35 protein-coding genes are annotated in these 40,637 nt (G+C 28.5%); all 35 read left to right on the top strand.

The genetic code is table 11. The annotated features are described in order from the left end of the window. Window positions 1-372: 372 nt before the first annotated feature. The 35 genes from codY (at window position 373) to CSGHG_RS03330 (ending at window position 40,624) form a co-directional block, all read left to right on the top strand. Window positions 373-1,146, top strand: a complete 774-nt coding sequence (gene codY / locus CSGHG_RS03500) for a GTP-sensing pleiotropic transcriptional regulator CodY (protein ID WP_010292762.1) — start codon at window positions 373-375, stop codon at window positions 1,144-1,146. Window positions 1,147-1,807: 661 nt separating this feature from the next. Next, window positions 1,808-2,509: a 30S ribosomal protein S2 gene (rpsB, locus tag CSGHG_RS03495; protein WP_010292760.1), complete on the top strand. Its 702-nt coding sequence runs from the start codon at window positions 1,808-1,810 to the stop codon at window positions 2,507-2,509. 127 nt (window positions 2,510-2,636) lie between these two features. Continuing rightward, window positions 2,637-3,554, top strand: coding sequence for a translation elongation factor Ts (gene tsf / locus CSGHG_RS03490; protein WP_010292758.1), 918 nt, complete (start codon window positions 2,637-2,639; stop codon window positions 3,552-3,554). Window positions 3,555-3,654: 100 nt separating this feature from the next. Beyond that, window positions 3,655-4,380, top strand: a complete 726-nt coding sequence (pyrH, locus tag CSGHG_RS03485) for a UMP kinase (RefSeq protein ID WP_010292756.1) — start codon at window positions 3,655-3,657, stop codon at window positions 4,378-4,380. A 21-nt stretch (window positions 4,381-4,401) separates the two neighbouring features. Continuing rightward, complete coding sequence (gene frr, locus CSGHG_RS03480) at window positions 4,402-4,959, top strand: ribosome recycling factor (protein ID WP_010292755.1); 558 nt, start codon at window positions 4,402-4,404, stop codon at window positions 4,957-4,959. 421 nt (window positions 4,960-5,380) lie between these two features. Further along, the gene (locus CSGHG_RS03475; protein ID WP_010292753.1) at window positions 5,381-6,139 is read left to right on the top strand and encodes an isoprenyl transferase; all 759 of its coding nucleotides are present in this window, start codon (window positions 5,381-5,383) and stop codon (window positions 6,137-6,139) included. Window positions 6,140-6,154: 15 nt separating this feature from the next. Beyond that, window positions 6,155-6,952 carry a phosphatidate cytidylyltransferase gene (locus tag CSGHG_RS03470; RefSeq protein WP_010292751.1) on the top strand — a complete coding sequence of 266 codons (798 nt, stop codon included), beginning with the start codon at window positions 6,155-6,157 and terminating at the stop codon, window positions 6,950-6,952. A gap of 3 nt (window positions 6,953-6,955) precedes the next feature. Next, complete coding sequence (locus CSGHG_RS03465) at window positions 6,956-7,960, top strand: AI-2E family transporter (RefSeq protein WP_010292750.1); 1,005 nt, start codon at window positions 6,956-6,958, stop codon at window positions 7,958-7,960. 112 nt (window positions 7,961-8,072) lie between these two features. Beyond that, complete coding sequence (locus tag CSGHG_RS03460) at window positions 8,073-9,230, top strand: 1-deoxy-D-xylulose-5-phosphate reductoisomerase (protein ID WP_010292749.1); 1,158 nt, start codon at window positions 8,073-8,075, stop codon at window positions 9,228-9,230. Window positions 9,231-9,244: 14 nt separating this feature from the next. Next, window positions 9,245-10,282 carry an RIP metalloprotease RseP gene (gene rseP, locus CSGHG_RS03455; RefSeq protein WP_010292748.1) on the top strand — a complete coding sequence of 346 codons (1,038 nt, stop codon included), beginning with the start codon at window positions 9,245-9,247 and terminating at the stop codon, window positions 10,280-10,282. 11 nt (window positions 10,283-10,293) lie between these two features. Next, window positions 10,294-11,343: a flavodoxin-dependent (E)-4-hydroxy-3-methylbut-2-enyl-diphosphate synthase gene (gene ispG, locus CSGHG_RS03450; RefSeq protein WP_010292747.1), complete on the top strand. Its 1,050-nt coding sequence runs from the start codon at window positions 10,294-10,296 to the stop codon at window positions 11,341-11,343. A gap of 190 nt (window positions 11,344-11,533) precedes the next feature. Beyond that, window positions 11,534-15,712: a PolC-type DNA polymerase III gene (locus tag CSGHG_RS19770; RefSeq protein WP_412766359.1), complete on the top strand. Its 4,179-nt coding sequence runs from the start codon at window positions 11,534-11,536 to the stop codon at window positions 15,710-15,712. Window positions 15,713-16,046: 334 nt separating this feature from the next. Beyond that, window positions 16,047-16,508 carry a ribosome maturation factor RimP gene (gene rimP / locus CSGHG_RS03440; RefSeq protein WP_010292743.1) on the top strand — a complete coding sequence of 154 codons (462 nt, stop codon included), beginning with the start codon at window positions 16,047-16,049 and terminating at the stop codon, window positions 16,506-16,508. A gap of 15 nt (window positions 16,509-16,523) precedes the next feature. Continuing rightward, window positions 16,524-17,624: a transcription termination factor NusA gene (gene nusA / locus CSGHG_RS03435; RefSeq protein ID WP_010292741.1), complete on the top strand. Its 1,101-nt coding sequence runs from the start codon at window positions 16,524-16,526 to the stop codon at window positions 17,622-17,624. 9 nt (window positions 17,625-17,633) lie between these two features. Next, window positions 17,634-17,903, top strand: coding sequence for an RNase P modulator RnpM (rnpM, locus tag CSGHG_RS03430; RefSeq protein WP_010292740.1), 270 nt, complete (start codon window positions 17,634-17,636; stop codon window positions 17,901-17,903). After that, on the top strand, window positions 17,890-18,207 hold the full coding sequence (locus CSGHG_RS03425) for a 50S ribosomal protein L7ae-like protein (protein WP_026022209.1): 318 nt from the start codon (window positions 17,890-17,892) through the stop codon (window positions 18,205-18,207). The genes rnpM and CSGHG_RS03425 overlap by 14 nt, the downstream gene beginning before the upstream one ends. 17 nt (window positions 18,208-18,224) lie before the next feature. Next, window positions 18,225-20,294: a translation initiation factor IF-2 gene (gene infB / locus CSGHG_RS03420; protein WP_010292737.1), complete on the top strand. Its 2,070-nt coding sequence runs from the start codon at window positions 18,225-18,227 to the stop codon at window positions 20,292-20,294. 17 nt (window positions 20,295-20,311) lie between these two features. Beyond that, window positions 20,312-20,656: a 30S ribosome-binding factor RbfA gene (gene rbfA, locus CSGHG_RS03415; protein ID WP_010292736.1), complete on the top strand. Its 345-nt coding sequence runs from the start codon at window positions 20,312-20,314 to the stop codon at window positions 20,654-20,656. A gap of 5 nt (window positions 20,657-20,661) precedes the next feature. After that, window positions 20,662-21,621 (top strand): DHH family phosphoesterase, encoded by a 960-nt coding sequence (locus CSGHG_RS03410; RefSeq protein ID WP_010292734.1) that lies wholly within the window; start codon window positions 20,662-20,664, stop codon window positions 21,619-21,621. Then, window positions 21,622-22,509, top strand: a complete 888-nt coding sequence (truB, locus tag CSGHG_RS03405; protein WP_010292733.1) for a tRNA pseudouridine(55) synthase TruB — start codon at window positions 21,622-21,624, stop codon at window positions 22,507-22,509. Between the two features lie 11 nt (window positions 22,510-22,520). Then, window positions 22,521-23,483 carry a bifunctional riboflavin kinase/FAD synthetase gene (locus CSGHG_RS03400; RefSeq protein WP_010292731.1) on the top strand — a complete coding sequence of 321 codons (963 nt, stop codon included), beginning with the start codon at window positions 22,521-22,523 and terminating at the stop codon, window positions 23,481-23,483. 123 nt (window positions 23,484-23,606) lie between these two features. Beyond that, entirely contained in the window at window positions 23,607-23,870 is a 264-nt protein-coding gene (rpsO, locus tag CSGHG_RS03395) for a 30S ribosomal protein S15 (protein WP_010292729.1), read from the top strand. 105 nt (window positions 23,871-23,975) lie between these two features. Continuing rightward, on the top strand, window positions 23,976-26,084 hold the full coding sequence (locus CSGHG_RS03390) for a polyribonucleotide nucleotidyltransferase (RefSeq protein WP_010292726.1): 2,109 nt from the start codon (window positions 23,976-23,978) through the stop codon (window positions 26,082-26,084). Between the two features lie 309 nt (window positions 26,085-26,393). Then, the gene (locus CSGHG_RS03385; protein WP_010292725.1) at window positions 26,394-27,668 is read left to right on the top strand and encodes a M16 family metallopeptidase; all 1,275 of its coding nucleotides are present in this window, start codon (window positions 26,394-26,396) and stop codon (window positions 27,666-27,668) included. Window positions 27,669-27,743: 75 nt separating this feature from the next. Beyond that, window positions 27,744-28,019: a YlmC/YmxH family sporulation protein gene (locus tag CSGHG_RS03380; RefSeq protein WP_010292723.1), complete on the top strand. Its 276-nt coding sequence runs from the start codon at window positions 27,744-27,746 to the stop codon at window positions 28,017-28,019. 13 nt (window positions 28,020-28,032) lie between these two features. Next, complete coding sequence (gene dapG / locus CSGHG_RS03375) at window positions 28,033-29,226, top strand: aspartate kinase (RefSeq protein WP_010292720.1); 1,194 nt, start codon at window positions 28,033-28,035, stop codon at window positions 29,224-29,226. A 58-nt stretch (window positions 29,227-29,284) separates the two neighbouring features. Continuing rightward, window positions 29,285-30,019 (top strand): ClpP family protease, encoded by a 735-nt coding sequence (locus tag CSGHG_RS03370; RefSeq protein ID WP_010292718.1) that lies wholly within the window; start codon window positions 29,285-29,287, stop codon window positions 30,017-30,019. Window positions 30,020-30,503: 484 nt separating this feature from the next. Then, window positions 30,504-32,780, top strand: a complete 2,277-nt coding sequence (locus CSGHG_RS03365; RefSeq protein ID WP_042316028.1) for an FtsK/SpoIIIE family DNA translocase — start codon at window positions 30,504-30,506, stop codon at window positions 32,778-32,780. A 198-nt stretch (window positions 32,781-32,978) separates the two neighbouring features. Further along, a complete protein-coding gene (gene rimO / locus CSGHG_RS03360) occupies window positions 32,979-34,301 on the top strand; it encodes a 30S ribosomal protein S12 methylthiotransferase RimO (protein ID WP_010292713.1) in 1,323 nt (440 codons plus the stop codon). Window positions 34,302-34,345: 44 nt separating this feature from the next. Further along, complete coding sequence (gene pgsA / locus CSGHG_RS03355; protein WP_010292711.1) at window positions 34,346-34,888, top strand: CDP-diacylglycerol--glycerol-3-phosphate 3-phosphatidyltransferase; 543 nt, start codon at window positions 34,346-34,348, stop codon at window positions 34,886-34,888. A 273-nt stretch (window positions 34,889-35,161) separates the two neighbouring features. Next, a complete protein-coding gene (gene recA / locus CSGHG_RS03350) occupies window positions 35,162-36,214 on the top strand; it encodes a recombinase RecA (RefSeq protein WP_010292709.1) in 1,053 nt (350 codons plus the stop codon). A 607-nt stretch (window positions 36,215-36,821) separates the two neighbouring features. Further along, the gene (gene rny / locus CSGHG_RS03345) at window positions 36,822-38,369 is read left to right on the top strand and encodes a ribonuclease Y (protein WP_010292706.1); all 1,548 of its coding nucleotides are present in this window, start codon (window positions 36,822-36,824) and stop codon (window positions 38,367-38,369) included. A gap of 138 nt (window positions 38,370-38,507) precedes the next feature. Further along, entirely contained in the window at window positions 38,508-38,768 is a 261-nt protein-coding gene (locus tag CSGHG_RS03340; RefSeq protein WP_010292705.1) for a stage V sporulation protein S, read from the top strand. 388 nt (window positions 38,769-39,156) lie between these two features. Next, entirely contained in the window at window positions 39,157-40,350 is a 1,194-nt protein-coding gene (locus tag CSGHG_RS03335) for a pyridoxal phosphate-dependent aminotransferase (RefSeq protein WP_010292704.1), read from the top strand. 16 nt (window positions 40,351-40,366) lie between these two features. Further along, on the top strand, window positions 40,367-40,624 hold the full coding sequence (locus tag CSGHG_RS03330; RefSeq protein WP_010292703.1) for an HPr family phosphocarrier protein: 258 nt from the start codon (window positions 40,367-40,369) through the stop codon (window positions 40,622-40,624). The last annotated feature ends 13 nt before the right edge of the window (window positions 40,625-40,637 follow it).

Here is a 40,637-nt window from a genome sequence, read left to right as displayed (position 1 = left end):
AAAACGCAATTCTAAAAATATGAAAAAATTTCAAGTATATTTTATTAAAAATATAGTAAAATAATAATAAATACATAAAAAAAATAAATTAATTGCTTTAAAATTTATTATATACTTAATTTTAATTTAATATTTCTATAAATATGTTGTTTTACAAAAAAATAATATATTTGTCGAAATAGGTAAAAAAACATTGAAATTTTAAAATTGATATGATATGATAATTAGTATCATAAACAATTCAAAAAATTTTTAATTAGCTAAAAATTGCAAGAAATGTTTTGAGTGACAGCTTATTTGTAGTAGATTGATTTGTGGGAGTAGAAACAAGAAAGAATATAAACTAGTGTTTATAAAGGAGGAGAAGTAGAAGTGTCGCTATTAGATAAAACAAGAAGACTAAATAAAATTTTACAAAAATCAGGAACAGAACCAGTAGTTTTTGATGAAATATGTAATTTATTAAGCGAAGTATTAGATTGTAACGTATATGTTATAAGCAGAAAAGGAAAAGTTTTAGGATATAATTTTGCTGGAGGATTTGAATGTGAGACTGTTAAAGATCACGTTGTTAATAACATGAGATTCCCAGAAGATTATAATGAAAGACTTTTAGGGGTAGATGAAACAAGAGCTAATCTTTCAAGCAAAGGAATTTGCGTATTTGAAGGAGAAAAAGATTGTGAAATTGAAGGAAAACTTTCTACTATAGTACCTATAAATGGAAATAGAGAAAGATTAGGAACTTTATTATTAGCTAGATTTAATAAAGAATTCTTTGAAGAAGATTTAGTTATTGCTGAATATAGTGCAACTATAGTAGGAATGGAAATATTAAGAGCTAAAAATGAAGAAATAGAAGAAGAAGCAAGAAAGAAAGCTATAGTTCAATTAGCAATAGGAACACTTTCTTATTCAGAGTTAGAAGCTGTAGAACATATATTTAATGAGTTAGACGGCTATGAAGGTCTTTTAGTAGCTTCTAAAATAGCTGATAAAGTTGGAATAACTAGATCAGTTATAGTAAATGCATTAAGAAAATTTGAGAGTGCTGGAGTTATTGAATCAAGATCTTTAGGTATGAAAGGTACTCATATAAAAATACTTAATGAGAAATTAATAGAAGAGTTAGATAAATTAAAATAGAGCATTATGCTCTATTTTTTTTGTTTAAATGTTGTATTTTATTAAAATCAATGCTATAAAGTTTAAAATTAAGTTTTAAAATTATTTATTTTAAAACTTGGATATCTAAAACAATGAAGTATGTCTTTAATCATAAAAAGTGAATATTAAATTCTTTATAAAAAATTCAAAGTTATTAAATAAACTTTTGTTAGCAAGTGATAAGATTAAGTACAATTATAGTTAATTGAAAATAATGGATGAAACTGAAAGTCAGTTTCTTAAAATAAAAATACTGTTAGTATTATTAGGGAGATAGTGAGTAATAATTACTAAAACTTTTAACAAAAGGAAACCATTAATTATAGATAAAATGTTAATTAAAGTTTTCTCGATTGACAAATAAATAACTTTATAATTTGCTTTATAACCTTATATTTAATAGAAGTTAAAAATAAAAATACGTTTATTAAAGTATTTTATGGATATAATACTAATGTTAATTTATAATTAAAAATACTTCAAATGAAGTGAAATTTTATATTGAATAGTGCTTAGTATTATGATATACTAACACAGGTAAGAATACGCACATTGCTGTATTTTCTAGAAAGGTGCCTTATTTTGAAGGTTTTTTAGAAAAAATGAGGGCAATGGAGGAAAAACCAGGAGGGAATTTAAAATGGCAGTAATATCAATGAAACAATTATTAGAAGCTGGTGTACATTTTGGACACCAAACAAGAAGATGGAACCCTAAAATGGCTCCATATATATTCACAGAAAGAAACGGAATATATATAATCGATTTACAAAAAACAGTTAAGAAAATCGATGAAGCTTATGATTTCTTAAAATCAGTATCAGAAGAAGGAAAAGATGTACTTTTCGTTGGAACTAAAAAACAAGCTCAAGAAGCTATTAAAGACGAAGCAATAAGATCAGGAATGCACTTCGTAAACAATAGATGGTTAGGTGGAATGTTAACAAACTTCACAACTATCAAAACTAGAATCGGAAGATTAGAAGAATTAGATAACATGGAAGAAGATGGAACATTTGATGTTTTACCTAAGAAAGAAGTTACTCTATTAAAAAATGAAAGAGAAAAACTAGAGAAAAACTTAGGCGGAATTAGAAACATGGATGCTAATAATATAGGAGCATTATTTGTTGTAGATCCAAGAAAAGAAAAAAATGCTATATCAGAAGCAAAAATATTAGGAATACCTGTTGTTGCTATAGTTGACACAAACTGTGATCCAGATGAAGTTGATTACGTAATACCAGGAAATGATGATGCTATAAGAGCGGTAAAACTAATAACTGAGAGATTAAGCGATGCTATAATCGAAGCAAGACAAGGTGAACAATTAGCTGAATAATTTTATTTTACCTTGAATAATTGACATTTTAGAATAAAAAATGTTAGTAGAGTAAATAAATTTAAAAGGTAAGTGAAAATAAATTTCATTTACCTTTTAAATTAGTTAAGAGTAGGAGGAATTATAAATGATAACTGCAAGCATGGTTAAAGAGCTTAGAGAAAGAACTGGTGCAGGAATGATGGACTGCAAAAGAGCTTTAAGTGAAACTAATGGAGATATGGATAAAGCGATAGAAATATTAAGAGAAAAAGGGTTAGCTGCAGCTGCTAAAAAAGCAGGAAGAATAGCAGCTGAAGGACTAGTTGTTACTTATATTTCAGAAGATAATAAAAAAGGTGCTGTAGTAGAAGTAAACTGTGAAACAGACTTCGTTGCAGCTAATGAAGAATTTGTTAAATTAGCTAAAAATATAGCTAAGCAAGTAACTTATTCAAATGTTACTACTGTAGAAGAATTAATAGAAGAAAATTACATAGAAGATGAAACTTCTACTATAAAAGATACATTAACAGCATTAATAGCTAAAATCGGAGAAAATATGTCTGTAAGAAGATTTAAAAGATTTAGCATAGAAAATGGAATGCTTCAAAGCTATATACACGGTGGTGGAAGAATAGCTGTTATGGTTGAACTTGCTTGTGATAAGCAAGATGAAACTTTAGCTCAAGTTGGAAAAGATGTTGCTATGCAAATTGCTGCTGCAAATCCATTATTCTTAGATGAAACAGCTGTTGATCATGAAACTATAGAAAAAGAAAAAGAAATCTATAGAGTTCAAGCTTTAAATGAAGGTAAACCAGAAAAAATAGTAGAAAAAATGGTTGAAGGAAGAGTTAAAAAATACTTAAAAGAAGTTTGTTTAGTTGATCAAGTTTGGGTTAAAAATCCTGACTATACAATAACTAAATATCTTCAAGAAGAGTCTAAGAAAATAGGTGCTGACATAAAAATTAATAGATTCGCTAGATTCGAAAGAGGAGAGGGAATCGAGAAAAAAGAAGATAACTTTGCAGAAGAAGTTGCAAAAATGCAAGGTAAATAATAAAAAATAAAAGAGAACCTATGTGTTCTCTTTTTTTAAAATAAACATATAAATTTACAAATTTTTGATGGAATTATAATAATTTGGAGGTACAATATATATGGAAGCTGCAAAATATAAAAGAGTAATGCTTAAACTTTCAGGTGAGGCTTTAGCTGCTGATAAGGGGTATGGTATAGATTTTGATATAGCTAGTAAAATAGCTTTACAAATTAAAGAATTAGTAGAGATGGGTGTTGAAGTTGGAGCTGTTGTTGGTGGAGGAAATATCTGGCGCGGACGACAAGGCGAAGATATGGATAGAACAACTGCGGATTATATGGGTATGTTAGCAACATGTATAAATGCATTAGCACTTCAAGACTCATTAGAGAGTGCTGGAGTACACACAAGAGTACAAACAGCTATTGAGATGAGAGAAATTGCTGAACCTTATATAAGAAGAAGAGCCATGAGACACTTAGAAAAAGGAAGAGTAGTGATATTTGCAGCAGGTACTGGAAATCCATATTTTTCAACAGATACTACAGCAGCTTTAAGAGCTGCAGAAATAGAAGCAGATGTAATATTATTAGCAAAAAAAGTAGATGGGGTTTATGATAAAGATCCATATAAACATAATGATGCTGTTAAATTTGATAACTTAAGTTACTTTGATGTTATAGAAAAGGGCCTTCAGGTTATGGATACTACAGCAACATCACTATGTATGGATAATGATATTCCAATATTAGTATTTGGATTAGATAAACCAGAAAATATAATTAAAGCTGTAAAAGGTGAAAAAATTGGTACTCTAGTATCTAAAGTATCTTGTAATAAATAATTTTTGGAGGTAGTTTATTGTATGATTAAAGAAATTATAAAAAATGCTGATGAAAAAATGACAAAGACTCTTACAGTTTTAAAAGGTGAATTATCAACAATGAAAGCTGGAAGAGCAAATCCAAAAATGTTAGACAGAATAGAAGTGGAATGCTATGGTAGCATGGTTCCATTAAACCAAGTAGCTAATATATCTGCTCCAGAAGCAAGAGTACTTTTAATACAACCATGGGATAAAAGTTCTTTAAAAGATATTGAAAAAGCTATTTTAAAATCTGATTTAGGATTAAATCCTACTAGTGATGGTGCAGTTATAAGATTAATGATTCCTGAACTAACAGAAGAGACAAGAAAAAATCTTGTTAAGAATATAAAAAAAGTTGGAGAAGATGCGAAAGTTGCAGTGAGATCTATAAGAAGAGATGCTAATGATAAGATAAAAGCTCTTAAAAAAGATGGAGAAATTACTGAAGATGAAGCTAAAAAGTCAGAAGATAGCATTCAGAAGGAAACTGACAAATACGTAAAAGAAATAGATACAATTGTTGCAGCAAAAGAAAAAGAAGTTATGTCAATTTAATTTTATATTAATAGATAAAAACCTGCATTTATGCAGGTTTTTATTGGTTTAAAATTAAATTTGTATTTATATTAATGAAAATGCATAATATAAAATTAATTTTTAAATCTATTTTATAAACTTAAATATAAATAAAACTTTATTTTTTATTTAAATTTGATAAAATTATTATTAAGTGTAGTTCAACTTTAACTTATATATGATATATAAGGTTGAGTTAAAATTTATTTAATGACTAAAACATATTTTTATATCAAATGACTTTTGAAATTATATATATATAATCTTGACTATTGTATCAATTTTGGTATATCTAGATTTAAAAATGAATAATTTAAATAGTCAGCTTAGAACTATATAAAAATAACAACAGATAAAAATAAAGAAAAATCACTTTTAGATTTAGAATGGAGAGATAAACATGTTGAATTTTTTTAAGGGTAGTGAAAAAAAAGAAGAAAAAATAATTTTAGATAGTAATAATATACCAAAACATATAGCAATTATCATGGATGGAAATGGAAGATGGGCTAAGGATAGAGGATTGGCTAGAATGCTTGGACATAGAGAAGGTATGAAAACTATAAAAAGAATTTTGAATAGAGCATCTGATTTAGGTGTAAAATATTTAACCTTATATGCCTTTTCCACAGAAAACTGGAAAAGACCTAAAGAAGAGGTTGGTGCACTGATGAAATTAATAATTGAATTTGCGCATAAAGAATGTGAAGATTTAAAGAAAAATAATGTAATAGTAAAAACAATAGGAGATTTAGACAAGTTACCTAATACTAGTTTAGAAGCAATAAATATGTTAAAAGAGGAAACAAAAAACAATACAGGTATTGTATTAAATATTGCATTAAATTATGGTGGAAGAGATGAAATTATAGTAGCAACAAAAGAAATATGTAAGCAGTTACTAAATGGAAAAATATCAATAGACGATATAAATGAAGAATTAGTAAATAATAATTTATACACAGCAGGTATGCCAGATCCAGATTTGATAATAAGACCTAGCGGAGAGCAAAGATTGAGTAATTATCTATTATGGCAAAGTGCATATTCAGAGTTTTGGTATTCTAACATAAAGTGGCCAGATTTTAGTGAAAAAGATTTAGAAAGAGCTATTTATGATTATCAAAATAGGGATAGAAGATTTGGTGCTGTAAAGTAATGGAAGGAGATTTTTATGAATAAAAGGTACATTGGTGCAGCTATGATAGCTCCAGCACTAGTATTTTTCTTAATAGGAGGAGTTATACTTAAATATTTTGTTTTAGTTTTAGCACTATGTGGGCTTTATGAGTTTTATAATGCTTGTAAAGAATCCCAGTTAAAACCTATTTCCATTATAGGATATATAATAACTGTAGTATATTTTGTTACATTAGGTGAAAAATTTAATTTTGAAATGGTTTCATATATGTTAGTAATAGGTACTTTTATAACTATGTTTGTACCTGTGTTTAATACAGAATATAATTTTATAGATGTAGCAACTACAATGTTTGGAATTTTATATGTAACGATATTTTTTAGTTTATTGCCACTTATAAACATGTTAGAATATGGACAATATTTAATATGGTTAGTATTTATATCTTCTTGGGGATGTGATACTTTAGCATATTACACAGGAAGATTTTTAGGTAAACATAAATTGATACCTAAGGTTAGTCCTAAAAAAACGGTTGAAGGTGCAATTGGTGGACTATTTGGTAGTGTTTTAGGTTGTGTTATATATGGTTATGTAATAAAAAAATTTGGAGTGAATATATCACTTTATAATTATGCGATAATAGGAATTTTAGGAGGAATAGTAGGTCAGTTAGGCGATTTTGTAGCGTCATCTATAAAAAGACATGCGAAAATTAAAGATTATAGTAATCTTATACCTGGACATGGTGGAATATTAGATAGATTTGATAGCATACTTTTTGTATCAGTTGTAGTATATTATTATATAACAATTTTTATGGGGATGTAGAGTTTGAAATATAAAAAATTATTTTATTCTATTGTTTTACTTATACTATTCATAATTGGAACTATAATAATAACAAATTATATAAGACCTATTATGGTGACAACTGCTTTAATCTTAGTATCGCTACCGTTATACAAAATGTTAAGGAAAAGGGATACTTTTGGAGAAAAGGCAAGTGCTATTATTAGCATAGTTTTTATAAACTGCCTTTTCTTTCTTATTTTATTGTTTATAGGTACATTTTTATTTGATAAAGGTGTTTCTTTTGTAAATGATGAGTTAAATGGATTGTTATTATATATTAGTGAAATTTATAAAAGAATAACACCTTTTCAAAGTTTAAATGATATGGATGCTAAAAATAGAATTTTAAATGCTATGGAGAAATTTTTGAAAAGTGGAGTATTAAAAAAAGGTGCTATTCACACAACGGATGGATTATTAACTTATTTTGTTGGAAATATAATAGCATATTTTGTTTTAGCTGATATAAAATCAGTAGCACTATTTATAATTGAATTAATTGGTAAAGAAAATTATATGAGAGTTAGGAAGAAGTTTTATGAAATGAGTAAATTGATAAAGATAATAATTTATTCAGCTTTTATAAATATGATTATTGTAATAATAGGGTTTAAAATACTATCTATAAAAAATTGTATATCTTTAGGTATTATTTGTGCAATATTAGATATAATTCCTTATATAGGAACTTTTATAGTGTTTGTTCCATTAACATTATATTATTTTTATATGAAAAATCATTTTATAGTTATAGGGTTATTAACATTATATGTTATATTATTTTTAACTACACAAATAATTCAAGGAAAATTTATGAGTTGTAAACTAAATATTCCTCCAATACCACTAATTCTTGCAATATATATTGGTACTAAAAATTTTGGTATAATTGGAATGATTACAGGAGTGTTATATGTAATAACTTGTAATGAGTTTGTCTTTGAAAAGTCATATGATTTTGATAAAATTTATAATGCAAAATAGATTTATATTTGAAGAAATTATGGCATAATAGTATAATTTTAAAAAGGTAAGTTATAACAAAGGGCTATAAATTTAAATTATATAGTATAGTTAGAAGAAGGAGCGATTTTTTTTGAAAAACATAAGTATATTAGGGGTTACGGGCTCTATAGGAACTCAGACGTTAGACGTTGTTAGGCAAGAAAATGAAGAGTTTAATGTAATAGGTATATCTGCAAATACCAGTTATAAAAAGGTTATAAATATAATAGATGAATTTAAACCTAAATATGTAGCCATGATGGATAAAGATAGTTATATTAAAGTAAAAGAATATTGTGAAGAACATGAATTAGACATATTAGTTTATGAAGGATTAGAGGGGTTAATAAAAATATCAACATTAGAAGAGATAGAAATGGTAGTCACATCAGTTGTTGGTATGATAGGGCTTATACCTACTATAAAAGCTATAAGAGCTAAAAAAGATATTGCTCTTGCAAATAAAGAAACTCTTGTAGTAGCAGGTGAAATTGTAATAAGAGAAGCTAAAGAAAATAATGTTAAAATATTACCAGTAGACTCAGAACATGGAGCTATATTTCAATGTTTACAAGGGAATGAAAATCAAAAAATAAACAAGATATTATTAACAGCATCAGGAGGGCCTTTTAGAGGGAAAAGTAGAGAAGAACTTACTACGATAAAAGCAGAACAGGCATTAAAACATCCTAAATGGAATATGGGAAAAAAGATATCTATAGATTCATCTACGTTGGTGAATAAAGGATTAGAGGTTATAGAAGCCCATTATTTATTTGGTGTTGATTATGAAGATATAGAGGTGGTAGTTCATCCACAAAGTATAGTTCATTCAATGGTAGAATATATAGATGGAAGTATTATAGCTCAGCTTGGAAGTACAGACATGAAATTACCAATACAATATGCAATGAACTATCCAGTAAGGAAGCCATCTGTTACTGAAAAATTAAATTTTTATACATTAGGACAATTAACTTTTGAAAAACCAGATATGGATACTTTTGGGTGTTTAAAACTTGCTTATCAAGCAGGGAAAAAAGGCGGTAACATGCCTGCAATAATGAATGGAGCTAATGAAGTTGCAGTAGAATTATTTCTAAATGGAAAAATTGGTTATTTACAAATAGAAGAAATTTTAAAAGAATGTATGGGAACATTAAAATTTATAAAAAATCCTACTTTAGAAGAAGTCATACTTACAGATAAAGAGGTTAGAAAATATGTTGAAAATAAATTTGGTATATAGGGAGATAAATTAGTATGGGAGTGTTATTTGAAAATATAGGACATATACTTATGGCTATAATAGCCTTTGGAATTTTGGTTGTAGTGCATGAATTTGGACATTTTATACTTGCAAAAATAAATGATGTACGTGTAGATGAATTTTCAATAGGTATGGGACCTAAACTTTTTGGCATAAAAGGAAAAGAAACAGAATATAAAATATGTCTTCTACCTATAGGTGGTTATGTAAAAATGTATGGAGAAGATGATGAAGTAACTAGTGTAGACCCAAGAGCATATGCAAATAAAAATTCATGGCAAAAACTTTCAATAGTTTTAGCAGGACCAATAATGAATATATTTTTAGCTATATTCTTATTTGGACTTGTTGGAAATATAGAAGGAATTCATGTTCCAACTGTAAGTGATACAATAAAAGATAGTCCAGCATATACTGCAGGTGTAGAAAAAGGAGATACTATAAAATTTGTAGATGACAAAAAAATAACTACTTGGAATGATTTTGCAACAGAAGTTATTTTAAGTGATGGTAAGGAACTAAAAGTCACTATTGAAAGAAATGGTGATTATAAAGATATAAACTTAACGCCAGCATTTTCAAAAGAAGAAAATCAGTTTTTAATAGGTATTTATCCAGAATTGAAAACTCCAACAATTGGTGAAGCTTTTAAATATGGCGTTGATCAAACAATAAGTCTTACAAAACAAACTTTTCAATTCTTTGGAAGATTATTTAAAGGAAAAGTATCAAGTGATGATTTTGGTGGTCCTATTTCGATAATTAGAATTTCAACTGCAGTAGCAAGGCAAGGGGTTGCAAACCTTATGTTGTTAGGAGCATACTTAAGTATTCAATTAGCTATATTTAACATAATACCATTTCCAGCATTAGATGGTGGTTGGACTTTAATATTAATATTACAAATAATAACTCGAAGAGAGTTTAATAAAGAAGTTATTGCAAGAATAAATTATTATGGATATATGGCACTTATGGGGCTTATGATATTTATGCTTGTAAAGGATATTGTTAATCCTATTCAATTTTAGGAGTGATTAAGATGATAAGAAGAGAAACTAGAAAGATACAAATAGGAAATATAGAGATTGGTGGAGATGCTAAAATAGCAGTCCAATCTATGACTAATACAGATACAAGAGATGTTAAAGCAACTGTAGAACAAATATTAAGACTTGAAAAAGCAGGATGCGATATAGTTAGATGTGCAGTTCCAGATATAAAAGCAGCAGAAGCTATTAAAGAGATTGTAAAAAATATTAATATACCTCTTGTAGCAGACATTCATTTTGATTATAAATTAGCAATTAAAGCTATGGAAAATGGTGTGTCCAAACTTAGAATTAACCCAGGAAATATAGGAAGCGAAGAAAGGGTTAGAGAAGTTGTAAAAGTTGCTAAAGAAAAGAAAATACCAATAAGAATTGGTGTTAATTCAGGATCTTTAGAAAAAGGTATTCTTGAAAAATATAAAAGACCTTGTGCAGAAGCTTTGGTGGAAAGTGCATTAGGACATGTAAAGATATTAGAAGATATGGATTTTCATGATATAATTATATCGATTAAATCATCAGATGTAGGTGAAATGATACAAAGTTATAAATTGATGTCAGAAAAGGTTAACTATCCACTACATTTAGGTGTAACAGAGGCAGGGACTCCTTTTAAAGCTACTGTTAAATCAAGTGTTGGCATAGGGGCATTGTTATCTCAAGGTATAGGTGATACTTTAAGGGTATCTATTACTGGAGATGTTGAAGAAGAAGTTAAAGTTGGAAAAGAAATTTTGAAATCTTTAGGATATATTAAAGAAGGAATAAAATTTGTATCCTGTCCTACCTGTGGAAGAACAGAAATTGATCTTATAAAAATTGCTAACGAAGTAGAAGGATTACTTGCAGGAATTAATAAGAACATAAAGGTAGCAGTTATGGGATGCGTAGTAAATGGACCAGGAGAAGCAAGAGAAGCAGATATTGGTATAGCTGGTGGAAAAGGTTGTGGAATAATATTTAAAAAAGGTGAAATTATAAAAAAAGTAGATGAAAAAGATCTTGTTCCAGAACTAATGAAGGAGATAGAAAAACTATAGGACTAGGAGGATAAAATATGAATAAAAGCCTAGTTGAACTTTTAAAAGATCATTTAGATGAACATAAGGATATTTCTGATTATGATATTAAGGTACTGAGGATTCAGTACCTTAAAAAACGGAAAAACTAATAATATACTTAAGCGGTGACAGTGGTCTAAATGAAGATATAAAAGATAAGGTAGAATTAATACTATATAAGGCGTTAAAAGTATTTAAAAATATAGAGTATATATGGTATGTGGATATAAAGGCTGCAAATTTACAAGAAGTATGTACCATGTATTGGACAGATCTTATAAATGATGTTACAGTAAAAAATCCAACAGTGAGAACTGCTTTATTAAATTGTGAAAAGGAAATTGATGATAGTACTGTAAAAATAAAAATTTCTAATAAATTCATATGTGATATATTAAAAAATAAACATATGGAACAAACTATTAAGTCCACATTAAAAAGAGTATATGGTATAGATGGAAGTATAAAAATAATTAATGACAATATTGTGAAGGTGGATTACTTTAAAGAAAAAGAGAAAGAAAATGTAAATATAATACAAGAAGTAATGAAAAACACCAATGTAGAAAATAAAAATAATTCTATAGAAAATAGTAAATTAAAATCTTCAATGCAAAATAATAAAAATAATAATGGAAGTGCAAATTCTTACAGAAAACCACGATTTGATAACTCTAAAGATGCTAATGATGAAAATTTAATTATTGGGCGTCATGTTACAACAGAGCCAACACAAATTTGTGAATTAGATCAAACTTCTGGATTTGTCTCCATAATTGGTGATATATTCAAAGTTGAAATAATAGAAACAAAAACGGGAAGAATTATACCTACATTTTGTATTACAGATTATACTAGTTCTATAATGGTAAAATGTTTTCTCAAAAATCAAGAACTAGAAAAACTTCAGGAAAATTTGAAGGTAGGATTGCACTGTAAAGTTAGTGGAGAAGTTATATATGATACTTATGCAAGAGAAATAGTACTTATGGGTAAACATATGTATAAAATGGCTAAAACTGAGAGAAATGATATAAATGAAGAGAAAAGAGTAGAGCTTCACGCACATACTAATATGAGTTCTATGGATGGATTAGTATCAGCATCAAAACTTATAAATACTGCTGTAAAATGGGGACATAAAGCTATTGCAATAACTGATCATGGTGTGGCACAAGCATTTCCAGAAGCTATGAATGCATCTAAAGGTAAAGATATAAAAGTTATATATGGTATGGAAGGTTACCTAGTTGATGATGGAATACCAATAGTGATAGCAGATGAAAATAGAAATCTTAATGACGATATTGTAGTATTTGATTTAGAAACTACAGGATTTTCCAGTGAAAATGATTCTATTATTGAAATTGGGGCAGTTAAAGTTAGAGATAATCAAATTGTAGATAGATTTAATGAATTTGTAAATCCTAATAAGTCTATTCCGTATAAAATAACAGAGCTTACAGGAATAACAAATGATATGGTTAAAGATGCAGATCCTATAGAAAGTGTATTACCTAAGTTTTTAGAGTTTGTTGGAGATTCTATGGTTGCAGCTCATAATGCTCCTTTTGATACATCTTTTATAAAATCTAATTGTAAAAAAATTAATGTAGAATTTAAAAATTCAATAATGGATACTATTCCTTTAGCAAAATTTTTATTTCCAGATTTAAAAAGATACAAGTTGAACACAATATGTAAGCATATAGGTATATCTTTAGAAAATCATCACAGAGCTGTTGATGATGCAAAAGCAACAGCGGAAATAGTACTACATTGTTTAGAGATGTTAAAAGAGAAGGAAATATTTGATGTATATAAATTAAATAAAGAGTTTTTAGGAAATTTTGATATAAAAAAGGCTGTTACTTATCACATAATAATACTTGCAAAAAATCAAGTAGGCATAAAAAATTTATATAAAGTTATATCAAAGTCTAATTTGGAATATTTTCATAGAAGACCAAGGGTACCTAAAAGCCTTTTGGAAGAATTTAGGGAAGGACTTATAATTGGCTCTGCTTGTGAGGCAGGTCAAATATACAAAGAGGTATTACAAGGCAAATCTTTTGAAGAGATGGAACAATTAGTGAATTTCTATGATTATTTAGAGATACAACCAATTGGTAATAATAAATTTTTAATTGCAAATGGAACAGTTAAAGACGATAATCAGCTAAGAGAAATAAATAGTAAAATTTATAAACTTGCAGAAAAATATAATAAATTAATTGTAGCTACAGGTGATGTTCATTTTTTACATCCTGATGATGAGGTTTTTAGAAGAATACTTATGGCAGGACAAGGATTCTCAGATGCAGATAACCAACCACCGCTATATTTTAAAACTACTACAGAAATGTTAAAGGAATTCTCATATTTAGGTGAAGATAAGGCTAGAGAAGTAGTAATAGAAAATCCAAATAAAATAGCAGATATGGTTGAGGTGGTAAAACCAATTCCAGATGAAACATTTCCACCTAAAATTGAAGGTGCAGATGAAGATATTAGAAATATGACGATGGAAAATGTAAAGAGAATCTATGGAGAGGACTTACCAGAAGTAATACAACAAAGATTAGACAAAGAGTTAAATTCTATAATTAATAATGGGTATGCAGTACTTTATCTTATAGCTCATAAATTAGTTGCAAAGTCAATAGCAGATGGATATTTGGTAGGTTCTAGAGGATCAGTAGGGTCTTCTTTTGTTGCAACTATGACAGATATAACAGAAGTTAATGGATTGCCACCACATTATGTTTGTCCAAAGTGTAAAAATAGTGAATTTTTTATGGATGGTTCAGTAGCTTCTGGGGTTGACTTGCCAGAAAAAAATTGTGAGAAATGCGGAACTCCATATATTAGAGATGGACATGACATTCCTTTTGAAACTTTCTTAGGGTTTGAAGGAGATAAGGAGCCAGATATAGATCTTAACTTTTCCGGTGACAATCAAGGAGACATACATAAATATACTGAAGTACTTTTCGGAGAAGGGCATACTTTTAAAGCAGGAACTATAGGAACAATTGCAGAAAAAACTGCATATGGCTTTGTAAAAAAATATTTAGATGAAAAAGAGATTAATGTTCCATCAGCAGAGATAGATAGGTTGACAATTGGATGTACTGGAGTTAAAAGGACAAGTGGACAACATCCAGGGGGGATAATGGTAGTTCCAAGTGATAATGAAATATATAATTTTTGTCCTATACAACATCCAGCAGATGATCCTAACTCTGACATAATAACAACTCATTTTGATTATCATTCTATAAGTGGTAGATTGTTGAAATTAGATATACTAGGTCACGATGATCCTACTGTATTAAGAATGCTTCAGGATATAACAGGGCTTGATCCAAAAACAATACCACTTTCAGATCCTAAGGTTTTGAGTATATTTACATCACCAGAAGCTTTAGGGGTAACAGTAGAAGAATTGGGATGTGAAGTTGGAAGTTATGGAATTCCAGAGTTTGGTACTAAATTTGTAAGACAAATGCTATTAGATACTAAACCTAAAACTTTTTCAGATCTTGTAAGAATATCTGGATTATCACACGGAACAGATGTTTGGCTTAACAACGCTCAATATTATATTAAAGAAGGCTTCACTACATTAAAAGACTGTATATCAACAAGGGATGATATTATGGTTTATTTAATATATAAAGGGTTGCCACCTAAAATAGCTTTTAATATTATGGAAAAAGTAAGAAAAGGAAAAGGCCTTTCAGAAGAACATGAACAAATAATGAGAGATAATAACGTCCCAGATTGGTATATCGGATCTTGTAAAAAAATAAAATATATGTTTCCTAAAGGTCATGCTGCAGCATATGTTATGATGGCAGTTAGAATTGCGTATTATAAAGTTTATTATCCTAAAGCATATTATGCAACGTATTTTACTGTAAGGGCAGATGATTTTGATGGAGACGTTGTTATAAAAGGAGAGGAAGCTATAAAGGCAAAAATGGATGAAATAGCTGAACTTGGTAATAAGGTAGGACCAAAAGAAAAAGGTTTGATGACAATATTAGAATTGTCTTATGAGATGTACAAGAGAGGTATAAAATTTTTGCCAGTAGATATATATGTATCTCATGCAACGAAATTTTTAATAGAAGGTGAGTATATAAGAATACCACTTAGTGGATTGCAAGGTGTTGGTGTCAATGCTGCTAAAAGTATTATGGAAGCTAGAGAAAAAGGAGAATTTCTTTCTAAACAAGATTTAAAAGAAAGAAGTGCTGTTTCTAAAACTGTTATAGAATCTTTAGATAACCATGGGTCATTAGAAAATTTACCAGAAACCAATCAATTAAGTTTATTTTAAAAGAAATTTTGATTATTTGTTATTAATTTTAGAAAAATAGAGCAAAATATGTGTAAGAGTATACCTATTTAAATTCCCTTGAAATAGATTGTTTTTTATGATATACTAACACTAAGGTTTAGTGATTTGAGATAATTGTACTTTTGGGAGAGTAGGTTATGCCTACTCTCTATTTATTGAAACGCAACACTTTAAGGTTGCGTTTTGTCATATAATAAAAAGTAAATTTAAAGGAATTCATTAGACAATAGAACATATCATATATTTATGCATTCTATAATAAAAAGTGGAGTTAGACAGTATAATTCCATAAGAGTTAAAAGGAGGTTAATGTATGGAAAACAGTATTTTAGTTGAAAAGCTTAACGGATTAGCACAGCCAATAGTTGAGAAAAATGGATGTGAAATGTATCATCTAGAATATGTAAAAGAAGCAGGCGAATATATATTTAGAGTTTATATAGATAGCGAAAAAGGAATATCGCTTTCAGAATGTGAAAAGGTTAGTAGAGAGTTAAGTGATGTTTTAGATATAGAGGACCCTATAGCAGATGAGTATACTTTAGAAGTTCAATCACCAGGAATATTTAGAACATTATTTACAGATAAACATATTGAAAAATACATAGGGCACGATGTTAAAGTTAACTTGAAAAAATTATTAAATGGTAAGAAAAAATATGAAGGTGTATTAAAGAAATTTGATACTTTAAATTTAGTAATAGAAATTTCAGGTGAAGAAATAGTTATTCCAAGAGAAAAAGTATCACAAGTTACTTTAAACCCATCGCTATAAGGAGGATAACTAAAAATGAATGAAGAATTTATAGATGCACTTAGAGAAATTGTAAATGAAAAGGGAATAAGTGAGGATTTATTATTTACGACAATAGAGGATGCGTTAGTTGCAGCATATAAGAAAAATTATGCAAACTCTTCTGTAAACGGACAAAATGTAAAAGTTACAATGGATAGAGAGTCAGGAGAAACTCACGTATATGCTCAAAAAGAAGTTGTAGAAGAAGTATATGATGAGACTTGTGAAATATCTTTAGAAGAAGCAAGAGAGCTAAGTCCAAGATATGCTATTGGAGATATAGCTGAGATGGAGGTTACTCCTAGAAGCTTTGGTAGAATCGCAGCTCAATCAGCTAAACAAGTTGTTATTCAAAGAATTAAAGAAGCAGAAAGAACTATTATATATAACGAATTCAAAGAAAAAGAATTTGATATAATTACAGGAACAATAATAAGAAAAGACAGAGGAAATGTATTTATAAACTTAGGAAAAATAGAAGCTATACTTGGACCTAACGAACAAATGCCAGGTGAAGAATATAACTTTAATGAAAAATTAAGTTTATATATAGTAGAAGTTAAAAATGGTACAAAGGGACCTCAAATAATAGTTTCTAGAACTCATCCAGGTTTAGTTAAAAGATTATTTGAAAGAGAAGTTCCAGAGATATACAATGGTATTGTAGAAATAAAAAGCATAGCAAGAGAAGCAGGCTCAAGAACTAAAATAGCAGTTTATTCAAATGACGACAATGTAGAAGCAATGGGTGCTTGTGTTGGACCAAAAGGAATAAGAGTACAAAATATTGTAAATGAGCTTAGAAATGAAAAAATTGATATAATAAAATATAGCAAATTACCTGAAGAAAATATAGCTAATGCTTTAAGTCCAGCTAAGATATTAGAAGTTAAGGTTGATGAAGAAACTAAGAGTGCAAAAGTTGTAGTTGATGATAATCAATTATCATTGGCGATAGGTAAAGAAGGTCAAAACGTAAGATTAGCAGCGAGACTTACTGGTTGGAAAATAGACATAAAAAGCAAATCACAAGCTTTAGAAATTATTGAAGAAAATGATGAAGAACTTTTAATAGTTGAAGAAATTCAAGAGTAGGTGATAATTATGAAGGTAAAAAAAGTACCTCAAAGAATGTGCACTGGTTGTATGGAAATGAAAGATAAAAAACAACTTATAAGAGTTGTAAGAAATAAAGAGGGAGAAATCTCTATAGATATGACAGGTAAAAAACCAGGCAGAGGAGCTTATATTTGCAAAAATATTGATTGCCTTGAAAAAGCTATAAAAGCCAAGAGATTAGAGAGAAATTTAGAAGTAAATATAGACGAAGAGGTTTTTATAAAGCTAAAGGAAGAGATAAATGATGAACAATAAGTTTTATCAATTTTTAGGTTTAACTAAAAAATCAAGAAACTTAATAGAAGGCTACAATAAGTGTGAAGAAGCAATAAAAAAAGAAAAGATTTATCTTATAATATTGTCAAAAGAATGCTCAGAGAATACTAAAAAGAAATTTAGAAAAATTTCAGAAGAAAAATCAGTACAACTAATAGAGGATATTCCTAAAAATGAATTAGGCAAGCCACTAGGTAGAGAAGAGATAAATGTACTGTGTGTAAAAGATAATAATATGAGCAAAAAGCTTATAGAGTTATGGAATAATCACGAAAGCATATAAATTTGGAGGTGAAAGCTTTGGCGAAAACAAGAATATACGAATTAGCTAAAGAATTAGGTGTTTCAAGTAAAGAATTAATAACGGTTCTTTTTGAAGAATTTGGTGTTGAAGCAAAAAATCATATGAGTGTCATAGATGAGGAAGATGCTGAATTAATTAAGGAACTTTTTGCTGAAAATAAGTCAAAAGAAAACGACATAGTTGAAATTTATGAACATATAGAAAATGAAAGTGTTAATAAATTAAATAAGAAGAAAAACAAGAACAAAGGTAAAAATAGAGATGGTAGAGATGATGATTCAACAGAGAATGATTCAGTAGATGAAGTTATTGAAATTGAAGGCACTATAGTTGTTAAGGATTTAGCTGAAAAATTAAATAAATCTTCTGTTGAAGTAATTAAAGAACTAATGTTTTTAGGCGTAATGGCAAATATGAACCAAGAAATAGATTTTAACATAGCTGAAAAGGTAATAGAAAAGTTTGGTGCATTTGCTGTATTAAAAGAAGAAGAAGCTGGTAAATTAGGTGAAGAAATAGAAGTTGAAGATATTCAATCAGAAGATGAAGATATGAAAAAAAGACCACCAGTTGTTACAATAATGGGTCACGTTGACCATGGTAAAACATCACTTCTAGACGCTATAAAACATTCTAAAGTTACAGCTACAGAAGCTGGAGGAATTACTCAACACATAGGAGCTTATACTGTAGATGTAAATGGACAAAAGATAACATTCTTAGATACTCCAGGACATGAAGCCTTTACTGCTATGAGAGCAAGAGGAGCGCAAATAACAGATGTTGTTGTATTAGTAGTAGCAGCAGATGATGGAATAATGCCTCAAACAATTGAAGCTATAAATCACTGTAAAGCAGCAGAAGTACCTCTAATTATTGCTATAAATAAAATGGATAGACCAGCAGCAAACCCAGATAGAGTTAAACAAGAATTAACAGAACATGGATTAGTAGCAGAAGACTGGGGTGGAGATACTATTTGTGTACCTGTATCTGCACACACTAGAGAAGGTTTGGACACATTATTAGAAATGATAGTTTTAACTTCTGAAATGTTAGAGTTAGAAGCAAATCCAGACAGAAGAGCAAAAGGTACAGTAATTGAAGCTAAGCTTGACAAAGGTAGAGGTCCAGTAGCATCATTACTTGTTCAAAATGGAACATTAAATGTTGGTGATTCTATAATAGTTGGAACTACTTATGGTAGAATAAGAGCTATGATAGATGACAAAGGAAAGAAAATAAAATCAGCAGGACCATCTATACCAGTAGAAATTTTAGGATTATCTGAAGTTCCAGCAGCTGGAGATAGATTTAATGTAGTTAAAGATGAAAAAACTGCAAGAAATATGGCTGATAATAGAAAAGAAAAAATTAGACAAGAAAGCTTCACAGCTTCTAATAAGGTTTCAATGGAAAACTTATATAGTCAAATACAAGAAGGTAAAGTTAAAGAATTAAGCGTTATAGTTAAAGCTGATGTTCAAGGTTCAGTAGAAGCTATAAGACAATCTTTAGAAAAACTTTCAACAGACAATGTAAAAGTAAGAGTAATACATGGTGGAGTTGGAGCTATAACAGAAACAGATGTTACATTAGCAACAGCTTCAAATGCCATAATAATAGGATTTAATGTAAGACCAGATAACAATGCTATAGCTGCTGGGGAAAAAGAAAGTGTTGAAATAAAAACATATAGAATAATATATGATGCTATTGAAGACATAAAATCAGCTATGCTTGGAATGCTTGATCCAGAATATAAAGAAGTTATCCAAGGTAGAGCAGAAGTAAGACAGGTATACAAAATATCTAATATTGGTACTATAGCAGGATGTTATGTATTAAATGGTAAAATCACAAGAAACTCTAGTGTTAGAGTTATAAGAAATGGTGTAGTTATATTTGAATCTACTTTAGCTTCATTAAAAAGATTTAAAGATGATGTTAAAGAAGCAGCGTCAGGATTTGAATGCGGTTTAAGTGTAGAAAAATTCAATGACATTAAAGAAGAAGATATAGTAGAAGCATACATCATGGAAGAAATTAAACCAAAACAAATATAGTTTAAGGAGTGAGTTACGTGGCAAATTATAGAGGCGGTAGAATAAACGAAGAAATAAAAAAAGACGTAAGTAATACCATACAAAATAAGATAAAAGATCCTAGATTAACTGCAATGGTAAGCGTAACTGATGTAGACGTAAGTAAAGATTTAAGCTATGCTAAAATATATGTTAGTATTTTCGGAAATGAAAAAGAAAAACAAGATTCACTTGCAGCATTAAAAAGTTCAGTTGGATTTATAAGAAAAGAAATAGGGAAAAATGTTAAATTAAGGCAAGTACCACAGGTGATTATAGAATTAGATACAACACTAGATAAAGCAATGCATCTAGAATCTTTATTTGATAAAATAAAGAAATAGTTAGTATGAATTTAGAAAAAGTTGTAGAAAAAATTATGGAAAGTAATAGCATAGCTATTACTTTCCATGTATCACCAGATGGAGATTCCCTAGGAAGCGCAACAGCATTGATGTTAGCGCTTAAAAGTTTAAATAAAAATGTGCAAGTGCTTTGTAAAGAAGAAATACCAAATGCTTTCTCTTATTTAAAAATAGCTGAAGAAATTAATATAGAGGAATATAAACCACAAGAAAATATTGATTTAGTTATAGTTTTAGATTGTGGTGATAAAAAAAGAATTAATGCAGAATTAGATTTTGAAAATAGAAAATATTCAATAATTAATATAGATCATCATATGTCTAATGAAATGTATGGAGATATTAATTATGTAAGTGTTGAGTCAGCTGCAGTAGGAGAAATAGTATTTAACATTATAAGAATGCTTAAAATACATATAACAGAAAATATGGGAGCAGGGATATACACATCATTACTTACTGATACAGGGTCTTTTAGACATAGTAACACAACAAAAGTTACTCATGAAATTGCAGGTTATCTTATAGAAAATGGTTTGAACTTTAGTGAAATTCATAGAAAAATTTTTGATAACAAAGAATTTAATAGAGTAAAATTATATGGAAAAGTTATAGAAAAAATGGAAATGCAATGTGAAAATAATGCAGTATTTATGTACTTAAACAAAACAGATTTAGAATCTCTTGGAATAGAACAAAGTGATACATCAGATTTGTTGGTTTTTGGAACTAAAATAAAGGGTGCAGATGTTACTGCTCTTATAAAAGAGGCAGATAATGGGGTAAAAGTAAGTTTGCGTTCAAAAGAAAAAGTGGATGTAAGAAAAATTGCAGAAGGATTTAATGGTGGTGGACATGTTAGAGCAGCAGGTTTTTACTATGAATCTACTATGGAAGAAATTAAAGAAAAATTAATAGCTATATTAGAAAAAGAGTTGATGTAAATGAGTTTTGGTAATAAAAAAAGTGGTATATTAAATATTTATAAACCTAAAAATATGACTTCTTTCGATGTTGTAAGAGATTTAAGAAAAATATTGGGAGAAAAAAAAGTTGGTCATTGTGGGACTTTAGATCCGCAGGCTTGTGGCGTTTTACCAGTATGTTTTGGAAGATCAACTAAAATAATAGATTATATAATGGAAGGTACAAAAGAGTATGTTGCTACACTAAAACTTGGAGAAGTAACAGACACTTATGATGTTGAAGGTAAAGTAATAAAAACATTTGAAGTGAAAGTTACAGAAGATGAAGTAAAAGCTGTTATAAACTCGTTTAAAGGCGATATAAAACAGGTACCTCCTATGTATTCTGCTTTAAAGGTTAATGGAAAGAAACTTTATGAATTAGCACGACAAGGTATAGAAATAGAAAGAGCAGCAAGAGATGTAAAAATACATGATATTACTATAGAAAATATAGATATACCTTATGTAAAATTTAAAGTAAGATGTTCAAAAGGGACATATATAAGAAGTTTATGCTATGATATAGGAGAAAAATTGCAATGTGGTGCAGTTATGACAGATTTAGAAAGGACGTCAACTGGTAGATTTACTAAAGAAAATAGTATAAATATAAAAGATTTACATAAAGACAATGTAGAGCAGTATATTCTTTCAGTTGAAAGTGCGTTTTTAGATTACCCTAAATTAATAGTAAATAATAAATTCGAAAAATTACTTTTAAATGGTGTTGCTGTAAAAGATAGAAGTTTCATTGATAATATTGAAGAGTTTAAAATATATAGGATTTATAATGAAGATAATGATTTAATAGCAATAGGTAGAAAAACGGAGATAGGATTTAAATTAATAAAAATTTTAGTTTAGAGGTATTATGTATGAAAGTATTGAGGGATAATTTTTCTGAAAAAATAAACACAGATACTTTTGTTGCATTGGGGAGTTTTGATGGAATTCACTTGGGACATCAAAAACTAATAGAGCAAACAATTGAAATGACTAGAAAATTTAATTTAAGCAATAAAAGTAAAAATGCAAAGTCAATGGTCTGTACATTTTATCCTCATCCATTAGTAACTATAAATAGTGTTATAGCACCTAAACTTATTATGGATAATAAAAATAAAATTAAGGTGCTAGAAAATTTGGGATTAGATATTTTAAATTTTATGACCTTTGACAAAAAACTTATGCAAATATCTCCAGAAGAATTTATAATAAAATTAGTTGAAACTTATAATGTAAAAGGTATAGTTGTAGGATTTAATTATAAATTTGGATATAAAAACTTAGGAGATGTTAATTTATTAAAGAAATATAGTAAATTACTAAATTTTTCTCTTTGTATAGTTGAGCCAGTAAAAATAGAAGATGAGGTAATCAGTAGTTCTAAAATACGAAAGTATATAAAAGAAGGAAATCTAGAAAAATCAAATGAAATGCTAGGAAGAACATACTCTCTTTCAGGTAATGTTATAAAAGGAAAACAAATAGGTAGTAAAATAATGGGATTTCCTACTATAAATTTAAAGTATGATAATAAATTAGTATTACCTAGTAGAGGTGTATATTATACATTAGTAAAATATAAAGGTGATGTGTATCATGCTATGACTAATATAGGATTTAATCCTACAGTTAACGGAAAAAGTCTTAGCGTAGAGACAAATATTTTTGATTTTGATAAAGAGATTTATGGTGAATCTGTAGAGTTATATTTTGTACATAAAATTAGAGAAGAAAAAAAATTTAATATAATAGAAGATTTAGTAAATCAATTGAATAAAGATAAAGAATTTGTCAAAAATATAAGTATAAAACTAAATATAAATATAAATTAGCAATAAATAATTTACAAAGATAATTTTATTTGATATAATTTCTTTGAACCTTATGCTAAGTTTACTGAATTGCCAACGGACTACTTGGAATAAGGGGATATTACAATCGGAGGTGTTTTACACATGGATAAGGCAAGAAAACAAGAAATAATAGCTAAATTCGCAAGAACAGAAGGAGACACAGGATCACCAGAAGTTCAAGTGGCTTTATTAAGCGCAAGAATAAAAGAATTAACTGAGCACTTAAAAGTTCACAAAAAAGACCACCATTCAAGAAGAGGTCTACTAATGATGGTTGGACAAAGAAAAGGTCTTTTAAACTATTTAAAGAAGCAAGATATAGAAAGATATCGTGCTTTAATAGCTGAGTTAGGAATAAGAAAATAATTAGAGCGGCTGTGCCGCTCTATTATTTTAGGTAAATGAAAAAAATTATAAATAATATAGTTACAAATAATAAAGTAATTATAATAATTGAAAGGAGGCAAACAAATGATTCACACATTAGAAACCACTGTGGCAGGAAGACAAATGAAAGTTGAATATGGTAAAGTAGGAATGCTTTCTGATTGTGCGCTCTTCATGAATTATGGAGACACAGTTGTACTTGTTAATGTAAATGCATCAGAACAGCCTAGAGCAGGAATAGACTTTTTCCCTCTAAGTGTTGAATATGAAGAAAGATTATATTCAGTAGGAAAAATTCCAGGAGGATTTATAAAAAGGGAAGGTAAGCCTTCGGAAAAAGCAGTATTAAATGGTAGAGCTATAGATAGACCTATAAGACCTTTATTTCCAAAGGGATATAGAAATGATGTTCAAGTTGTTTGTACTGTAGTATCTGTAGAGCAAGACAATGTTCCAGACATATTAGCAATGAATGCAGCATCAACTGCATTATATTTATCAAGTATTCCATTTGTAGATCCAGTAGGAACAGTTTCAGTAGGACTTATAGATGGAGAATTTATAACAAATCCTACAGCAGCTGAAAGAGAAAAAAGTTCATTATCATTAACAGTTTGTGCTACAAAAGACAGAGTTATGATGATAGAGGCTGGTGGAGATGAAATACCTGAGGAAACTATGATTGAAGCTATAAATTATGGATTTGATCAATGTCAACAAATGGTTAAATTCCAAGAAGAAGCTAGGGCTAAGTTTGGAAAAGAAAAAATTACACCAGAACTTCATAAAGTAGAAGAAAGTTTAGAAAAAGATATAAGAGAATTTTCTTTTGAAATGTTAAAAGAAGCTATGTATATCACTGATAAAGATGAAAGAAATATAAGAATTTCTGAAATTAAAGAAAAAATAAATGAAGCCTTTGGCGAAAAATATGAAGATAAAATGAGTGATATAGCTGAAGTAATATATGGTATTCAAAAAGAAGTAGTAAGAAATATGTTACTAAAAGAAAAAAGAAGACCAGATGGAAGAGGTTTTGAAGAAATAAGAAAAATCAGCTGTGAAACAGGAATATTACCTAGAACTCATGGTACAGGGCTATTTACAAGAGGATTAACTCAAGTTATGACTGTTGCTACATTAGGAGCTTTAGGAGATGTCCAAATAATAGATGGTTTAGGTGAAGAAGAATTTAAAAGATATATGCACCATTATAATTTCCCAGCTTATAGCGTAGGAGAAGTTAGACCATTAAGAGGACCAGGAAGAAGAGAAATAGGCCATGGAGCTTTAGCAGAAAGAGCTTTAGAACCACTTATACCTTCAATAGAAGAGTTCCCGTATACTATAAGATTAGTTTCTGAAGTTTTAAGCTCAAACGGTTCAACATCTCAAGCAAGTGTGTGTGGTAGTACATTAGCGCTATTAGATGCAGGTGTTCCAATAAAAAGACCAGCAGCTGGTATAGCGATGGGATTGATTACTAGTGAAGATTTAACTGAAGAAGAAGTTTTAACTGATATTCAAGGAATAGAAGATTTCTTTGGAGATATGGACTTTAAAGTAGCTGGTACTGAAGAAGGAATAACATCTATACAAGTAGATACAAAAATAAAAGGCTTATCTAAAAATTGTATAAGACAATCTATAGAAAAAGCTAAAGTTGCTAGACTTTATATTTTAGATAAGATAAAGGATTGTATACCAGCGCCAAGAGAAGAATTATCTGAGTACGCGCCAAGAATGTATAGTATTACTGTTCACCCAGATAAGATAAGAGATATAATAGGACCTGGTGGAAAGACAATAAAACAAATTATTGCTGACACAGGGGTAAAAATAGATACTAATGATGATGGTAAAGTAGTTATAATGTCTAATGACAGTGAAAGTGCTAATGCAGCATTAAAAATGATAAAAGATATAACTAAAGAAGTCGAAGTTGGTGAAATTTATTTAGGTAAAGTAACTAAAATAGCTGCATTTGGAGCATTTGTAGAAATCATGCCTAAAAAAGAAGGTTTAGTTCACATATCTAAACTAGATGCAGAAAGAGTAAATAAAGTAGAAGATATTGTATCAGTTGGTGATGAAATTTTAGTAAAAGTTACTGAAATAGATAATCAAGGAAGAATCAATCTTTCAAGAAAAGATGCAATTAAAGATACTCAAGGTAATAACGAAGAAAAGTAATTTATAAATAGAAGGGCTTATTGCCTTTTTATTTTTTTATGCAATTATATAGTAAAATAGATTTGAATTAAAATTTATTATAAATATACTCTTGTTAATATGTAATTAATTTTAAACTTTAAAAGATGGAAATATATAATGTTTATTTTAATAGGTATATATAATTCGATAATCTTAAATAATAATATAAGAACTTATAATAAAAGATTTTAAATTAATATAGAAATAAAATTGTTTATATTGATTTTTACCAAAATATAGATTATATTTATAATAAATTTTAAAAATACCTTCAACAAGGAGAAGAAAATGTATAATTTATTTAGACTTAATAATGGATTACGGGTAGTTGTTGAGAATATTGAGCACTTTAATTCAGTTTCTATAGGATTATGGGTAGAGAATGGGTCAAGAAAAGAAAATCTAAGCAATAATGGAATATCCCATTTTATAGAACACATGTTATTTAAAGGTACAGAAAATAGAACATCTAAAGAGATCGCAGAAGAAATTGAAGATGTAGGTGGTCAAATAAATGCCTTTACAGGTAAAGAGGCTACGTGCTACTATATAAAAACTTTAGACACACACCTAGAACTTGGATTAGAAATTTTATCTGATATGTTATTTAATAGTTTATTCAATGAAGATGATATAGAGAAAGAAAAAGGTGTTGTAATAGAGGAAATAAATATGAGTGAAGATAATCCAGAAGATGTACTTGGCGATTTACATGCAAAAGCTGCTTGGGGTGATGATGGATTATCACTTCCTATTTTAGGAAGTCAATCTACTGTAAAAGCATTTAATAAAACTTTATTGGTAGATTATGTTAAAGCTCACTACATACCAGAAAATTGTGTCATATCTATATGTGGAAAATTAGATATGAACAAAATAGAAAAGTTAGTAGAGGATTATTTTGGAAAATGGCAATCAGTAAATAAAAATATAACTTTATACTCAACACCAAAAATATTAAAAAATAATTGTTTTAGAAAGAAAGATATAGAACAACTTCACATAAATTTAGGATTGAATGGATTTAAAGTAGGAGATAACGATTTATATACATCTATATTATTATCCAATATTTTAGGAGGAGGAGCTTCATCTTTATTATTTCAAAAAATAAGAGAAGAATTAGGGGTGTGTTATTCAATATACATGTATATGACTTCACATGTTAATAATGGGTTAATTAATGTTTATGCTGGATTAAATCCTAAACATGCTAAATATGCTTTAGAAGCAATAAGTGATGAAGTGTATAAGTTTGCTAATAAGAAAATAGATAATAATAAATTAGCTAAAACTAAGGAACAATTAAAGGGAAATTATATATTAGGATTAGAAAGTACTAGCAGCAGAATGTTTAGTAATGGAAAATCTGTTATGTTTCAAAATAAAATAAATACACCTATGGATGTAATAAATAAAATTGATAAGATAGATATGGACAGTGTAGAGAGGGTGCTAGATAAGACATTCAAACAAGGTGTTGTTAATTCAGCATTTGTAGGTAAAGACATAAATATATTAAATGAATATTATAAAGAAAATATAATTAATATAGAAAAATAATAGATAATTTATATCATAAATATAAAGACAGAGTCATAGTTATCTTTATATACATAAAAGAAATGGGGGGTAACTATGGAGGAAAATATTAAATATTTAAGTGAAATGGAGAGATATGAGATTATAAATATCAATGACGGAGATAAATACAATTTTTTAGCCAATAACGATATTGTTATAGATGAACAAGGTGTATTAAAATTATTATTGTTAAATGAAAACAAATCTGGATTTAGCTTTTTAAAAAGTAATGGGCTTATGGAAGTACCATGGGAACATGTAAAGAAGATTGGATCAAGAACTATAATAATTGATGTAGAGGATGAAGTTTTAAAAAGGTCTCATATATAACGGGGGTGTATTAATGAAGATACTAGTGCAAAAATTTGGAGGAACTTCTGTTTCAAGTAAAAATAATAGAAATTTAGTTGTAAAAAAGGTTAAATCTGCTATAGAAAATGGATATAGTCCAGTTGTTGTAGTTTCTGCTATGGGAAGAAAAGGAGATAATTATGCAACGGATACGTTGCTTCAATTATTAGATGATGAATTTAAAAGAAATAACTTATTAGCCACAGATGCCATTTTGGGATGTGGAGAAATAATAAGCACAGTGGTAATGTGTAATGAATTATATAATGAAGATATTAATGCTGTTCCATTAACAGGAGGCCTTGCAGGGATACAAACAGATAATACTTATGGAAATGCAACTATATTAAATGTTGATTCCAAGAGAATACTTGAGTTATTAGAAAAAGGAATTGTTCCAGTTGTTGCAGGATTTCAAGGAATTGGCGAGGATGGATACTTAACAACTCTAGGTAGAGGTGGAAGTGATGTTACTGGTGCAATTTTAGGAGCAGGGTTAAATGCTAAGGAAGTTCATATATATACAGATGTAGATGGAATAATGACTGCAGATCCTAGAATAGTTTCTGAAGCTGCACTTATAAAACAAATAGGATATGATGAAGTGTTTCAATTTGCAGATCAAGGGGCAAAAGTTATACATCCAAGAGCTGTGGAAATATCAAAAAAATATGGTATCCCATTAGTTATTAAAAATACATTAAGTGATTGTGAAGGAACTACAATTTCAAATGAAATTTGTGATTTATCTAGCAGTATTATTACTGGGATAACACATATTAAAGATAGAGTCCAAATAACAGTAAGTCATAATGGCACTGAAGAATATATAAATTTATTTGAGATTTTGGCAAATGAGAATATAAGTATAGATCTTATTAGTGTGTTTCCAAAGCAAAAAATATTTACTATAGAAAGTAAAGATTTAGATAAATTTAAATCTATATTAAAAGAAATTAACTTAGAATATTCTTATATAGAAAACTGCAGTAAAATAGCTGTAATAGGTTCTAAAATGAAGGGTGTTCCAGGGGTAATGGCACGAATATTAAAGGCATTAACTAAAGGAAATATAGAGGTTTTACAAACAGCAGACTCACATATGACAATTTGGTGTTTGGTAGAGGAAATAAATACACAGTCAGCTATAAACCTTCTTCATAAAGAATTTAATTTAGAACAATAAGTATAACCATGTCCCTAAATGCACAGAATATAAATATGTCATTTAGGGAGGTTGTTTTATGAATTTAGAAAAAGAAGAAAAGGAAGTAACAAAGAATATTGTAAGTGAAGTGGAAAAAAATGAAGATGAAATAAGAGCTAGTGAAAATATTGAAAATATTAAAGAATTAGGCGTTCAAAGTGTTCCAGAAGTAGATGAAAGTATACAGGTATTGCCTATAATTGGGCAAATTGAAGGGCACAACGTAGGATCTCCGCAAACAAAAACTACAAAATATGAACATGTAATTCCACAATTAATTGCAATGGAAAGAGATAAAAATGTAAAAGGAATATTAGTTGTATTGAATACAGTAGGTGGAGATGTAGAAGCAGGTCTGGCTATAGCTGAAATGATTAATAGTTTGACAAAGCCTACAGTATCGTTAGTTATAGGTGGAGGGCATTCAATAGGTGTGCCACTAGCAACATCATCACATTATTCTTTTATATCACCTACAGCAACGATGATAGTTCATCCAGTAAGAATGAATGGTTTAGTTATAGGAGCACCACAAACTTTTGAATATTTTAGAAAAATGCAAGACAGAATAGTAGAATTTATAGTTAGGACATCTAAAATTTCTGAAGAAGAATTAAGAAAACTGATGGCTCAGACGGATGAACTTTTAAATGATATGGGAACTATACTTATAGGAAAACAAGCTGTAGAATGTGGATTGATTGACGAGGTTGGTGGAATATCCCAAGCTTTAAATAAGTTAAATGAGCTTATAAAAACAAATTTAAAATAGGTCTTTGGACCTATTTTTTAATTTGAAATTAAAATAGATCATTATTATAATTAAAGTTAGGTGGATTAAATTCAAATATATTTGTAAATCATATTGATAGTATATTTTAGTATAAAAGTGTACAAGCATTATTTTATATAAAAACATAGTACTATTTAAAAAATATATATAAAAAGACAAAAAATATATAGTATAATATATAATGTTATTTAAGAATAAGATGAAAATATTTCATGAAATGGATTTAAATATTGTAAAAGGTTATAATGGATATTGTAGAGATATATGGTAGTCAATATAATTTTTAAGTTAAACAGAAATTTTTTACATATTTATTTAAAAATATAATTAATATATTTCTATTTTATGTTAAAGAATTAAAATATATTATGTCGGAGGTGATACAGTGGCAAGAAGTAGCACAAAAGGTAAAAAAAAGTCGGAAAAGACAAAAGCTAAGGTACAAAAACAACAAGCAAAACCTATGAGCAAGGAAATGAAGGGAATATTATTAATAGTATTAGCACTAATAATATTGTTAAGTCTTTGTTCTACTCTTTTTAATCAAAAAGAATCTTTTACAGGTGTTTTAGGAGTATTCCTTTATAATTTATTAGTTGGAATTGTAGGTATAGGAGCATATGTCTTACCACTGATATTAATTTTTGTAGGATTTAATTATATAACTAAAGGGAAAATGGAGTTTTCTAAAAAAGTTTGTGGAATAATTTTATTTATTATAAATACTATTCTTATAGTACAAATGGTTACATTACCTAAATATTATGTAGATGGAAACTTGATGAAAAGCCTTAATTTAGTTTATAACTCATATACTATAGTTCATGGAGGGGTTCTAGGATATCTCATAACTCTTCCGCTATATAAGCTTTTAGGAAGTATAGGAAGCTATATTATATTTGTAACAGTATATTTATTAGCAATAATTTTAATTAAAGATAGTACTATTAAAGAAATGATTCATACTACAAAAAATATGGTTACCAGTTTAGGTTCAACAATTAAAAATTCAGATAAAAGCATTGAAAATACAATTGTAAAAAGTGATATACCAATAAATGATACTGTTGCAGTAACAGAAGACATATCATTAGATAACCCATTTTTTGACCTTACAAATAAAAAAGAGAATAATGATGATAATAAAATAAAAATTATAGAATTTTTAAAAGAAGAAGATAAAAATTGTGATAATACAGATTTTGCTTTTGAAAATTCAGATGAAAAAGCAAAAAATAGCTTTCATGGAATAAAAAAATATAATTTAAGTCAAGAGGAAAAAGTAGAAGAATTAAATATAAATGACTTTAATAATAATAAGATTTTAAATTATAAAAATCCAGATATTAGTTTGCTTTATAAAAATGATCAAAGTCAATTAAAAAAAGGTGATAAAAAAGAACTTTTAAATAGTGCAAGTAAACTTCAAGATACTCTGCAAAGTTTTGGAGTAGAAGCAAAGGTTACACAAGTAACAAAAGGTCCATCAGTAACTAGATTTGAACTTCAACCTAGTGCAGGGGTAAAAGTAAGTAAAATAGTCAATTTAGCAGATGATATTGCTCTAAACTTAGCGGCTTCAGGAGTAAGAATAGAGGCACCTATACCAGGAAAGGCAGCTGTTGGCATAGAAGTGCCTAATAAAGAACTTTCAGCGGTATACTTAAGAGAAGTAATAGAATCTGAGGAATTTAATAATTTTAATAAAAATTTAGCCTTTTGTTTAGGAAAGGATATAGCAGGAAATTCTATTATATCAGATCTTACTAAAATGCCTCATTTACTTGTGGCAGGAGCTACAGGATCTGGTAAAAGTGTATGTATAAACACATTACTTATGAGCATTTTGTATAAATATTCACCTGATGAAGTGAAATTAGTGTTGATAGATCCTAAAGTTGTAGAATTAAATGTATATAATGGAATTCCACATCTTTTAATTCCAGTAGTAACTGACCCTAAAAAAGCAGCAGGTGCATTGAATTGGGCTGTAAATGAAATGACAAGAAGATATAAAATTTTTGCAGATAGTGGAGTAAGAAATGTAGAAGGATATAATGAAATGGCATCTAAAGGAATCGTGGAAGAGAAACTTCCATGGATAATAATTATTATAGATGAACTTGCAGATCTTATGATGGTTTGTCCGCACGATGTTGAAGATTATATTGGAAGATTAGCGCAAATGGCTAGAGCGGCAGGTATGCATTTAGTTATAGCTACACAAAGACCTTCTGTAGATGTAATTACAGGAGTTATAAAAGCTAATATACCTTCAAGAATATCTTTTGCAGTTTCAAGTCAAATTGACTCTAGAACTATATTAGATTCATCTGGTGCAGAAAAATTACTGGGAAAAGGAGACATGTTATTTTATCCGGTTGGGGAATCTAAGCCTCTAAGAATACAAGGAGCTTTTGTATCAGAAGAAGAGGTAGAAAGAGTTGTTAGTTTTATAAAAAATCAAATTGAAGAACATGTGTATTCAGAACAAATAATTGAGCAAATAGAAGAAGGGATAAAACCATCTCAAGATAGTGAATGTGATGAGCTTTTAAATGAAGCCATAAAAATAGTAGTTGAGGAAGAACAAGCATCTACATCACTGTTGCAGAGAAGATTAAAAATAGGATATAATAGAGCGGCAAGAATTATTGATCAGATGGAAGAACGCGGAATTATATCTGGGAGAAATGGAAGTAAACCAAGACAAGTTTTATTAAGTAAAGAAGAAATATAAGATGTTTTAAAAATTGTAATATAAGGTTATAATGTAATTGTAATATTAAATTTACTTTAAATAACCTATATTATTTTTAGTATAAATGTGATTGTACATTAAACTTTAGGGTATATATAATATTTTTTGAAATATAAGTGTTACATTATAAAACTAATGAAAAACTTCCAATTATATATAATAAATAGGAGGAAATGAATGAACAAGTTAAAAGTTGGAATAGTAAATTTAGGTTGTGATAAAAATAGAATAGATTCTGAAATAATAGTTGGTAAAGTGAAAGAAAGATATGAAGTAGTTAATGAACCAGAAAATGCAGACATAATAATTATAAATACCTGTGGATTTATAGAAAGCTCTAAAGAAGAATCTATAAATACTATATTGGAAATGTCAAGATTTAAAGAGGGTAAATGTAAGGTCTTAATAGCAACTGGATGTTTAACTCAAAGATATGGAAGTGAACTTTTAAATTTAATTCCTGAGCTAGATATTATATTAGGAGTTAATGATTATGATAAATTAATTGAAAGTGTTGAAAAAGTATTAAAAACTAATAAACAAATAGCGTATACAAATTATAGTGATTCTAATATAAATGTAGGAAAAAGAATAATTACAACTGGAAGTACAACTGCTTATGTAAGAATAGCTGAAGGTTGTAATAATACCTGTGCATATTGTGCGATACCTAAAATAAGAGGTAAATACAGAAGTAGAAAAATGGAAGATATAATTTTAGAAGTAAAAGAATTAGCTATAAATGGTTATAAGGAAATAATATTAGTAGCTCAAGATACAACAAGTTATGGGATAGATATATATAAAGAAAAAAGTCTACATATCTTATTAAAAGAGTTATCTAAAATAAATAGTATTAAATGGATACGTGTTTTATATTGTTATGCAGAAGAACTTACAGATGATATAATAAGTGAATTTGCAACTAATGATAAAGTTTGTAAATATGTAGATATTCCAATACAACACATAAGTGATAATATATTAAAATCAATGCGCAGAAAAGGAAGAAAAAGAAATATAACTGAAAATATACTAAAATTAAGAAAACAAATACCAGATGTAGTTTTAAGAACAACTCTTATAGTAGGGTTCCCTGGAGAAACTGAAGAAGATTTTAATGAACTAAAAGAGTTTGTAAAAGAAATAAAATTTGACAAATTAGGCGTATTTACTTACTCGCAAGAAGAAGATACTGTAGCAGCAGAGATGGATAATCAGATTGATGAAGGAATAAAAGAAGAAAGATATCATCAAATTATGCAAATGCAGCAAAAAATATCTAAAGAAGTTAATAAAAATAAAGTGGGAAAAATATATGATGTTTTAGTAGAAAGTAAAGATGGAGAAGTTTATATAGGTAGAAATTCAGTTATGTGTCCAGAGGTAGATGGAGAAATATTTATAGAATCTAAAGAAGAGTTGAAAATTGGTCAATTTGTTAAAGTGAAAATTATTAGAGCGTTAGAGTATGATTTGATAGCTGTATTGGAAAAATAACCTTAAAGTTAAGTTTAAAAAATATTTAGTGGGAGTTGTGTTTTATGAATCTTGCAAACAAGCTTACAATAATAAGAATGATTTTAGTGCCATTTTTTTTATTTTTCATGGCTTTTGATACTAAAATAGGCATATTTATTGCAACTGTAATATTTATAGTTGCATCAATAACAGATAAATTAGATGGATATATAGCAAGAAGTAGGAACCAAATAACTAATTTTGGAAAATTTATGGACCCGTTAGCAGATAAACTTTTAGTTACATCTGCCCTTGTAGTTTTAGTAGAGCTAGGGATTATGCCGGCTTGGATGGTTATGGTAATAGTTGCTAGGGAATTTGCCGTTTCTGGATTAAGAACGGTTGCTGCTTCAGAAGGGGTAGTTATTGCTGCTAGTCAGTGGGGAAAATGGAAAACCGTTGTACAAATGACTTTTATAATATTAGCTCTAGTAACATTAAATGTTCCAAATAATATATTGATTATATTAACTAAAGTATTTATGATTTTGTCTGTGATTATAACTTTAATCTCAGGAATTGATTATTTTGTGAAAAATAAAAATATCATAAATACAGAAAAGTAAAATTTAATTAGTTTAAAAATGATTTTATTGAAAGTAAAAAAACTAGTTTTTAACTAGTTTTTTTACTTAATACTATGTTCAGTATAGTTAGAAAAAATGATTAAAAAATTATATAATGTTAAGTATAATAATAATAATATGATAAAATAAATTGACAACATTTATTTTAAAATGTATACTTGTCTAACTAAGCAAAAAATATTGTTAGTATGATACATTAAGTTTATATATTAAGCTTATATATAAGATTTTTATTAGAAAGGGTGGCGCGATATGAATAGTGAAAAGCTTAAGGCTTTAGAGTCGGCTATGACTCAAATAGAGAAGCAATTTGGAAAAGGTTCTGTTATGAAATTAGGAGAAAATAGTGTATTAGAGATAGATGCTATTTCAACTGGTTGTTTAGGACTTGATATAGGACTTGGAATAGGTGGTGTTCCAAGAGGAAGAATCATGGAAATATTTGGGCCAGAGTCATCAGGTAAAACAACAGTAGCTTTACATATTGTTGCAGAAGCTCAAAAAGCTGGTGGAGTTGCTGCATTTATAGATGCAGAACACGCTTTAGATCCTGTTTATGCAAAAGCATTAGGAGTAGATATTGATAATTTAATTGTATCTCAGCCAGATACTGGAGAACAAGGATTAGAAATAACAGAAGCATTAGTGCGTTCAGGTGCAGTAGATATAGTAGTAGTAGATTCTGTTGCTGCATTAGTGCCTAAGGCTGAAATAGAAGGTGAGATGGGTGATTCACATGTAGGACTTCAAGCAAGACTTATGTCACAAGCATTAAGAAAACTAGCAGGTTCTATAAACAAATCTAAATGTGTAGCAGTATTTATAAATCAGTTAAGAGAAAAAGTTGGAATAATGTTTGGTAACCCAGAGACGACTCCTGGAGGAAGAGCATTAAAATTCTATGCATCTGTAAGATTAGATGTTAGAAGAATAGATAGTATAAAACAAGGTGATGAATTTTTAGGTAATAGAACAAGAGTGAAAATAACTAAAAATAAAGTGGCGCCTCCATTTAAACAAGCTGAATTTGATATAATGTATGGAGAAGGTATATCTAAAGAAGGTGATGTTTTAGATATAGGTGTTAAAGAAGAAATAGTTCAAAAGAGTGGTGCATGGTTCTCTTATGGTGATGTAAGATTAGGACAAGGTAGAGAAAATGCTAAAAACTATTTTAAAGAGAATCCTCAAATAAGATTAGAAATAGAAAATAAAATAAGAGCTAAATATGATTTACCATTATACAAAGAATCAACAAACTCATCAAAAAAAGTTTCAAAAGAGGAAAAAGAAGTTACAAAATAAGTTTTTGAAATTAAGGAGGGAAAACCCTCCTTTTTTTATTTCAAAAAGATATAAGGTAGTTAATTTTAAAAAAATTAAAGAGTTTATTTAAAATACTTGTTTATATTAATATTAATAATATATACTTAATGAGGAATAGTTTTTCGAAGGGTTATTTATATAAAACAGCTGTAACAATAAAAAAACTATACAAGGTCTCTAAATGAAAGTTAATATTCATAGAAAAAGGTGTAAATTGGTATCAGTTAAGTATTTTATAAAATGTAAAGTTAAAGAAATAATATTATTATATTTAAAATAAGACTTTGAATATACCTATTGAATTTTGGTTATAATTTAGATAATATCCTGATTATTTTTAAATATAAAAAAATAAAATGAATTAAAAAAATAGCACTATGAAAACCTTGTAAAGGCTAGTGTTATGCACTCTTTAGCAAATGTTAATCATCTTGACATTATATAGAAAGTAATATAAAATAAATACAAATACTGGTTTAGCATAATATAATTGCTACCAATTGAATAAAGTATGACACCTTTTCTAACTTTTATTTTGGAGTAAAATAGATTGCACTAAAAATGAAGAAGGAGGTGTTTATATACAATGACTGGATTGAATGCATTGTTTATAATAGGATTATTAATTGTTATTTTAATTGGAACTTTTGTTGTTATTTATACTAGAAAAAATATATCACAAGCTAATATTGCTAAGTCTGAGGAAGATGCTAAAAAAATTATAGAGGAGGCTAAAAGAGAGGCCGAATCTGCAAAAAAAGAATCTATACTAGAGGCTAAAGAAGAAGTCCATAGATTAAGAACGGATTTTGAAAGAGAGTCTAGAGAAAGAAGAAATGAAGTACAAAGACTTGAAAGAAGAGTAATTCAAAGGGAAGAGTCTCTAGATAAGAAAAATGCAATATTAGAAAAAAAAGAGGATACACTTAATAAGAAGCAACAAGAGGTAGAGGCATTAGAAACGAGTATACAAGACTTGTATACTAAAGAAAGAGAAGAATTAGAAAGATTATCAAATCTTACTTCAGAAGAAGCTAAGCAAGTTTTGCTTGAGGAAGTAAGAAAAGAAATTAGACATGAAACAGCAATCATGATTAAAGATGTTGAACAAAAGGCGAAAGAAGAAGCTGATAAAAAAGCTAGAGAAATTATAACTTATGCTATACAAAGATGTGCAGCAGACCATGTTGCAGAATCTACTGTTCATGTTGTTTCACTTCCAAATGATGAAATGAAAGGAAGGATAATTGGTAGAGAGGGTAGAAATATTCGAGCACTTGAAACTCTTACAGGTGTAGATTTAATTATAGATGATACTCCAGAAGCCGTGATTCTTTCAGGATTTGATCCGATTAGAAGAGAAGTTGCTAAAATAGCTTTAGAAAAATTAATAGTTGATGGACGAATACATCCTGCTAGAATAGAAGAAATGGTTGAAAAAGCTAAGAAGGATGTAGAAAATGATATCAGAGAAGAAGGCGAACAGGCTACTTTTGAAACAGGTGTACATGGTCTACATATAGAGGTATTAAAACTATTAGGAAGACTTAAGTACAGAACAAGTTATGGTCAGAATGTGTTAAAACATTCAATTGAGGTTTCTTATTTAGCAGGGCTAATGGCTTCAGAGTTAGGTATAGATCCAACAGTTGCAAAAAGATGTGGGTTGTTACATGACATTGGTAAAGCAGTAGATCATGAAGTTCAAGGTCCACATGCATTAATAGGATCAGAACTTGCAAAAAAATATCATGAATCAGCAATAGTTGTAAATGCTATAGCTGCTCACCATGGAGATGTTGAACAACAATCACTTGAAGCTGTTTTGGTTCAAGCAGCTGATGCTATTTCAGCGGCAAGGCCAGGAGCTAGAAGAGAAACTTTAGAGGCTTACATTAAGCGTTTAGAAAAGCTTGAAGAAATTGCAAATTCATATGAAGGTGTAGAAAAGTCATATGCCATTCAGGCTGGAAGAGAAGTTAGAATTATGATTAAACCAGAAGAGATTGATGATACAGGCGCTATTGAGGTGGCAAGGGATATTGTGAAGAGAATAGAGGGAGAATTAGAGTACCCAGGTCAAATAAAGGTAAATGTAATCAGAGAAACTCGAGCTATAGAGTATGCAAAATAGTAAATTTTTATAAAATAGACAAAAATAATCTTCTTAAATTTTGAAAAAATTTATTTTTATCAAAAATTTAAGAGGATTTTTTTAACTTTTGTAGAATATCTAATTATACAGAATTTAAATTTACTAGGAGGGTTAATCATGGAAGTATTAAAAGTTTCAGCAAAATCAAGCCCAAATTCAGTAGCAGGAGCTTTAGCAGGGGTATTAAGAGAAAAAGGAGCAGCAGAAATACAGGCTATAGGTGCTGGTGCTCTTAATCAAGCTGTGAAATCGGTTGCCATAGCTAGGGGGTTTGTAGCACCGAGTGGAATAGATTTAGTTTGTGTTCCAGCATTTACAGATATAGAAATCGATGGGGAAGAACGAACTGCTATAAGATTAATTGTACAACCTAGATAATTATTAGAAAATAAATTATATAGGCACAATCCCAAAATAGTATTTAAATTCTATTTTGGGATTGTTTTTTAATGCTGTATAGAAAATATAGTGAAAAGTTAAGTGTTAAATTTACTTTATTATAAAAAAATAAAAAATATAGAATGAATTATAAAAAACAAACCATAATATATAATGAGTTATGATTTAAAATAAAAGTGATATACAAATAGATATATAATGTGTCACTTTGTTTAGTAAATGTTCAAAATACGCTATAAACTTGTTTACACTTTATACAATAAATGATATAGTATAAATTGTATGAAGTATATCCTTCATAAGAGGGAAAAATGAAGGTATCAATTCAAGTTTACATAAAATATACTGAGCAATGGGGGTTTAATTTATGAAATTATCAAATAAAGCTTTGCAAATTTCACCATCTTTAACTTTAGCAATAACAGCTAAAGCAAAACAAATGAAAGCAGATGGAATAGATGTGATTGGATTTGGAGCAGGTGAGCCAGATTTTAATACTCCAAAAAATATTCAAAATGCTGCTATTGATGCAATTCAAAAGGGATTAACTAGATATACTGCTGCTTCAGGAATAGTTGAATTAAAAGAAGCAATAGTTAATAAGTTTAAAAATGATAATAATTTAACTTATAAAACATCTCAAATAGTAATTTCAACAGGAGCTAAACAATGTTTAGCAAATGCATTTCAAGCTATTTTAAATCCTAATGATGAAGTACTAATTGGAGTTCCTTATTGGGTAAGTTATCCTGAACTAGTACAACTAGCAGATGGAAAGCCAGTTTTTGTAGAAACTTCAGAATCAAATGCCTTTAAGTTAACAGTAGATGCATTAAAAAAAGCTACAACAGAAAAAACAAAAGCTTTAATATTAAATAGTCCTAATAATCCAACAGGAACAGCGTATACAAAAGAGGAGTTATTAGCTATAGCAGACTTTGCTAAAGAAAAAGATATAATGATTATTTCAGATGAAATTTATGAAAAATTATTATATGGTTCAGAAGGTCATATATCAATAGCAAGTCTTTCAGAAGATGCTTATAATAGAACAATAGTTATTAACGGTGTATCCAAAGCATATGCTATGACTGGTTGGAGAATTGGTTATGTTGCAGCTTCAGAAGAAATTGCAAAACTAATGTCAAACGTTCAAAGTCATACAACATCAAATCCTTGTTCAATATCTCAATATGCATCAGTTGAAGCTTTAAATGGGGAACAAGGCGAAGTTGAAGCAATGATAAAAGAATTTAAAAATAGAAGAGATTTTATGGTTGATAGAATTAATTCAATAGATAATTTATCTTGTGTAAAACCAGAAGGTGCATTTTATGTTATGGTTAATATAAGTAAAGTTTTAGGTAAAAAATTTAATGGTGTAACAATAAAAGATTCATTAACTTTCTCACAATTATTATTAGAGGAAGAAAAAGTTGCGTTAGTTCCAGGTATAGCATTTGGAGTTGATGAATTTGTAAGATTATCTTATGCTACATCTGTAGAAAATATAAAAGAAGGACTAAACAGAATAGAAAAATTTATAAAAAACATACAATAATTAAGAGGTGATGCCAGTGGTATCAAAAGAATTAAAAATTAAAAATTCACAAGGATTACATGCTAGACCAGCTACTTTATTAGTTAGAGTAGCATCATCGTTTAAATCATCAATAAGTATTGAATATAATGATAAAGCTGCTAATGCTAAAAGTTTAATAGGAATTTTATCTTTAGGAATTAATAAAGATAGTACTGTTAATTTAGTGATAAAAGGCAGTGATGAAGAAAAAGCACTAGAAAATATTTGTGAATTGATAAACAACTTAGAATAATATAAGAAAAACT

Source organism: Clostridium senegalense JC122, from assembly GCF_000285575.1.
Lineage (GTDB): Bacteria > Bacillota > Clostridia > Clostridiales > Clostridiaceae > Clostridium_J > Clostridium_J senegalense.
Note: the sequence above shows the minus strand (reverse complement) of the source record. Positions and strands in the feature narration are given on the sequence as shown.

Coding starts and splice junctions, on each gene's coding strand:
- rpsB (WP_010292760.1), top strand. CDS start 1,808: ATGGCAGTAATATCAATGAAACAATTATTAGAAGCTGGTGTACATTTT.
- tsf (WP_010292758.1), top strand. CDS start 2,637: ATGATAACTGCAAGCATGGTTAAAGAGCTTAGAGAAAGAACTGGTGCA.
- pyrH (WP_010292756.1), top strand. CDS start 3,655: ATGGAAGCTGCAAAATATAAAAGAGTAATGCTTAAACTTTCAGGTGAG.
- frr (WP_010292755.1), top strand. CDS start 4,402: ATGATTAAAGAAATTATAAAAAATGCTGATGAAAAAATGACAAAGACT.
- CSGHG_RS03475 (WP_010292753.1), top strand. CDS start 5,381: ATGTTGAATTTTTTTAAGGGTAGTGAAAAAAAAGAAGAAAAAATAATT.
- CSGHG_RS03470 (WP_010292751.1), top strand. CDS start 6,155: ATGAATAAAAGGTACATTGGTGCAGCTATGATAGCTCCAGCACTAGTA.
- rseP (WP_010292748.1), top strand. CDS start 9,245: ATGGGAGTGTTATTTGAAAATATAGGACATATACTTATGGCTATAATA.
- ispG (WP_010292747.1), top strand. CDS start 10,294: ATGATAAGAAGAGAAACTAGAAAGATACAAATAGGAAATATAGAGATT.
- rimP (WP_010292743.1), top strand. CDS start 16,047: ATGGAAAACAGTATTTTAGTTGAAAAGCTTAACGGATTAGCACAGCCA.
- nusA (WP_010292741.1), top strand. CDS start 16,524: ATGAATGAAGAATTTATAGATGCACTTAGAGAAATTGTAAATGAAAAG.
- rnpM (WP_010292740.1), top strand. CDS start 17,634: ATGAAGGTAAAAAAAGTACCTCAAAGAATGTGCACTGGTTGTATGGAA.
- CSGHG_RS03425 (WP_026022209.1), top strand. CDS start 17,890: ATGATGAACAATAAGTTTTATCAATTTTTAGGTTTAACTAAAAAATCA.
- CSGHG_RS03410 (WP_010292734.1), top strand. CDS start 20,662: ATGAATTTAGAAAAAGTTGTAGAAAAAATTATGGAAAGTAATAGCATA.
- truB (WP_010292733.1), top strand. CDS start 21,622: ATGAGTTTTGGTAATAAAAAAAGTGGTATATTAAATATTTATAAACCT.
- CSGHG_RS03400 (WP_010292731.1), top strand. CDS start 22,521: ATGAAAGTATTGAGGGATAATTTTTCTGAAAAAATAAACACAGATACT.
- rpsO (WP_010292729.1), top strand. CDS start 23,607: ATGGATAAGGCAAGAAAACAAGAAATAATAGCTAAATTCGCAAGAACA.
- CSGHG_RS03390 (WP_010292726.1), top strand. CDS start 23,976: ATGATTCACACATTAGAAACCACTGTGGCAGGAAGACAAATGAAAGTT.
- CSGHG_RS03385 (WP_010292725.1), top strand. CDS start 26,394: ATGTATAATTTATTTAGACTTAATAATGGATTACGGGTAGTTGTTGAG.
- CSGHG_RS03380 (WP_010292723.1), top strand. CDS start 27,744: ATGGAGGAAAATATTAAATATTTAAGTGAAATGGAGAGATATGAGATT.
- dapG (WP_010292720.1), top strand. CDS start 28,033: ATGAAGATACTAGTGCAAAAATTTGGAGGAACTTCTGTTTCAAGTAAA.
- CSGHG_RS03370 (WP_010292718.1), top strand. CDS start 29,285: ATGAATTTAGAAAAAGAAGAAAAGGAAGTAACAAAGAATATTGTAAGT.
- CSGHG_RS03365 (WP_042316028.1), top strand. CDS start 30,504: ATGAGCAAGGAAATGAAGGGAATATTATTAATAGTATTAGCACTAATA.
- rimO (WP_010292713.1), top strand. CDS start 32,979: ATGAACAAGTTAAAAGTTGGAATAGTAAATTTAGGTTGTGATAAAAAT.
- pgsA (WP_010292711.1), top strand. CDS start 34,346: ATGAATCTTGCAAACAAGCTTACAATAATAAGAATGATTTTAGTGCCA.
- recA (WP_010292709.1), top strand. CDS start 35,162: ATGAATAGTGAAAAGCTTAAGGCTTTAGAGTCGGCTATGACTCAAATA.
- rny (WP_010292706.1), top strand. CDS start 36,822: ATGACTGGATTGAATGCATTGTTTATAATAGGATTATTAATTGTTATT.
- CSGHG_RS03340 (WP_010292705.1), top strand. CDS start 38,508: ATGGAAGTATTAAAAGTTTCAGCAAAATCAAGCCCAAATTCAGTAGCA.
- CSGHG_RS03335 (WP_010292704.1), top strand. CDS start 39,157: ATGAAATTATCAAATAAAGCTTTGCAAATTTCACCATCTTTAACTTTA.